The organism is Sphingobacterium sp. 2149, from assembly GCF_031455655.1.
In the GTDB taxonomy this organism is placed as follows: domain Bacteria; phylum Bacteroidota; class Bacteroidia; order Sphingobacteriales; family Sphingobacteriaceae; genus Sphingobacterium.
This window is the reverse complement of record NZ_JAVDTD010000007.1, coordinates 115,344-173,014: the sequence shown is the minus strand read 5'-3', so window position 1 is coordinate 173,014 and position 57,671 is coordinate 115,344. Positions and strand designations below refer to the sequence as shown.

Annotated in this window: 46 protein-coding genes (2 of these 46 cut by a window edge); 17 read left to right on the top strand and 29 right to left on the bottom strand. The window is 42.3% G+C overall.

From position 1 onward, the window contains the following. The 10 genes from J2X77_RS11915 to J2X77_RS11870 all read right to left on the bottom strand — a co-directional run. Nucleotides 1–192: the 5' end (the start) of an alpha-L-fucosidase gene (locus J2X77_RS11915; protein ID WP_209579039.1), read on the bottom strand. 1,647 nt of this gene lie to the left of the window's left edge; 192 of the gene's 1,839 nt are visible here — the first part of the coding sequence; it begins with the start codon at nucleotides 190–192; its stop codon lies off the left edge, out of view. A 54-nt stretch (nucleotides 193–246) separates the two neighbouring features. Further along, nucleotides 247–1,140, bottom strand: a complete 894-nt coding sequence (locus J2X77_RS11910; RefSeq protein WP_209579038.1) for an SGNH/GDSL hydrolase family protein — start codon at nucleotides 1,138–1,140, stop codon at nucleotides 247–249. 101 nt (nucleotides 1,141–1,241) lie between these two features. Then, on the bottom strand, nucleotides 1,242–3,884 hold the full coding sequence (locus J2X77_RS11905) for an alpha-L-fucosidase (protein WP_209579037.1): 2,643 nt from the start codon (nucleotides 3,882–3,884) through the stop codon (nucleotides 1,242–1,244). A gap of 65 nt (nucleotides 3,885–3,949) precedes the next feature. Then, on the bottom strand, nucleotides 3,950–5,716 hold the full coding sequence (locus J2X77_RS11900; protein ID WP_310080922.1) for a RagB/SusD family nutrient uptake outer membrane protein: 1,767 nt from the start codon (nucleotides 5,714–5,716) through the stop codon (nucleotides 3,950–3,952). Between the two features lie 14 nt (nucleotides 5,717–5,730). Next, the gene (locus tag J2X77_RS11895) at nucleotides 5,731–9,267 is read right to left on the bottom strand and encodes a SusC/RagA family TonB-linked outer membrane protein (protein WP_209579036.1); all 3,537 of its coding nucleotides are present in this window, start codon (nucleotides 9,265–9,267) and stop codon (nucleotides 5,731–5,733) included. Nucleotides 9,268–9,516: 249 nt separating this feature from the next. Then, the gene (locus J2X77_RS11890; RefSeq protein WP_209579035.1) at nucleotides 9,517–10,791 is read right to left on the bottom strand and encodes a FecR domain-containing protein; all 1,275 of its coding nucleotides are present in this window, start codon (nucleotides 10,789–10,791) and stop codon (nucleotides 9,517–9,519) included. Nucleotides 10,792–10,858: 67 nt separating this feature from the next. Further along, nucleotides 10,859–11,458: an RNA polymerase sigma-70 factor gene (locus J2X77_RS11885; protein ID WP_209579034.1), complete on the bottom strand. Its 600-nt coding sequence runs from the start codon at nucleotides 11,456–11,458 to the stop codon at nucleotides 10,859–10,861. A gap of 266 nt (nucleotides 11,459–11,724) precedes the next feature. Next, entirely contained in the window at nucleotides 11,725–13,230 is a 1,506-nt protein-coding gene (locus tag J2X77_RS11880; RefSeq protein ID WP_209579033.1) for a glycoside hydrolase family 32 protein, read from the bottom strand. Nucleotides 13,231–13,281: 51 nt separating this feature from the next. Continuing rightward, nucleotides 13,282–14,232, bottom strand: coding sequence for a carbohydrate kinase (locus J2X77_RS11875; RefSeq protein WP_209579032.1), 951 nt, complete (start codon nucleotides 14,230–14,232; stop codon nucleotides 13,282–13,284). Between the two features lie 151 nt (nucleotides 14,233–14,383). Next, entirely contained in the window at nucleotides 14,384–15,706 is a 1,323-nt protein-coding gene (locus J2X77_RS11870; protein ID WP_159729307.1) for a sugar porter family MFS transporter, read from the bottom strand. A gap of 291 nt (nucleotides 15,707–15,997) precedes the next feature. Between J2X77_RS11870 and J2X77_RS11865 the strand changes: the two genes are divergently transcribed. Further along, the gene (locus J2X77_RS11865) at nucleotides 15,998–18,751 is read left to right on the top strand and encodes a substrate-binding domain-containing protein (protein WP_209579031.1); all 2,754 of its coding nucleotides are present in this window, start codon (nucleotides 15,998–16,000) and stop codon (nucleotides 18,749–18,751) included. Between the two features lie 156 nt (nucleotides 18,752–18,907). Here the strand turns inward: J2X77_RS11865 and J2X77_RS11860 are convergent, their stop codons facing one another. Next, nucleotides 18,908–21,169 (bottom strand): GH92 family glycosyl hydrolase, encoded by a 2,262-nt coding sequence (locus J2X77_RS11860; protein ID WP_310080916.1) that lies wholly within the window; start codon nucleotides 21,167–21,169, stop codon nucleotides 18,908–18,910. 625 nt (nucleotides 21,170–21,794) lie between these two features. Here J2X77_RS11860 and J2X77_RS11855 point away from each other — a divergent pair. The 6 genes from J2X77_RS11855 (at nucleotide 21,795) to J2X77_RS11830 (ending at nucleotide 31,035) form a co-directional block, all read left to right on the top strand. After that, nucleotides 21,795–22,385 carry an RNA polymerase sigma factor gene (locus J2X77_RS11855; protein ID WP_209579029.1) on the top strand — a complete coding sequence of 197 codons (591 nt, stop codon included), beginning with the start codon at nucleotides 21,795–21,797 and terminating at the stop codon, nucleotides 22,383–22,385. Nucleotides 22,386–22,468: 83 nt separating this feature from the next. Continuing rightward, on the top strand, nucleotides 22,469–23,485 hold the full coding sequence (locus J2X77_RS11850; protein ID WP_209579028.1) for a FecR domain-containing protein: 1,017 nt from the start codon (nucleotides 22,469–22,471) through the stop codon (nucleotides 23,483–23,485). Between the two features lie 23 nt (nucleotides 23,486–23,508). Then, complete coding sequence (locus tag J2X77_RS11845; protein WP_310080914.1) at nucleotides 23,509–26,859, top strand: SusC/RagA family TonB-linked outer membrane protein; 3,351 nt, start codon at nucleotides 23,509–23,511, stop codon at nucleotides 26,857–26,859. A gap of 11 nt (nucleotides 26,860–26,870) precedes the next feature. Next, a complete protein-coding gene (locus J2X77_RS11840; RefSeq protein ID WP_209579026.1) occupies nucleotides 26,871–28,256 on the top strand; it encodes a RagB/SusD family nutrient uptake outer membrane protein in 1,386 nt (461 codons plus the stop codon). Between the two features lie 25 nt (nucleotides 28,257–28,281). After that, nucleotides 28,282–29,754: a redoxin domain-containing protein gene (locus tag J2X77_RS11835; protein WP_310080912.1), complete on the top strand. Its 1,473-nt coding sequence runs from the start codon at nucleotides 28,282–28,284 to the stop codon at nucleotides 29,752–29,754. Between the two features lie 156 nt (nucleotides 29,755–29,910). Continuing rightward, complete coding sequence (locus J2X77_RS11830; RefSeq protein WP_310080910.1) at nucleotides 29,911–31,035, top strand: MBL fold metallo-hydrolase; 1,125 nt, start codon at nucleotides 29,911–29,913, stop codon at nucleotides 31,033–31,035. A gap of 2 nt (nucleotides 31,036–31,037) precedes the next feature. On the opposite strand, the gene J2X77_RS11825 is transcribed toward J2X77_RS11830, so the two are convergent. The 4 genes from J2X77_RS11825 to J2X77_RS11810 all read right to left on the bottom strand — a co-directional run bounded on the left by J2X77_RS11825 (nucleotide 31,038) and on the right by J2X77_RS11810 (nucleotide 34,783). Beyond that, nucleotides 31,038–31,853 (bottom strand): AraC family transcriptional regulator, encoded by an 816-nt coding sequence (locus J2X77_RS11825; RefSeq protein WP_310080907.1) that lies wholly within the window; start codon nucleotides 31,851–31,853, stop codon nucleotides 31,038–31,040. 215 nt (nucleotides 31,854–32,068) lie between these two features. Further along, the gene (locus tag J2X77_RS11820; RefSeq protein WP_310080904.1) at nucleotides 32,069–32,626 is read right to left on the bottom strand and encodes a Crp/Fnr family transcriptional regulator; all 558 of its coding nucleotides are present in this window, start codon (nucleotides 32,624–32,626) and stop codon (nucleotides 32,069–32,071) included. A gap of 53 nt (nucleotides 32,627–32,679) precedes the next feature. Then, on the bottom strand, nucleotides 32,680–33,384 hold the full coding sequence (locus J2X77_RS11815; protein ID WP_310080901.1) for a response regulator transcription factor: 705 nt from the start codon (nucleotides 33,382–33,384) through the stop codon (nucleotides 32,680–32,682). Further along, nucleotides 33,365–34,783: a HAMP domain-containing sensor histidine kinase gene (locus J2X77_RS11810; protein WP_310080899.1), complete on the bottom strand. Its 1,419-nt coding sequence runs from the start codon at nucleotides 34,781–34,783 to the stop codon at nucleotides 33,365–33,367. Before J2X77_RS11810 ends, J2X77_RS11815 begins: the two co-directional genes overlap by 20 nt. Before the next feature lie 129 nt (nucleotides 34,784–34,912). Here J2X77_RS11810 and J2X77_RS11805 point away from each other — a divergent pair, with 129 nt between their 5' ends. Next, nucleotides 34,913–36,319, top strand: coding sequence for an alpha-L-fucosidase (locus tag J2X77_RS11805; protein WP_310080897.1), 1,407 nt, complete (start codon nucleotides 34,913–34,915; stop codon nucleotides 36,317–36,319). Between the two features lie 115 nt (nucleotides 36,320–36,434). On the opposite strand, the gene J2X77_RS11800 is transcribed toward J2X77_RS11805, so the two are convergent. The 5 genes from J2X77_RS11800 to J2X77_RS11780 form a co-directional block, all read right to left on the bottom strand. Next, nucleotides 36,435–38,201 (bottom strand): RagB/SusD family nutrient uptake outer membrane protein, encoded by a 1,767-nt coding sequence (locus J2X77_RS11800; protein ID WP_310080895.1) that lies wholly within the window; start codon nucleotides 38,199–38,201, stop codon nucleotides 36,435–36,437. A gap of 12 nt (nucleotides 38,202–38,213) precedes the next feature. Then, entirely contained in the window at nucleotides 38,214–41,450 is a 3,237-nt protein-coding gene (locus J2X77_RS11795) for a TonB-dependent receptor (protein WP_310080893.1), read from the bottom strand. A 235-nt stretch (nucleotides 41,451–41,685) separates the two neighbouring features. Continuing rightward, nucleotides 41,686–42,510 carry an alpha/beta hydrolase gene (locus J2X77_RS11790; RefSeq protein WP_310080890.1) on the bottom strand — a complete coding sequence of 275 codons (825 nt, stop codon included), beginning with the start codon at nucleotides 42,508–42,510 and terminating at the stop codon, nucleotides 41,686–41,688. 67 nt (nucleotides 42,511–42,577) lie between these two features. Further along, nucleotides 42,578–43,087 carry a thioredoxin domain-containing protein gene (locus J2X77_RS11785; RefSeq protein WP_209579015.1) on the bottom strand — a complete coding sequence of 170 codons (510 nt, stop codon included), beginning with the start codon at nucleotides 43,085–43,087 and terminating at the stop codon, nucleotides 42,578–42,580. A gap of 2 nt (nucleotides 43,088–43,089) precedes the next feature. Continuing rightward, nucleotides 43,090–43,551, bottom strand: coding sequence for a redoxin domain-containing protein (locus tag J2X77_RS11780; RefSeq protein ID WP_209579014.1), 462 nt, complete (start codon nucleotides 43,549–43,551; stop codon nucleotides 43,090–43,092). A gap of 209 nt (nucleotides 43,552–43,760) precedes the next feature. Here J2X77_RS11780 and J2X77_RS11775 point away from each other — a divergent pair, with 209 nt between their 5' ends. Together J2X77_RS11775 and J2X77_RS11770 are read left to right on the top strand one after the other, a co-directional pair. Continuing rightward, nucleotides 43,761–44,612 (top strand): SDR family NAD(P)-dependent oxidoreductase, encoded by an 852-nt coding sequence (locus J2X77_RS11775; RefSeq protein WP_209579013.1) that lies wholly within the window; start codon nucleotides 43,761–43,763, stop codon nucleotides 44,610–44,612. Nucleotides 44,613–44,679: 67 nt separating this feature from the next. After that, nucleotides 44,680–45,594 (top strand): AraC family transcriptional regulator, encoded by a 915-nt coding sequence (locus J2X77_RS11770; RefSeq protein WP_209579012.1) that lies wholly within the window; start codon nucleotides 44,680–44,682, stop codon nucleotides 45,592–45,594. Between the two features lie 11 nt (nucleotides 45,595–45,605). Here the strand turns inward: J2X77_RS11770 and J2X77_RS11765 are convergent, their stop codons facing one another. After that, entirely contained in the window at nucleotides 45,606–46,130 is a 525-nt protein-coding gene (locus tag J2X77_RS11765) for a hypothetical protein (RefSeq protein ID WP_209579011.1), read from the bottom strand. A 233-nt stretch (nucleotides 46,131–46,363) separates the two neighbouring features. Between J2X77_RS11765 and J2X77_RS11760 the strand changes: the two genes are divergently transcribed. Continuing rightward, entirely contained in the window at nucleotides 46,364–46,918 is a 555-nt protein-coding gene (locus J2X77_RS11760; RefSeq protein WP_310080885.1) for an SMI1/KNR4 family protein, read from the top strand. Between the two features lie 16 nt (nucleotides 46,919–46,934). Here the strand turns inward: J2X77_RS11760 and J2X77_RS11755 are convergent, their stop codons facing one another. Together J2X77_RS11755 and J2X77_RS11750 are read right to left on the bottom strand one after the other, a co-directional pair. Beyond that, a complete protein-coding gene (locus tag J2X77_RS11755) occupies nucleotides 46,935–47,459 on the bottom strand; it encodes a hypothetical protein (RefSeq protein WP_310080883.1) in 525 nt (174 codons plus the stop codon). Nucleotides 47,460–47,694: 235 nt separating this feature from the next. Continuing rightward, the gene (locus J2X77_RS11750) at nucleotides 47,695–48,060 is read right to left on the bottom strand and encodes a hypothetical protein (RefSeq protein ID WP_310080881.1); all 366 of its coding nucleotides are present in this window, start codon (nucleotides 48,058–48,060) and stop codon (nucleotides 47,695–47,697) included. A 233-nt stretch (nucleotides 48,061–48,293) separates the two neighbouring features. Between J2X77_RS11750 and J2X77_RS11745 the strand changes: the two genes are divergently transcribed. Further along, nucleotides 48,294–48,986 carry a Crp/Fnr family transcriptional regulator gene (locus J2X77_RS11745; protein WP_310080877.1) on the top strand — a complete coding sequence of 231 codons (693 nt, stop codon included), beginning with the start codon at nucleotides 48,294–48,296 and terminating at the stop codon, nucleotides 48,984–48,986. A gap of 67 nt (nucleotides 48,987–49,053) precedes the next feature. On the opposite strand, the gene J2X77_RS11740 is transcribed toward J2X77_RS11745, so the two are convergent. Genes J2X77_RS11740 through nirB form a run of 4 tightly spaced genes read right to left on the bottom strand, consistent with a single transcriptional unit; the run spans nucleotide 49,054 to nucleotide 53,212 of the window. Next, the gene (locus J2X77_RS11740; RefSeq protein ID WP_310080875.1) at nucleotides 49,054–49,455 is read right to left on the bottom strand and encodes a hypothetical protein; all 402 of its coding nucleotides are present in this window, start codon (nucleotides 49,453–49,455) and stop codon (nucleotides 49,054–49,056) included. Nucleotides 49,456–49,460: 5 nt separating this feature from the next. Next, nucleotides 49,461–50,273 (bottom strand): formate/nitrite transporter family protein, encoded by an 813-nt coding sequence (locus J2X77_RS11735; protein ID WP_209579006.1) that lies wholly within the window; start codon nucleotides 50,271–50,273, stop codon nucleotides 49,461–49,463. A gap of 41 nt (nucleotides 50,274–50,314) precedes the next feature. Next, nucleotides 50,315–50,662 (bottom strand): nitrite reductase small subunit NirD, encoded by a 348-nt coding sequence (nirD, locus tag J2X77_RS11730; protein WP_310080873.1) that lies wholly within the window; start codon nucleotides 50,660–50,662, stop codon nucleotides 50,315–50,317. Nucleotides 50,663–50,695: 33 nt separating this feature from the next. After that, the gene (gene nirB / locus J2X77_RS11725) at nucleotides 50,696–53,212 is read right to left on the bottom strand and encodes a nitrite reductase large subunit NirB (RefSeq protein ID WP_310080870.1); all 2,517 of its coding nucleotides are present in this window, start codon (nucleotides 53,210–53,212) and stop codon (nucleotides 50,696–50,698) included. A gap of 197 nt (nucleotides 53,213–53,409) precedes the next feature. Between nirB and cobA the strand changes: the two genes are divergently transcribed. Next, the gene (cobA, locus tag J2X77_RS11720; protein WP_310080867.1) at nucleotides 53,410–54,171 is read left to right on the top strand and encodes a uroporphyrinogen-III C-methyltransferase; all 762 of its coding nucleotides are present in this window, start codon (nucleotides 53,410–53,412) and stop codon (nucleotides 54,169–54,171) included. A gap of 100 nt (nucleotides 54,172–54,271) precedes the next feature. Here the strand turns inward: cobA and J2X77_RS11715 are convergent, their stop codons facing one another. Both J2X77_RS11715 and J2X77_RS11710 read right to left on the bottom strand, forming a co-directional pair. Then, entirely contained in the window at nucleotides 54,272–54,874 is a 603-nt protein-coding gene (locus J2X77_RS11715; RefSeq protein WP_310080865.1) for a hypothetical protein, read from the bottom strand. A 55-nt stretch (nucleotides 54,875–54,929) separates the two neighbouring features. Continuing rightward, the gene (locus J2X77_RS11710) at nucleotides 54,930–55,181 is read right to left on the bottom strand and encodes a hypothetical protein (protein WP_209579001.1); all 252 of its coding nucleotides are present in this window, start codon (nucleotides 55,179–55,181) and stop codon (nucleotides 54,930–54,932) included. Between the two features lie 234 nt (nucleotides 55,182–55,415). Here J2X77_RS11710 and J2X77_RS11705 point away from each other — a divergent pair, with 234 nt between their 5' ends. The 4 genes from J2X77_RS11705 to J2X77_RS11690 all read left to right on the top strand — a co-directional run. Next, nucleotides 55,416–55,862, top strand: a complete 447-nt coding sequence (locus J2X77_RS11705; protein ID WP_209579000.1) for an Hsp20/alpha crystallin family protein — start codon at nucleotides 55,416–55,418, stop codon at nucleotides 55,860–55,862. Nucleotides 55,863–55,940: 78 nt separating this feature from the next. Continuing rightward, the gene (locus tag J2X77_RS11700) at nucleotides 55,941–56,234 is read left to right on the top strand and encodes a hypothetical protein (protein ID WP_209578999.1); all 294 of its coding nucleotides are present in this window, start codon (nucleotides 55,941–55,943) and stop codon (nucleotides 56,232–56,234) included. A 174-nt stretch (nucleotides 56,235–56,408) separates the two neighbouring features. After that, the gene (locus tag J2X77_RS11695; protein ID WP_310080862.1) at nucleotides 56,409–57,263 is read left to right on the top strand and encodes an NEW3 domain-containing protein; all 855 of its coding nucleotides are present in this window, start codon (nucleotides 56,409–56,411) and stop codon (nucleotides 57,261–57,263) included. Between the two features lie 8 nt (nucleotides 57,264–57,271). Next, a protein-coding gene (locus J2X77_RS11690; protein ID WP_310080860.1) for an ABC transporter ATP-binding protein crosses the window boundary here: on the top strand, nucleotides 57,272–57,671 show its beginning. 572 nt of this gene lie beyond the right edge of the window; 400 of the gene's 972 nt are visible here — the first part of the coding sequence; its start codon is at nucleotides 57,272–57,274; the stop codon falls past the right edge of the window.

Sequence of the window (57,671 nt, the reverse complement as noted above, 5' to 3'; positions counted from 1 at the left end):
CAATCCCCAATGGATAAAAAGGCCAAAACGGGCTTCCTTAAACCATTCCATACGCTTTTCTTGGGTTTCCTGCCAGCCGGCTACCCCCTCATAGGGTAGCGACTTAGTCTGTGAAATGGCTGCATCGATGCTGCATAAAAACAGAACCAAGGCTACTGTAAACTGCCACTTTAAAAAAATGATTTTCTTCATGATATCGATTTATACATATAAGTTTTATTTATTCGGATGATAGGCTACTGACGATTAGAAGCCCAAAGTTTCAATTTCCTCCTGAATGGCATTGTACGCTATGTTCGCATCCTCCACCGCTATTCCCTTTGATAAACCAGGCCTCCTATGACCTGTAAAAGTCAACCATGCGTTTTTCATAATCGTCTGTCTTTTTAAAATAAGTGTATATAATTGGATCATGCGTGGTTTACCGCGCAAATTGTCCTCCCATGTACTTTGAAGTGGAAAGCTAGGCATCAGGTGCTGTATAATTTCCTTTGCCATTAGCCAATGGCCCAGTTCGCCAGGGTGTATGCCATCCGCAGCCAGCTTAAAATGGGGTTCCCTCTCGATCCTAGCTTCCAAGTAGCGACGCATGGCAAAATGCAGGTCTATGATTTCCCAGGACTGCATTTTGGCATAGCCAATCAGCCATTGCGCATAACGATCCAATACGTTATTATAACCATTAAGCCGGAGCTGCGGATCATCATGTACAGGCGGAGTCATCCATAGGATGCGCTTCACACCAGCATCAACCAAGCGTGTGTGAAGCCGTATTATCCCATTTTTGTAGGCTTCAAAACGGACGGAATCAAAAGGAAGGTAGATTCCGTCGTTCATGCCATAACAGACAAAAACAACCTCGGGATTGATTTTATCAAGTACATTGTCCAAACGGTCAAACAGACAAGGTCGGATAAATTTACCTTCCGCATGATTTGGTTCACTAAGACCAGATACTGTCTCGCTCGGCAGCCCAGAATTGATAAACCGAGATTTCGTTTTCGGATGTAGACTGAGAAATAGAGTCTCCGTCATAGCGACATATTGCCCTGCATAGGTAATGCTGTTTCCTAAAAAAAGAACCGTTTTACCTTCACCCCAAGAAAAATGATCCCTATTACTCTGCCCGGAAGCTTGCATACACCAAAAATCTAAACAGACAAACAGCAACAAGACGCACTTTTTATTTGAGTTTAATACTCGCTTTAATTTCATCATAATCGATTTAGCCAATCTTCTGGTTAGCCTAATTTTATCTTGAGGGTATAGCCTAAGGTACTATTTTGTGTCTTCTTGGGTAATTTCAGCCGCAATGCATGCTTATCCTGCTTAAAACGAACCTGACCATACCCTAAGATTTCCACTGACTTTACTTTAGCTTTATTCTGGTTCAGGGACTTCAGATGGACTATTCCATCCTTAGGCGCTACGAGAGCCATAGCATAAACACAGTCATTTTTTTTGGTAAACCAAAAATCCGAAGGTGTAAAAGATGCTCTAAATCCTTCTTTCTCCCGTTGTTCAGTATCCGTTATCCGAATCAGTGTTGGTCCCTCATGTGTGGTGATCCAGGGTGATGTTCCATAAACCGCCTCAGCATTAAAACGCAACCATTTTCCTAAGATAGCCAGATTATTTTTTACAGGTGTAGCTATATTTCCTTGTGCATCTGGCCCGATATTGAGCATATAATTACCACCTTTGCTGACGATTTCCAAAAGCCAATAACGCAGTTCGTCCACGTCTTTCCAATCATGGTCATAAGATTTATAGCCCCAGGAATGGTTAAATGTCCCGATGGCTTCCCAAGGTTGACCAAAACGTTCCGAAGGTTCGGGAATGCGATTATCACCGGGAATGGCATAATCGCCCATACCATTGCCAATCCGTTCCGAAACAATCACACCTGGGTTACAAACATATACAGTTTTATAGAAACGGAAGCTTTGTTCAGCGGTCATCAGTCCGGGCATATCAAACCAGATGTATTTCAGCTGTTTGAACCGTGTCAAAATTTCCTTTACCTGAGGAATTGCTTTTTCGTTGAGATAGGAAGCATAGGAATTGGGGCTTGGATCCCAACGGTTGGCACCGAAATCATTGGTTTTTATATTTGTAAGATCATTTTGAGCTTTGCTCACAGCATATTGCGCATCACTACCATCCCGCCAATCAATATTATGGGAGTAATAGACACCAAAATCGAGTTGATGACGAATGCAAGCATCGTAAAGTTCCTGAATGACATCCCGTTTATAGGGTGTCGCCTGTAACACGTTAAATGAGCTTACTTCCGAATGGTATAGGGCAAATCCATCATGATGCTTGCTGGTTACAACAAGATATTTCATCCCGGCATCCTTGGCCATGCGAACTATTTTATCGGCATCAAAAGCTTGCGGGGAGAATTGATCCGCTAATTGGGCATAGGCTGAGCGCGGAATTTTCGCCACCAATTGAATCCATTCGGCTACACTTGGACTGCCCATATCTTCCATCTTTTTCCCATTCCAAATTCCACCTGGAATGGCATAAAGCCCCCAATGAATAAAAAGTCCAAATTTTTGCCGCTGAAAATCCTGGAGTGCCTGAACCTTCTGCTTATTCATCTGCTGCCATTCATTGATCAGCTGCGCAAACCGATGTTTACGTTTGTTAAAGCGTATCAGAGCTTCCAGATAGTAATAGTCTGCATAAATCAAGGGTACATCAATTTCCCCTTTATGCGGAATGCTACCGACGCTATGCTTTAGGACAAATAGGCCATTGGCTCCCACTTCACTTGAATAATTTGAGGAGCCCATTGATCGCAAGATCTTTTCAGCCAGATCCAGGTACTCTTGTTGTTGTTCGGGCCTTACATAGTCTACCAGTTCCAACAAAGCAGAAGCGGTGACGGCTGCTGCTGATGCATCTCTGGGTATGGTTTCAAAATCGTCTTTTTGATACGTCCAGTTTGGAACAAACCCCGGTTGATCGACATCAAAGTCCCACAACGGAACCCCATCGTTAGGCAATCGTGGATGCTTTGCATAAAAATCAGCCATTTTTTGTGCGGCTTGAAGATACATTGGGTCTTTCGTTTCGCGGTACATCAGCACAAAGCCATACAATCCCCAGGCTTGCCCCCTTGCCCAGGCGGAATTATCCGAAAAGCCCTGTGCAGTTTCTTTGCTTAATACTGCACCTGTATTGGGGTCATACGAAACCACATGATAAGAACTGTAATCTGGTCGATATTGATTTTTTAGCGTTGTCTGTGCATGCCGAATGGCGACATTACGGTAGACGGAGTCACCTGATAATTTGGAAGCCAAAAAAAGCAGTTCCAAATTCATCATATTGTCGATAATAACCGGAAACTGATAACGATGCTTACCATCCCAGGAAGGAAATACATCCCAAGATTTAATTGCGCCTACCTTCGGGTTGAAACGGGTTAAGAGAGATTTGGCACTCTGGATTAAGATTGATTTGATGGTACTATCACCAGTCAACCGATAAGCATTCCCATAACTGCTATTCATCACGAAACCAATATCATGATGCTGCGTATTAAATTGATTTTGACGTAATGAATTTGTCCATTTTAATGCGGCGTCCCGCCATCGATCATCGCCGGTATATTCAAAGACATACCAAAGGCAACCCGGCCAAAAGCCGCCTGTCCAATCCCGGATATCCGTAAAAGTTGTTTTCCCATTGCGATCTGCCGATCGCGGATAGTTACTCAGGTCGGTATGGTGTTGATACAGTAAGGCGTACTGCCGTTCCGCTAAATCAAATCCTTTTTTCACAAAATCACTTGTATCAGCGCGCAACAGAAAAGGATAATAAAAGATCAAAAAATAAATAACGTATAGGCTATATCTAAAAACGATCATATTTAGGTTTATTTAGGTGGCGCCGGGGATCGCCTAGAAGTTTTCTTCCCCGGCTTGAATTTATGTTAGTCTATCCAGCCTGGATTTTGCACCAGGTTCACGTTCATTTGTATTTCTGAGGTAGGAATAGGCCATACATTTAAGAAATCGCCCTTATAGCTATAATTCCCAACATTTGTTCCCCAAACCTGCTTACGTCCATTGCCCGCTTTAAACACGGTCTCTTTCCAGGTTCCCCAGCGCAATTCGTCAAAATAATTGATGCCTTCATTCGGAAACTCCACACGACGTTCGTTGCGGATACGCAGGCGTAAGCCTTCCTTCCCAGCGACAGTAGTTGCGGCATTGGAATTTAACAGCGCTACGCCAGCACGTTGCCGTACTTCATTGACTTTTGCAATCGCTTCATTCAATTTTCCATCTTCATTTAGTGCCTCAGCCCACATCAGCAATATGTCTGCATAGCGGAAGATCGGGAAATCAATGGGGCCATAATTACGGTCAACAATCTCATTAACCCCCTCTGCGACAAATTTTCGGTAAAAATAAAAGAAGTTGATCTGTGTATCACTCTGAATATCGCCGTCTACCTGTGCTTGTCCACGAAACGGCCAGCGCATAGATTGAAGGCTTTCCACATTAGTAAAATTATAGGCGCCTCTAAAAGTTGAATAGGGCGTCACGACATTGGCCTGCAAGCGTGGATCTCGATTTTCATAGGCCTTTTTGATACGTTCTTCATTACCTTGAGGCAGGTATAGACTCATCTTTGCTCCTCTTAATGTTGCAGCAGCTTTCTCGGCCTCCGTCAGGTTGTTCCGAAGAAAAAAGACTTCCCGCTCATTTTCAGTTAAGCTGCTATATCCAGGAATAACTTTATTCCATTCAAATTGAGAACCGTCAGTATTTTCATAGAGATCGACCAAATGCGGCGAGGGCATATAATAATTCCATCCGCGCGAATAGACGGAAGGCCAACCACAGAATAGCTGCATATTATTCCCATATCCCTGTTCACTACGATGCTGAATGGAAAAAATCATCTCAGGACACTGTTCATTAGCCTCTTTAAATAGGGCTTTATAATCGCCAAAGAGTGTGTGGCCAGCATCTTTAACTTTTTGAAAATCAGCCACCGCCTTCGTCCAATCTTTTCGGTAGAGATAAACTTTACCCCTTAAGGCATAAGCGGCCGCCTTTGTTGCATGCCCATAGTTGGCATTGCCGGCAGTATACCGATCTGGGAAATTGGGTTCTGCAATACAATCGTTTAGGTCTGCTAATATTTGATTCCACACCTCCTCTTCCGAACTACGTCCTTTGATAGCCTCAGCGGCTGTAAAAGGTTCGAGATAAATTGGCACCCCCTTGTAGAGCTGATTGAGCCGGAAGTAAAAATAAGCGCGGAGAAATTTTGCTTCAGCGAGGTATTTTGCTTTCTTTTCGGCCGTTGAAGGTGACTTTATGGGAATATTTTTTAATGCATCATTTGCACGCTGAATCCCTTCATATTGAATTTTCCAAACATTTACAAATAAAGGGTCACCAGCAGTAATGGTACCTGTCAATAAGGGCTCATCAAAACGGGCCTGCCCCGTATAGGAGAAACGGTCAAACTGATACAGCTCATAAGGAGAGATCAGTCCGCTATGCCCCATTAGTAGACGAAAGGAACTATAGATTCCTGCAATGCCCAAATCAGTTAAATTATCGGTTGTCCACATCGTTGCTGTAGAGACCGAAGAATATGGGGAGGTGTCCAAAAGATCTTTTTTACAACTCGCTATACTGATCAGTAATACGATCGCTAGAAATTTTTTTATCTTTTTCATGATTCTCATTCAGATTAAAAGGTAAGATTTAAACCCAGCGAATATTGTCGCATCGTAGGGTAGTTCACAACGGAAGAATTGATCAGCGCAGGATCATTGCTTGCGGGTCCAATTTCGGGATCTAGCCCGGGGAACTTTGTCCATGTTAATAGGTTTTCACCAGCTAAGTAAATCCGGAGTTTAGCGATCGAAAAACGATTCGATAAACTTTCGGGTAGCGTATAGCCCAACTGAAGATTCCTTAGCTTCACGAACGAAGCATTATACAAGTAATAATCGCTGGTACGTCCATTCTGTGCATCGGTCACTCCTTTTAGACGTGGATAATAACCATCTATCTGATTGTTGGGATCCGAAGGATTGGCGGCATTATAATAATAATGATCGTTTGCAACCAATGCGGGCATCGATTTACCCTGCGCGACGATGGATGAATTGAGATACAGTTCATTCCAATAATATGACATACCTGAAGAAGCCGACCAAATCATGGAAGCATCGAATCCTTTGTAGGCCATATTGATACTAAGGCCGTAATTAAATGCCGGTGTTGCCCTTTTGCCCATAAATCGCTGATCGTATACATTTCCGTAGATGCCATCGGCGTTCATATCCGAATAAATCAAGTCACCATACCAGATCTTTGTAGGATCTATCCCATCGGCAGGTTGAAATGAATAGCCTGCGTCTACCATCGCTTTTAACCAAGCCATATCCTGCTCGGTACGAATCATGCCATCATGCGGTCCTCCATTTTTATCAACAGAACCATCTGCTAAGAAATGGCTTCCTGAACCACGGTAGACATTATACAGATAGAATTCATTAATTTCGTGCCCTTCCAGAATCCGCTGGTTTACCCCATTAGAAACCATACCGATATTGGACTGGTAAACCCTATTGCCGGCAGCATCGGTAACATAGCCTTCCGACAGCGCGCCTTTATATTTTTCGACCCGATTGGTGTTGTAGGCGAAATTGGCTGATAGACCATACTTAAAACTGTTGATTTTATCTTGATATCCGACGGTCAATTCAATTCCCCGCTTGCTCACCTCGGCAATATTCATCGTTGCTGCAGTAGCAGTACCCACCGCTGATGGAATAGTCGGTACATATAAAATCCCATCGGTATAAGCGCGATACGCATCAAATTCGACCGTCAATTTATTTTTTAATGCTGTCGCTGTGAAGCCCACATTTGTAGTCGTCGTCGTTTCCCAGTGCAACAGATCATTTCCTAGTTTAGTCTGCGCCAAACCACGCACAGCCTGATTATTGAATGAATAATTTACAGCACCATATGAGGGAAGATGATCGTAATTGCCCGGAGAAGCATTGTTCCCGGTTTTACCCCACGAGGCCCTTATTCGAAGATCACTCAAAAAGGATTTGAGCGGACGCATAAAAGATTCCTCCGATATACGCCATCCTGCAGAAAAAGCGGGAAAGAAGCCCCAGCGTTTGGCGGTTCCAAATCGTGATGATCCATCGTACCGAACTACCGCTTCGGCGAGGTATTTGTTATCATAAGCGTAATTGGCACGACCAAAAAAGGATCGCAACCCGTAATCAAGCTCATCACCAGTGATGGAACTCATTGTCGTTGCCGAGTTAAATGTTGTCAGATCAGGATGTACAAGTCCAAGTTTGGCCGCTCCGATATTATATTGGTTAAAATACTGTTCATTATAGCCCAAAATTCCGCCCACATCGTGTTTGCCAAAAGATCCGGAATAACGCAATACATTATCAATGATCACATTGTAACTCTTGGTGACACCATATTGAGTTGTTATTTGTCCCGCCGCCAGCGCGGCTGTACTCAATTTGTTGGTTGCAAAATTCCATTTTTCATAAGGTACCTGGTGCGAATTGGTCTCATTATAAGCATAATTGTAATTTACTTTCGATTCGAATTGCAGCCCTCTCATCAGGTCTAATTTCGCAAATAGTGTGGTATTGAATCGGTTCACCTGGTTCTTTCCCCCCATCCCATTTAGAAAAGCCAGGGCATTATTTGCGGTGGCTGATTCTTCAGCAGCAGCTGGGAAACCATAAACGCCGTTGTAGTATGGATAAACTCCGGGCACCGTTTGGGTGAGGTAAGAATATGCCGTCACCACATCAGCCACACTTAGGTTTTGCATATCCCCAAAGGTTTGGGTACCCACGGTTAAAAACTTAGCGACTTTCGACTGTAAGTTTATCCTCATACGTACCTTATCCGCTCCGGTTTCGGGCATCGTTCCGGGATTATTGAAATATCCGACTGAAAAAAGGTATTGCGTGTTGTCGTTGCCGCCATTTAAAGAGAGATTGTGATTTTGTAAAAGTTTGCGCTGTCCAAAAAGCACATCGCCCCAGTTTGTATTGGGGTAAGCGACCTCATTGGGAATTCCAAATTCAGTAAAGCCTTTCGGATTTCTCTTTGCTTCCTCCCAGAGATTGATTGTTGCGTCCGTGTAAACAGCTGCCTGGCCCAAATTCTTGAAGCCCTCATTCACCAGACGCATATGTTGTGCATAATCGGTGATAAATTCGGGTACATTATTAGGCTGCAGCATCGAAACCATTCCCGTATAGGACACATTGTTTTTCCCCTTGGCTCCCTTTTTTGTGGTAATTAATATAACACCATTTGACCCCAAAGAACCATAAATTGCTGCGGTAGCTGCATCTTTTAAAATTGAAATCGACTCGACATCGTTTGGATTAACAGCATCCATAGAACCGACGATACCATCGATCACCACCAACGGTGAGGTGTTATTTAAGGTCCCTTTTCCGCGGATCAGAATATTAGCACCATCTGCTCCAGGTTTTCCTGTTGTATTCTGCACATTAACGCCGGCCGCGAGTCCAGCCAATGAAGAGCTCAGTGTAGCAGTCGATCGATTTTCAACCGAACTTCCGTTCACAGTTGATACAGCACCAATCACATTTGCGCGCTTCTGACTTCCGTATCCGACAACAACGACCTCATCCAAACCACTGATAACCTCCTGAAGCACAACATGCATTTCTTCAATGCCAGTGGTACTTTTTTCTAGCCCCTGATACCCTACATTTGAAAATATCAAAATACTGTTTGCGGCTGGCAACTGGATCGTAAATCTCCCATCCTGATCTGTTACTGTGGAGATATTGGTACCTTTTACGCTAATTGTCGTTCCGACAAGTATCTGCCCCTTTCCATTGACGACCTTACCACTAATACGCCGCTGCAGAGTTTCTTTAGGTTCGGAAATCATTGGATTTCTTTTAGGCTTTATCACGATCACCTCATCTTTTTTAACCCATTCCAGGTCCAGAGGCGCTACGATGGCATTTAAGGCATCGTCCAATTTGGCATGCTGTATATTGACTGACAGACGCGTCTGCGCGAGCGCCTTGCCATTCAAGAAAAAATTGACACCACTCTGCTTTTGTAGATCACGCATTACCTGGTTTAGGGTCACATGTTTTGCGGTTAAATTTATGGTCTGCGCATTTCCTTCCGCAAATAGTTGCATAGCAGTCAGCAAGGAAATGAGTACGATCAATTTCATAATCAGTATACTTCGTAAAGTTAAACTCCACGGGTGTAGCCTAACAAATGGATAAAAAATCATATGTTTGTACGGTTTGTATGTTATTTATAAATGGTTATCAAAATATGCCCTTGGGCAACACTTATAAGTATATGCATCCAATTCAAGGCAGTGCCCCCCAGCACTGCCCTTTTTGTCTTGCGTATACCTTTCTTAGGCTTAGGTAGAATCCATAATCATTTCTTTTTTCATCGTTATTTAGGGTTATTATTGCACTGTCGTCACCAATAAGATATTTTTTTCCTGACTTTTCATCAGCTCAAAACGCAGCCCACCTTCTTCCAATACATCAAGTACTTCCTGAAGAGGCTTACTTCGTTTTATACGGCCATAGAAATGCGTTTGCGGCACCTCACCCTTGTACCTCACTTTTATATTATACCAGCGACCAATCTGCTGGAGTGCATCCGAAAGTGGTGTTTCTTCAAAATAAAATAAGCCATCTTTCCACGCTGTAAAAGGTGCAGTATCCACAGGAGCAACCTGTATATCTCCGCTATTGGTGTTGGTCGACTGCTGCCCGGGCTGCAGGTATGTTGCTTCTGAATATCGGTTATCGTTTGATAATTTAACCCTTCCATGAACTAAAGTTGTCTTAATCGCTGTGTTCTCGGGATAAGCGTTGACATTAAAGGCAGTCCCAAGCACCTCTATTTCTTGCTCTTTACTCAACACTTTGAAAGGTCTTGTACTATCTTTGATCACCTCAAAAAAGGCCTCGCCAATGAGGGTAACTTTTCGTTCGTTTTTGGCAAAGCTCAGTGGATATATTAAGGAAGAGGCTGCATTAAGCCACACTTTTGTACCGTCAGGTAACGTAATCTGATACATCCCACCGCGCGGTGTGGTCAGCTCCAGCATAACCTTACTGGGATCTGCCTCCCCCCCCTGTTTATATAATGCAGCGTCAGCGATAGATTTCCCATTTTCATAGGCAATTTTTTTCCCCATCACGATTCCAGATGCCTGCTTATCGAGTTCCAAAAGTGTACCATCCGCTAAACGAAGGGTAGCGCTATTTCCTCCTGGCTTTACAACCTCGCCCTTTGTACTTTGCAATGTTGCAAGATTCTTTTTTACCTGAACGGAATCCCTGTGCTGTCGCCAGACTGCCATTGAAATGACAAAAAGCAATAAACAAGCCGCAGCGGTCCAGTAAAGCCATCGCGTTACAAAAACAACTTTCCTTCGTGGCGGCACCCCAGCATCAGCAGTGTCATATTTAATGCTCTCACCACGTTCTTTATCCTGCTGAATTTGTCTTTTGATATTTTCGAGTGTTATTTTTAGTTTGGATTCGCTCATGTTCCCTGCGGACGAAGGTTGCAGTAAATTTGCGACGATGACCTGGTCGATGGTATGCTGATCCTCGCTATCGTCGTTAGAAAGCATATGCTGTAGCCGTTCGATTTCCTCAAGCGAACAGTTCCCTTCTTTATACTTTTGAAGTAATTGATTTATTTTAGATTTATTGGTCTCCACAGAGCTGTATATTTAAAGTAAATACACACAGGGGAAAATAAAGGTCTGCTCTAAAAAAAACTTTTTTTTATTTAGCCGAATAGAGAAGCAGCGCCAATAATAATGTCGAAAATCCATTATCTTGTAATGCGCCATTTCGGATAAACTTATTTGCCTTAACAATATGGTCGCGAACAGTAGCAATAGAAATACCCATTTCTTCTGCAATTTCCTGATAGCTTTTACCGTCTAGCTTAGACAGCCTAAATATTTTTTGGCGCTGTTTGGGCAACTTGTTCAATAATTCTTCTACCAAGACCATGGCCTGCTTTGAATCGAGCACTTTATCAATGGTATTTTCGGATTCCACTACTCCATAAGCGAGATGAAGCTCAGATTCCAGCTCCAATTTCAGCCTTCGTTTAAAATTAAAGGTAATATTGCGCGAACAGGTAAACAGAAATGCTGCAAAAGATTGATCAGGATCTATCTTTGATCTATTCTCCCAAATACGTAAAAAAACATCCTGAAGTAGATCCTCTGCGACGGTTTCATCTTTCAGAAACTTAAGGATATTGGCATAAATAACCTGGCTATAACGATGGTACAAAATATCAAAAGCCCGCATATCCCCATGATGGAGTTGGCACAAGAGTTCCTGCTCAGGCAAATTTTGATGGATGTCCATAATTGATTATTCTAGGGTTGAAGTTAATTACTTCACTGCAATAATTCAAATCAAATTTCTGAAGCCCAGCAAACTTATGCTATTTTCGCCCATACTTGCAGTAGCTGTGCCTCTCGAGCTGCCAAATCAATCCATAAAAGTATCCATTTAAAAGCCGAGCAAAACTTTATTTATCATTTCCTCGCACACAGTCTACCGACGATTCCATCTACGAAAATAAGCTGCCCAATCTTCTTGGACAGCCCTTAACCGCACACATCAAGTGCTTATTTTGTAAACGCATCAATGCCGATGTCTTGAAATTCCAACTCTCGATCTCCTAAGACGTGCATCTTGGTCATGGGTTTATTTGGAAAGAATAGACTGGTCATTACCGTTAATCCGCCATCGGCGAAAAGTTCGATCGAGCTAACGTCAACGTATAGCACTAAAGATACTTCGCTATTATTCGACAACCGTTGAGCAAAAGCGGTCTTGGCGAATTCAGCGCTGAAAGACACCTCTCCGGACTTTGAGCGGTCGATGTAATATTCATTTGTAGCTTGATGATATCCAATTATCAATTCTTCGCCAAAATCATTTGATAGGATTATCTTAAATTCCTGCTGTTTCAAATTCTTAAGGTCCACACGGTAAGCTTGTGGAAGATTCTGCTCGAACGAGACTTCTTTTGTTCTGCCACCATGGTATTTTTTTAACGGACGAAATGTGGTTTCAATCTCTTTAGGAACAGTACTCGTAACGTAGAACGACTTTCCAACTTTTTCCAACGACAAAATACGCGGTATGGTTAAGGAAGAACGCCATGCGGTGGTCGGAACAACATTGGCATATTGCCAGTTGCTCATCCACCCAATCATCAGGTGCCTATCCCCTATGTTACTCCAGGTTACCCCAGCATAATTATCGGGTCCCCAATCCAGCCATTTTATTTCGTTGTCTGCTGTACGGAAATGATGCCCATCAAAGTCACCCACAAAGTACTGCGTCACCGAACCACCGTTGGGTCCACCTGGATTGATACTGACCAATAACACCCATTTTTTAAGTCCATTATAATCCATGGGGATAAGATCTGGGCATTCCCATACCCCACCATGAGCCCCTAGCTCTTTACCGAACTCACTTTCCTTCTGCCATGTTTTCAAATCTGTGGAAGAATAGAACGTAATACAATCTTTTGTTGCCAAGGTCATAATCCAACGTTGGCTATCTGCATGCCACATCACCTTTGGATCTCTAAAATCCCATATTCCCGAATTGGGAAGTACTGGATTTCCCCGATACTTTGTCCAACTGACTCCCTCGTCCAAACTATAAGCCAAACTTTGATTCTGATGTAGACCTGTTTTTCGATCTTCTTCCTGCTGATTGTGATGGGTAAAAATGGCAACCATGGCACCTTTTCCAAAACCTGCCGTATTGTCCTTATCGATCACTGCACTACCAGAAAATATAGTTCCTAGGCTGTCGGGGTACAAAGCAATCTTTTTTTCATCCCAATGAATCAGATCTTTACTCGTTGCATGCCCCCAATGCATCGGCCCCCAAACAGGCTTTTCTGGGTTATGCTGAAAAAAAAGATGATAATTACCGTTCAGATAAACCAATCCGTTGGGGTCGTTCATCCAGCCCCGCTGTGGGGTAAAATGGTATTGTGGGCGATACTTTTCTTCGAGATCCCCTTGCTTATGCTGCTCAACCTGAGCCAGACTTATACCTGCGATACTCATCAAGAGCATCATAGCTCCGTATTTCTTAAGACTTATCATAGCTTTTTTTAACCCCACCAGGTGTCTAAAATTATCTTTCACTTAGACGCATTAGATTTCTTCAGTACGTCCATTAAAAATTGGATGCAGCCATTGGAACCGATTGATGACCTCTTTATTGTACGGCGGACAAGCCCCCCGGCTCTGCGTCACAAACCCACTTAACGTTGCCGCAAATTCCAATACTTCCTCCAGTTGAACCCCCTGCTGCATCTGGAATCTTTTGGTCAGGAAAGCCGCCAAAAAAGAATCACCACTTCCGATGGTATCTTCTACCTGAACTTTCAAGGCTGGAAAATGATAACTGATGTTGTCTTTTTTATAATGATATACCGCTCCATCAGCACCATAGGTTACAATTGCCTCCTGAATTGCAAAACGCTCCAGGATCAAATCCACTCGCTGCTGGTCAGTAAATGCCGCAGTAGCACCATTCCACTCGGAAATAACATATAGCTCCTCGGCATTCATTTTCACAAAGTCCGCGTACTCCAATAGTTTGTGTATTTTTTCTGGCCCAAAATAAGGTGCCCGCAGATTGACATCCATCACTCGGAAACGGGCTTTTTCCAGCAATAATAGCAAGCTTTGAAAACTTACTTCATCTCGACAGGCCAAACTCCCGTATACCAGAAAATCCACCGCCGCAACTGCGTCCAGAACAATAGGATCCACTGTAATTCTATCCCATGCTACAGGATAGACAATATCATAATGCACATCCCGCTTTTCATCGATAGAAACCTCTACAGTGGATGTCGGCAAAACATCATCATACTGAAAAAAATCGGTCGGGATACCGAGATCTTCACATACGCTGCGTAGCTCGTCACCGTTATCATCACGCCCAATACGTGTTAGCATACGCGTTGCTACGCCTAATTTATTGAGGTGATATGCTACATTTAAAGGAGCTCCACCTAATTTTTTACCCGTAGGAAGATTGTCCCAAAGAACCTCGCCAAAACAAATCCCCTGTATTGATTTATCTCCATTTTTCATATTTTCTCCTTTCTATACAAAGCTTTGGCTGAGTGCCAAAACCACGTAACAAATTGATTATTTTAGTTCCCTTTACGTTCAATGTTGACAATAGACACACACGACTCGTTATCACATTGTCACTCGCCCATCAGCCTAATCTAGCTAAAGACTAATGTAGATTGATGGTATGTCCGAGATCTTCCAATGATTTCCCTTTTGTCTCCGGCATAAACTTGAGCACATAAACAAGTTGCAGCACCATAAATAGGGCGAAGATCAAGAAGGTACCGCCGCCGCCGAGCATTTCTGTCAAGGCCGGAAAACAAAACGTGATAATTGCCGCCATGACCCAATGGGTCAAGCTGCCAAATGTCTGTCCTTTGGCACGTACATCGTTCGGAAAAATTTCCGAAATAAACACCCAGATCACCGCACCTTGCGAGAATGCGAAAAAGGCAATAAAACTCATCAGATAGATGGTGATCGCAAAACCCGTGGTCTGGTTGGTATAAAAAGCATGGGAAACAAGTGCCAATGAAACAATCAGCCCGATCGAACCCACCAACATTAATTTTCTTCTGCCCACCTTATCGATGAAATTGATCGCCAGCAACGTAAAAATAAAATTGACAACCCCTATACCAACTGTCGAAAGCAATGAACTCTGTGAGCCTAATCCCGCCATTTCAAATACACGGGGCGCATAATATATAATGGCGTTGATACCTGAAACTTGATTGAACAGCGCAAAACAAAAGGCCAATAAAATAGGTTTTGCATTTTCGCGAACGAAGAGCTTGCCTTCTCCTGTGGAATTGTTTTTAGACTCCTGAATTTTTGAAATCTCCAGCTCGTAACCATCCGAATTAATTTTTTTCATAATCCGTGTTGCCTCGGCCAAATTCCCCCTGTGCAGCAGCAACCATCTCGGACTTTCCGGGATGAGGAAGATCAAACAGAAGAATAACAACGACGGAAAGCACTGCACCCCCAGCATCCAGCGCCAGGACTCTTCGCCAACCTGACCGATAAAATAATTGGACAAATAGGCTATCAAAATACCTAATACAACGTTGAATTGAAAAAGCCCAACCAACTTACCCCGGGATGCTGCCGGGGAGATTTCCGATATATAAATGGGTGCCGTTACCGAAGAGACGCCAACTCCTATGCCACCCAAAAAGCGGAATAGAATAAATATTGTCCAGTCATTTGCCAGCGCGCTGCCAATCGCTGAAATAAAGTAAAGAGCAGCAACAGCAAATAAGGTGTTTTTGCGGCCCAATTTATCAGAAGGCAATGCACCTAATGCTGCGCCGACAACCGTTCCGATCAAGGCTATGGCCATTGTAAGACCATGCTGAAATTCACTTAAATGCCAATGCTCCTGAACGGCCTTCTCTGCTCCCGAAATAACCGCTGTATCAAATCCAAATAAAAATCCTCCTAAAGCTACTACAAAGGACCAAGCTAATACGGTGTTTTTGTTCATGGTGATCTATAATTGATTAATCCAAATTTAACTTGAATCTCATAATAACTTAAATTTACACTCTGCAAAAATGTTTATTTATGTAACATTTATCTAAAATAGCTAAAAAACTAAAGATCTGATTATTATATCAATTCAATCGGTATAAAGTTTCACTTTTTAGACAGAAAATTTAGAAAATGATACATTTTTTCACGTACACATTTTAGTGTGAGATATACACTAACAATCCCACTGTTACTTTAAAAAAAATGAAATGATGTATATTCGAACATTTAAGGGAACAAATCGATGGGAAAATATTTCATTTTTGGTGGCATATTGACCCTGCTTCTTTTTTGTGGGTGTCAACCAAAGGTCCAGAAAAAAAAGCAGGTCATCGCTTTTTCGCAGTGTATCGGAAGCGATGCCTGGCGGCAGACCATGCTGGAAGAAATGAAAAGAGAACTTTCCTTCAACCCTGATATTGACTTTCTTTATCGCGACGCGCATGGCGACAATAATGTGCAGATCAATCAAATTCGTGAATTGGTTAAACAGGATATTGATCTTCTGATTGTATCGCCCAATGAAGCTGAGCCACTTACCCCAATTGTGGATTCTGTATTCCAGCGGAATATCCCCGTCATCGTAACCGACCGAAAGACGTCTTCCGGCCAATATAATGCTTATGTAGGTGCCGACAATCTTGCTATCGGAAAATTAGCCGGCCAATATACCCGAACGATTTTACACGGAAAGGGATCGGTCGGTTTAGTCACGGGTCTATCTGGCACCTCGGCTTCCATAGAACGTGAAAAAGGCTTTATGCAGCAAATTGAAGATGCCGCAACAATTCGGGTCAACGGCGTCATTCAAGGCGACTGGGAGAAAAATAAAGCTTATTCCGAAATGCGCAGGCATATCGATCAAATGGCTCAAAATGATATTATCTTTACGCTGAATGATCAGATGGCCATGGGTGTAAAAAAAGCATTGGACGAAGCCCAGATCAAAAAAGACATTAAGATCATTGGTGTCGATGCACTTCCTGGACCGGGAAATGGACTCGAACAAATTATACAAAACAAGATGTTTGCCTCCATATTGTATCCGACGGGTGGAACAGAAGCCATCCGAACAGCCTTGGCCATTATCAACCACCAAAACTACCGTCGTGAAAATATTCTTGCCACCGTTGTCATTGATCAAACCAATGCCGAGTTGCTGGCTCTGCAGTCGGATAAGATAAAGCAACAGCAGTATGATATTGACAAAAGACAGGAATTTATTACAGAACAGAATAAAATTTATCGCGATCAAAAATCGGTGCTCAATGTTGTGGTTGTGAGTCTGGTGCTGGCGGTTGTCTTTGGGGGAATTTCCATTGTTGTAATTAAAAGTAACTGGGAAAAGAACAAACACCTGGAAATACAGAATAGCGAGATCCTCGCGCAGCAGAAGCAGATCGTCGACATGAACAGCAAAATTCAGCAAGCGGCAGAAATCAAGAATAATTTCTTCACCAATATCTCGCATGAATTCAAAACTCCACTGACGCTAATCATTGCACCTATCGAAGACCTTCAACTACGGACAGATCTGACCGAAGAGGTAAAAGAACAATTGTCACGCATTAGGCGGAATGCAAAAAAACTACAACGTTTGGTCAGCGACCTCATTGATATCCACCGTATCAGTAAATCGAAGATTAAACTGCATGCTGCCCTTGTTCAGATTGACCCTTTTATTCAACAGATAACAGCTAGTTTCAGACCGCTATTTAAGAAAAATAGGATCTCGATCAGTTATGTCAATAAAACGCGCTTGAAAGAAGTCTGGATGGACGAATACCTGATGGAACAAGTCTTATCCAATCTATTATCCAACGCGATAAAACACACGGCGGCGAGCGGCCGAATCGAAATTATATTGGAGGAAAACAATTTTAAGGACTATTTCTATCTACGCGTGATGGATAATGGTTTGGGGATTGCCCCTAGCGATATTGAGCATATTTTTGATCCTTTTTATCAGGGCGCAAGTAGTCGTGATGGTTCCGGAATCGGCCTAGCCTACAGCAAACAGATTGTCGAACTGCATCATGGCCAAATCACGGTGAGCAGCAAAACTGGTCACGGCTCAATCTTTACCCTTCGCTTGCCCATTGGAAATAATCATTATGAACCTGCCGAACTCGTTAAATTCGATAACGCAGAAAAGTCACCGATGCAGCAACAGGATATACTGGACACTACACGAACGGTGAAAGACAACAATCTTTCTTTTCGGTCCAACACGTCAAAAAGCATTATGGTGGTCGAAGACGATGATGAAATCAGAGATTATCTTCGTTCGCTATTGGAGGGGGATTACAATCTGTTTCTAGCAAAAGATGTCCAACAAGCCAATAGCATGATGAAGACTCATTTTCCAGATTTAGTCATTACGGATATCATGCTTCCTGATGGTAGCGGTATGGATATTCTAAAAGATATCAAAGCATTTTATCAGACCGCACATATTCCCGTTATTTTACTGAGTGCACTTGCCAATGAAGAAACTATGATGGAGGGAAATAAATTGATGGCCGATGACTATATCGCTAAACCATTCCATGCTGAATTACTTCGGATACGCATTTCAAACATCCTCCAGTCACGTCATCAGCTTAAAGAAAAATACAGCAGCAATGTGGAACAGTTTGATAACGCACAAGCTGAGCAAGTCAATGAGAACGACAAACGCTTTCTGAATAACTTAGCTGCGATTGTCGAATCCAAGCTATCAGACCAGCGACTGAGTGTCGACGGTATTGCCGGCGACCTCCATCTATCTCGCGTGCAGCTCTACCGTAAAGTCAAACATTTACTCGACTGCAGTGTCAGTGAATATATTATTGAGCGAAGATTGAAGAAAGCGAAGAGCCTCATCGCTGAGGGGCTAACCATCAACGAAATATTTAGCAGTGTCGGCTTTTCCTCGGCATCTTATTTCGCTTCGGCCTTTAAAAGGAAATATGGTCAATCTCCAAGTGCTTTCAAAAAAGAACTCGACAAAAAATAGCAGATCATTGCGTAGAAACGTACAACAACGATCCAGTTGCTTTTCATATAATAAACGCGTTTGACTTTCAGTTCAAAAGTTTCGTATCATTGTTTAACATATTGCCTACTTGCTTGCTTGCTTATTTCTAAAATATAGATTTAGAAAAAAACAGTGTTACTCTGCTATTCCCCAATTTCGATTTGCTTTATCTCCCATCACTAACTCCAATGAGCCTCCTTTTAATAGGTCCGAATGGCTCAACTTCGCAACATTCAGCTCTTTTCCATTCAATTTGGCCGACTGAATGTATTTGTTTCTTGCTGATGCATTTTTGCCTATAATAACAAAAGACTTACCATTTGGAAGCTGTATGCTGACCTTCTGGAAAAATGGAGATCCAATGCTGTAGGACGTCAAACCTGGCGTAACCGGATAGAAGCCCATTTGCGAAAAGACGACAAAAGCTGACATTCCACCACCGTCTTCATCTCCCGGTACCCCCATTAAATCGTTTCTAAACCATTCACCAATAAGCTTGCGGATCCTTTTCTGTGTCATCCAAGGTTGTCCGGCATAATTATATAGATAAGGAATATGCAAAGCCGGCTCGTTCGCCATAGAAAATTGTCCGACATTTCCCGTGTGATCTGGAAGCTGTGCATAAAAGTCAAACTTTGAACGCCCCAAAGGCTGCTGGAACATCTCATCAAGGTACTTGACAAAAGATTCGTTCCCACCCATCAGTTTGATCAGATCGGGAATATTATGCTGCACATCCCCGCGGTAGATCCAGGCATTGTTTTCACCGTAATATTCCCGTGCTCCCTGTCCGCCAGAAAATACATAGTCAAAAGGCATGATAAAATTTCCCTTGTCATCTTTAGGATGAAAAAACTTGGTCTGCTCGTTGAAAAGATTTCTATAGTTGAAAGACTGCTTCATAAAAAGCTCATAGTCATCCTGTATACCCAATTCTTGAGCAAGCTGTGCCAAACACCATAAGTCGTAAGAGGTTCCCAAGGTGACAGCGACAGGCTGTCTCCGTTCAAAACCGTTTACTTCTGGTATGGTTTCTTTTTCACCCGGGTACAACGCCGGGATATATCCTTTCTCTTTAAAAAATAGGTCTAATTTACCTGCGGGCTTACCCGACCAGGGGGCCAATGTTTTTTCGGTAATCGCACCTTTAGCAGCCAGATAGGCTTTCTTAATATCAAAATTACGCACTCCTTTGCGGTAAGCGTCCAACAAAGTGGCTACGCCATGATTGGAATTCATCCGCCTACTATCGCCCGTAATCTCAGGAAAAGTGGGCAACCAAGGCTGTTCCATTTGCTCCGACATTCGGACAAAAGAATGCAGGATCATGGATTCTGTGCCCGGATCCAATAATACTCGCAAAGGATGATGTGCTCGATACGAGTCCCAAATCCAGTCATCGGTAAAAAAAGGTTTGCCCTCATCCTGATGTACCTTCCCGTCAAACGCACTATAATAACGACCATCTTCAGAAATATTGACAGGGCGTTCGTAGCTGCGGTATAAAGACGTATAAAACACATGCTTATTGGATTCATTGCCGTCTTCCACAGCAATTTTACCTAAGGCATCGTTCCATATTTTACGCCCTTTATCAGCAAGCTTCTGCTGATCAAAATCGCTGATTTCACGCTTTAGATTGGCTTTTGCTTGTGCGACATCAATAAATGAAACACCATATTTCATGCGCAAGGTAGTGCCGGCCTGACTAAACTCCAATATCATACACGAATTCTTACCGGCAGCTTCTGTTGCATTTTCAAGTTGTTGGCCCTGCAGTCGCTTCACCGCAACAGGATTGGACTCGGGAATAGCATAAATATACACACGGGTACCATTTCCAATATCCTGTACCCCCGAAAGTCCCTCGCCATCCCATTGAAGTTTTCCCTGCTGCGAGTTGAACTGAAGGTATTTTGTCGAGGTGTAGGGAAAAGTAAAGGTATAAAGTCCCGACTGGTGCGACAGCGCATAGTCTACCTGAATTTGCTCTTGATCCAAGAACACGGAATAGGCATACGGATGGATTTCCTCTTGATCGTAACTGTACAATTGTACCGGTTTCAAACTATCCGGCAATTTAACCATTGCACTGAGGTTGAAAGCCGATTTACCACGATGGCTGGTGACGATCAGCGGCAAACCATATAGGCGGTCTGACGTATAGTCTCCTCGCTCGGGATAAATACGCAGCAGGCTGTTAGGCAGATGAACGGTCGGATAGGTCGGCACCAATAAATGGCTAATATTTCCCATGTACGGATTGACATAGTCCACATAATCTTTCGTCATTTTACCTTGGGAAAAACCTTTTAGCATACTGAACGAAAGAAAAGAACAGCAACATATTGTACGTAACAAGGTATTGGTTTTACGTTTGATATTTTTCGTTAACATTTTAAACAATTGAATATTTGATGGTTTAAGAGCAAAACAGTGTTCCGCCCTTAAAGTTAATTGTTTTTTGTTAACATATCATCTCCGCTTCAGCGATTATTTAACACCTAATAACAAGCGCGTATCTTGACCTTTGAAATTTTGTGAGATTTTAAATTCGAAAGGTGGGTATCAAAACAGAATTTTTATTGTAATCTATTAAATAAACTATGTAAAATTCAGGCAACCGTTACAAATAAATGCTTATTTAATAATTTATTCGAAAAATTGAAAGTGAATTTTATTTTAGTTTTATTCAACCTAATTTTGATATCAATACAAACTAAAGACCAATTTGTTATGAATATAAACCCTCCTAAACATGTCAGTTGTTTTAACCGTCATTGTTGATGTCACGGATAAAAACTTACAAAGGCGGCTTTTTTGTGATAATCAAAAAAAAATGATCGCTAAGGTGTATTAAAGGCGTCAAATCACTCCAAACTAATGGTCACTACATTGATTATAACTAAGTAAAAAATACCGATACAGCTTGTCCTTATATAATTAAATCAGTATAATTGAAAAAAGTAAGTTCCTTTAAAAGCTGTGGCTCGGAGGAACTCAGCTTCACACTTCAAATGTCATGAAAAACGATAAATATGCATCTCACAATGACGAACGCCTATTGATTGGGCTGAGAGAAGGCGATTTAGCGGCTTTCAACATTTTATATCATAAATATTGGTCAGTACTGTTAGATGAATCGTATAAAAGGCTTGAGGACCTAGCTTCCTGTGAGGAAATTGTACAAGACATATTTATCGACCTTTGGAAACACTGCTCTAATAGAGAAATCCACAATGTGGAAGCCTACCTTTTCACCTGCATGAAATACAAAGTCTTCGAAACATATAAAAAAAATAGACGAAGAACAGTACTTATTGAAGAAAATCCCTCATACTACCAAAGACAAGATGGTACCGAGGGAGACCTGTACGACGAAAAGGATCTAAAATCTTTGATTGAACAATGGGTAGCCAATCTTCCGCAAAAAAGAAAAGAAATCTTTAAAATGCGGTATCTCGACGGACTCACCACAAAAGAAATCAGCGATCTAACGGAAACCTCCCAAAATACAGTCCAAAATCATCTCGGTGTGTCAATACACAAACTAAAGAAACTTGTTATGCAGCATTTTCTGACACTTCTTTTAATTTTATTCAACTGTAAATAAGCAACTTACAAACAAACCAAGATTTGCACTAGTACATATTACCCCCTCAGGGACACTATTGTAGTGAACATTGTACTCATCCTATGCAATATCCTAACCAAGAGCTTGAAAAGCTCATTGACAAATACTTAAAGGGCGAAGCCAATTCGCAAGAGATCGACACCGTAGAGCGCTTTTTCGATTCATTCTCATCACGGCCGAGTTTTCTCAAAACACTTCCTGAAGAAGTGCAGCACGCCTTAAAAAATCGTATTCATAGCGGTATCATGGCTAGATTACCGGTTAGAAAGAAACGCTCTTTCAGTTTATCTCAAATTGCCGCCGCCGCTGCCGTCTTGTGTATTGCATTTGCTGGTGTATATTTATACAAAACAAAAACGCCCAACAATCAAGAGGTCACCCTATCGAATGGACAACAGCGTCAAATTGTATTACAAGATGGAACAAAAGTTACACTCAATGCCTCAAGCAAAATAATATATCCTGCTTCATTCAAAGACTCAAGCACACGCGAAGTGACTTTAATCGGGGAAGCATTTTTCGATGTCACAAAAGATCCTGCTAAACCTTTCCTTATTCATACACCGAGAATGGAAATCAGTGTCTTGGGGACTGCCTTCAATGTACGTGATTATGCGGAAGAAAATGATGCCGAAACAGCTTTAGTGCGTGGTAAGGTATCGATTTGGAAAACAGGAGCCAACGCCCGGAAATTCATTTTAAAACCTAAACAAAAATTTGTTATCACAAAAACAGCTGAATCCAGACAGGCATCTTCCTCCAGCGTCCATAAATCTGTAGCGACTCCTGTGTCCATAGCTATCCAGCCATTCGCTATTGCTGAAAATGATGGGTCTGCTCTAGAAACTGAATGGTTATTAAACCGTATGACAATCCAAGAGGAGAGATTACTTGATATCGCATTGAAACTAGAACGCATGTACGGGGTGGAGATTAAAATTACAAATCAAGCAATTGCCAGCAAACGCTACTCAGCGACATTCGAAAACGAACAACTCGAAAATATTCTTAAAGCATTACAAACTGTCAACTACTTTCAAATTAAGAAAACGGGGAAAAATCAATTAGAATTATTTTAAAAATATCAACCTATATAACTCACATGATCAAAACAAAACCCAAATTTAGAAAAGAGTCGCGATTAGCGCTACTGCTTGTTTGCCTCAGCACCTTGCACGTACAAAGCTTTGCCTATTCTCAAACTGAAAAAATCGATGTTTCCATCCAGGGCGGAAAGCTTGAAGATGTTTTTCAAACCATCAACGCGAAGAGCAAATACAAAATGTTCTTTAGCAAATCGATCTTACCTGACGCCAAGGTCAATATTGTTGGAAAGAAAATCAGTGTGAAAGATATTCTTTCCCAATCGCTTGCTGGAAGCAACTTAACATGGGAACTATTGGACAACAATATTATCGCTGTAAAGGAAAAACAACAAAATCAACGACAAATAGCAGGACAAGTAGTCAACGAAAATGGAACGCCATTAGCAGGTGTCTCTGTGATCATTAAGGACTGGCAAAAAGCAGAATACCGCACCATGCAAACGAGTACAGCGACCGATGTTAATGGACAATGGGGACTGCGTATTCCAAATGACGATGTTATTATTACTTTTTCTTTTATAGGGTATCAAAAGGTCGAAATTCCAGCAAAACAGCTTATTGCGAGTCCTACACCGATCAAACTTAAGCCTGAAGAAGGTAGTTTGGAAGAAGTCGTTGTCATTGGCTATGGCACAACAACACGCCGACTGAATACCGGCTCGGTTGCCTCAATCACAGCGAAAGATATTACTTCGCAACCGGTAAGTAATCCACTCGCTGCCCTATCCGGAAGATTGTCCGGGGTATTAATCGCTCAAAACAACGGTATACCCGGAAGTGCCGTTCAGATCCAGATCAGAAATCAGGCTTCATTAAGCGGTACGACCTCTGGATCCATTCCGCTGTACGTTATTGATGGGGTTCCATTTACCAACTTTAACGGCGGACAACCTGCTACTGATAACCTCAATTCATTTGGGATATCAGCTTCTTCGGGGGGATTAAGTCCGTTCAGTATGATTAACCCGGCGGATATCGAGCGAATCGATGTGTTGAAAGATGCCGATGCCACCGCGATCTACGGTAGTCGGGGCGCAAATGGAGTGGTCTTGATTACGACAAAAAAGGGATCTGCAGGCCGCACCCGTATTGGTGTCAACTTCAATACTGGATTTACTGAGGTCAACCGCTTTATCCCCATGTTAAACCTAGAACAATATCTGACCTTAAGAAAAGAGGCTTTCGCCAATGCTGGCGTGACACCTACTGCCGACAATGCGCCAGATCTTATGTTATGGGATCAAAACAAATCGACGGATTGGCAGAAAATGCTGATTGGAAATAAAGGCCATATCATCGACGTTCAAGCGAATATGTCTGGCGGAAACGAGTCCACACGGTTTTTCTTCAACTCGGGATATAGACGCGAAAGTACCGTATTTTATGGAGACAGTAAAAATAGCCGCTTTACCTCCCGCCTAAATTTGGATCACACCTCTTCCGATAAAAAGTTTAATGCCGCTTTATCGGTTAGCTATGCCAATGATAATTCGGATATGCCTTCGTCGGATGTGACATCACTCTACAATCTGGCCCCCAATTATCCCATTTATGGCGACAATGGAAAATACTACTGGTTACCATCAACGACATTTATTGATAATCCGATCGCCTTGCTCGAACGGAAATACTTTGGCAATACCAATAACCTGATCTCCAATGCCAACTTGAGTTATAAAATCATACCAGGATTAACGGCAAAAGCAAATTTTGGTTACACCATCACCCAATTGAACCAAAATAATCAACGCCCAATTACGTCATTAAATAATACAGTCACTAACCCGCTTGGTGCTTCCAGCTTTTCCAATACAAAGGCCGAAAATTGGATTATTGAACCGACACTGGATTATGTGAAAAATGTAGGTGAGGGTAGATTGACGGCATTGATCGGAACAAGCTTTCAACAGAACTCATCACGCTCGCAGACCACCAATGGTTCCAATTATTCAAACGATGCTCTTTTAGGTTCGCTTGGAGCCGCAGGACAATTTACAGCAAGTAACAACCTGGTTTATTATAAATACAATGCAGTATTCGGAAAAGTAAATTACGACTGGAAAGGGAAATATTTGTTTAATGGAACTTTCAGAAGGGACGGTTCATCTCGCTTCGGCCCTAAAAATAGATTCGGAAATTTCGGCGCAATTGGATTAGGTTGGGTTTTTGTAAAAGAGGACTTTGTGCAGGATAACCTGCAATTTTTAAGCTTTGGTAAGTTGAGGGCAAGTTATGGAACAACTGGTAACGACCAGATTTCAAATTACCTGTACCTCCCGCTATACTCATCAGTAACGCCCTACCTTAACAATCCTTCCATGAACGTGGGGTCGCTTCCGAATGAATACATTAAATGGGAAACGACCAAAAAATTGGAATTTGCAATCGATCTGGGCTTCTTAAAGGATCGAATTTTGTTTACAGGAAACTTTTTCAGGAATCGCTCTTCCGACCAGATCACCGATTTAGTTTTGAGCACCCAAACAGGTTACAATAGTTACAAAGAAAACTTACCCGCTTTGATCCAAAATACAGGTTTGGAATTGGAACTAAATACCACCAATGTAACCAATGAAAATTTTACATGGAAAACATCGGCAAACTTTACATTTTATAAAAACAAACTTGTCGAATTTCCTGGAATTGAAAACACCTTCTATGCAAGTAGTTTCTTGGTGGGTGAGCCGCTCAATATGATCCGTTTGTACCACTATCAAGGTGTCGACCCGGCAACAGGAAGAGCAATCTTTGAGGATCGTGACGGTGATGGAGCTATGACTGCTAATGACCTATATGTTGCTGACTTAGGTACGCCATTCTATGGCGGATTTAACAATACCTTTTCTTACAAAGGCTTTGAACTTGGTGTATTCTTTCAATTTAATCACCGGTTTGGCTTAACCAAAATCCTCAACTCAAGACCTGGGGCTTTGGTCAACCAAAACGATTACTGGCTGGACCGATGGACACCAACGAACACCAACGCAAACATCCCAGGTGCCATTATTCCAACAATACCTGGCGTGTCGAATGATGGGGCTGAATTAAGCAAATCTTACAACCAATATACCAGTTCTGATGCTGTATATGGTGATGCTTCCTATCTAAAATTAAGGTCGGTCAATTTATCGTACAACTTACCGAAAAGCTGGACTTCCAGACTAAAAATGTCCAATTGCAATATCTTTATGCAAGGTCAAAATCTCTTTACCTGGGCCAAAAACAAATATGTTTTGGATACCGAAACTACTGTCCAAGGAGGGCCGTCTGGTTTAGGGACCGGAACGATTGCTCAGGTACTCCCACCATTGCGTACGATTGTATTTGGATTTAACTGTCAATTTTAAAACTAGAAACCATGAAATTAAACATCAATAACAATATATTTTTATCCGCCATCACCAGTGCAACGCTGCTTGTCAGCTCCTGTTCAAAATTCGTGGAGTTGGGTGCTCCTCCAAATCAAGTGCTAGCGGGTGAAGCGTTCGCTACGGATGCTTCTGCAAACAGCGTGATCAGGGGGTTGTATACCACAACATTAAGCATTAATCTTCCCGGTACCTCAACTTTCTATACCGGGTTGGCAGCCGACGATCTTCAGTACAATTCGGCCGACCCCAATACTTCCGAATTCGCGAGTAATAATCTGCTGAATACAAATGGTCATGTTGCCAACTTTTGGTACAATACCTATCAGCTTATCAAAAATGCGAATAACGCGATATCCGGTCTCGAAGCATCCACTTCCCTTACCCCAAGTGTAAAGGATCAACTCCTGGGAGAAGCAAAATTTTTTAGAGCTTATGCCTATTTCTATCTCGTCAATCTGTATGGTGATGTGCCGTTACAGTTGCGCGATGACCTGCATGCATTTGAAGACGCCGCACTTCCACGGACGCCCGCACAGCAAGTTTATGATCAGATTATTGCAGATCTTAAAGATGCGGAGAGCAAAATGGCTCCAACCTATGATGCTACTGCCAGTCCACGAGGACGCGCCAATAAGGCTGCCGCCAGCGCTTTACTGGCCAGAGTATACCTTTACCAAAAAGATTATCAAAATGCGGAATCTTATGCAACTAAAGTTTTGCAGTCAACTGACTACGGTATGCCTACACCTGATAAAAACTTTGTAAACTCGAGCAATGAGGTTATTCTCCAACTTGGAAATCAGACTGGAGTGACCACATTCGGTGCCAATTATATAACGACAGCTACAGTGACACCGGGATACACACTGCCAGATGCTGTATACAACAGTTTTGAGACCTTGCCTACACCTGATTTAAGAAAGACCAATTGGACAAGTTCAAAGACGGTATCCAATAAAACCTATTATGCCATAACCAAATATAAAGCGTCCTCAGGCGCAGGGTCCGAATATCACATTATGCTACGTTTAGCTGAACAATATCTTATCCGTGCGGAAGCGAGGGCCAAGCTCGGAAAATTAACAGAGGCAAGAACGGATGTAGATGCCGTACGCAGTCGTGCGGGACTTGCGGGACTTAACACAAGCTTAAACCAAACCCAATTATTGTCTGCTATAGAGACCGAACGCCTCCATGAATTTTTTGGTGAGTTTGGCCATCGCTGGCTCGATCTGAAACGAACCGAACGCGCTAGCACTGTGCTGTCTCCAATCAAATCCAACTGGCAACCAACAGATGTCTTATTTCCTATCCCCCAAGCTCAGATTTTAATCAATAGAAGTTTGACACAAAATCCAGGATACGAAAATTAAGGAACTTAAAAATCATATATATATAATGAAAAGAAAAATCTTGACGGCTGCTTTCGCGCTTGCGCTAACAGCAGCATTTGCACAACAACCCGCAAAAAACAAATACCAACACTATCTGCCTATTATAGAAAAAGGGACAATAGAGCAAAAGGATTCGCTCGCGAATGTATTAATGAGCGAGCTAAAGACTTATAAGTCTGAAGAAGACTACCGCACGACGATCAATATTCTGCGCTCTTTAGGCAAAGAAGATCTTCAAACATCGGTCGAGGAATTGGCAAAGAAAAAATACCCAAAAGGATCACTAACCCGCGATGCCTTTATAACCAATGTTTTTTACACTGCCAGTACGCCATTGGCAAAAGAGAAAGCGTACAATGAACTTATAAAAAAGTGGCCAGTTAAGAACTTCAGCGAAGAGCCCCTCACCTATGATTATGTATTAGCTAATCTAGCGCAGAGTTTTGCCAACGACGGAAATGCCCCAAAAGCAATACATTATCTTGGTGAGATGAAAGAACGATTCTGGCGCGGAAACGGCTATATCCCTGTGGGACAAATTTTGTTGAGTGCGGGCGACACGGCAACTGCGGCACCGCTCTTAAAAACTGCCATGGACGATAGCTATTATTATTTAACGCTTCCAGAGAATGAAAAAGATAATAAAGCCCGTTTTGCAGGTATGGGCTATGCGAGCTCCATGTCCGCTTATGTCAATATCCTCGTTGCGCAGAAAAAATATGCCGAAGCACTCAATTATATAGAGAATGCTTTAAAAGTCGCTCCAGAACAAGCGGATGGTCTTGCAATGGTCTATTACAAATCACTAATGGGTACTGGAAGAAAGCTAGAGGCCTATAATATTCTGACCAAATTATATGCTAAAGGGCAGTTTGCTGTCGAAAATGATCTTAAGAAATTGTATACCGAATTGAACGGTTCTGATCAAGGCTACGAACGTTTTAACGCTTCCCTGCAAACGGAATTAACGCAGAACATTCGTAACCATATCAAAGAAATGGCAGTTTTTAAGCCCGCACCTGATTTTGAGCTGCTCAATATGAAAGGTGAGAAAGTCTCGTTGAGCAGTTTAAAAGGGAAAGTGGTGGTATTAGATTTTTGGGCAACCTGGTGTCAACCCTGTGTCCGCTCATTTCCGGGAATGAAAGCTGCACAAGAATCGTATGCAAATGATAAAGATGTTCAATTTTTGTTCATGAATACCTGGGAACGCGATAAAAATTACAAAGAAAATGTGGTCTCCTTTATCACTAAAAATAATTATCCGTTTGAAGTGCTTTACGATGATCAAAAAGATCCGCAAACTGGAGAGGTAATGGCGGCGAAATTTGGTGTCAAAGGTATTCCTGCAAAATTTATCATCGACAAAGAAGGCAATATTCGTTACTTTTTAACAGGATCTACGCCAAACGTGGACTATATCAAATTAGAAATGAAAGAGCTTATTGAGGCGGCTAAGAAACCTTATAAGGGCTAAAAAGACGTCTGCCTCCACTGGGGAGGCAGACATCTTTACAATCAACATTGTGGTGCTATCCCCGGTATGTGAGCCATACAGCACATAAATTTGAGCTATCAGCAAAAAACAGATCTGTCTCAGCAGTCCTATCTTTGTTGACATACAACAATGCAGATGACAACAAGAAATAACAGCAATAAGTGGCTTCGGTTTTTGAAAAGAACAATCTTAGGACTGACAGTTCTCATCGCTTTCATCGGACTATATATGATGCATCCACAATTTGGCAGAAGACCTTCGGGCGAAAGACTTCAGCGCATACAACTCTCCAAGCAATTTAAGGACGGTAAATTTCGCAATATGAGTCCAACACCACAGTTAACACAACCTTGGACGGTGGCCCTATACGATTATTTTTTTAAGCGCTCGGACGAAACAAGTCCCAAACATGCGATACCTACGATGAGCATCGACTGGACAAAACTGCTAAGTCAGTCTCACGGACTTGTTTGGTTTGGCCATTCCTCCTATTTTCTTCGTTTAGATGGCAAGAACATACTTGTTGACCCCGTATTTAGTGGCAGCGCCTCTCCTATTCCGGGCAGTGTAAAGGCTTTTAAAGGCGCCGATGTCTCTACCGCGGCTGACCTGCCGCCGATTGACTTTCTATTTATATCACACGACCATTATGATCACATGGACTACAAAACGCTAAAGGCTTTACAGCCCCGAGTTGGAAAAGTTATTGTTGGTCTTGGTGTTGGCTCCCACCTCGAATATTGGGGATATCGTCCCGAACAGATCATCGAAAAAGACTGGTGGGATCAGGTCGATCTTGGCGACGGATTTCAGGTAACGGTCACCCCGGCACGACATTTCACAGGTCGCAGCATCTTTACTGCTAATACCTTATGGGCCTCCTACGTCCTCCAGACACCTTCCCTAAAACTCTATTTAGGAGGAGATAGTGGCTACGATAGCCATTTTAAAGAAATCGGCAATCAATTAGGTCCCTTTGATCTCGCCATATTGGAAAATGGCCAATATGATCTCAGCTGGAAACATATCCACATGATGCCAGAAGAGGTTGTCCAAGCAGCACATGACCTCAAAGCCACCCTGCTGTTTCCCGTCCATTCCTCCAAGTTTGTACTTGCCAATCATGCCTGGAACGAGCCCTTGGAGCGCATTTCCACGGAAGCCACAAAACAACAGCAGCCTTTGCTTACTCCAATAATCGGCCAGGTCATCAACCTTGATCAGGCCCCGACAGGACCTAGCCATTGGTGGAGAAAATAGTTCTATGCGACCGAGTTGATGGTCGCCGGCGTTATCCCAAACTTCTCTTTGAAAGAAGCATAAAAATGAGAGAGGTTTTCAAAGCCGAGATCAAGATAAAAATCGGAAGGTTTTTGACGCTTATTTTCGATCAGGTAATAGGCCTCAGAGAGACGTTTTTCCTGTAGCCATTTTCGGGGTGATGTCTGAAATATCTTTTCAAAATCACGTTTAAAACTCGCTAAGCTACGGCCGGTCAGTTTCGCAAAGTTTTCGAGGGGTACATTGTACCGATAGTTTCTGACCATAAACTGTTCCAAATCTATCTTATGTGGTTCTGAGAAGTCAAACAACAGATCTTTCAGCTGCGGATAACTCTCCAATAATAAGGTAATCAATTCATAGATTTTGATCTGTTCCATCTGCGGACTCACGCGGTCGGCGGCCTCGGCATAAGGCGCCAATGATTCGAAATAACTTTTGATAAACAGGTCGCTTTCCAGCACCACATTAGACTCTCCTATGTATTTTTTATCCGAACTAAGGTGATGATCCATCGCATATTGCTTCAGGCGATCCGCTTGCAACAATACGGAAACAGATTTGTAAACATTATTGGCTGCCGGATGCTTAAAAGCTTTCGCCAATTGGTTTCTACGCGCCACAACAAGCTGCCCCTCGGTGGCGATCAGTTTTCCCTTCTGATGGTCGAGATGCGTCTCACCCGACAGCTGAAAAAACACCACATGCTCAGGGATAAACTGTTCGTGGCCAAATACTTTTTCGACATAACAGGAATACAAAAAAGCCTTCCCAAAATCATTGTCTGCTATACTCATTTTTACTGCTTTAAATTGGCTGTATAAACGGGTTCATACCAATCCAATAGGAGCCCTAGCCTAAAGGTAACAAATATCCAATACCTTTTACAAAATCCAATTGTCGGAAAGCTCAATTTATACATCCTCAAAAGCTCAAGCATAAAAATAGCCCAATCCTTAAGTATTTAAAACTACATCCGAGGTTGTTGAGCCACTGGCAACAAATGCTGCGACTATATCTTTGCTGCAAGCCGTTTTCGTATAATACTGACAAATTCCGGCGAAACACCCAAATAAGAAGCAATATAATACTGTGGCACTCGCTGGGATATCGTAGGATAAAGCTCGATAAATTCGAGGTATCGATCCGCAGCAGGTTTGGCCATCGTATGGATCAACCTATTCTGCAAAACAGCGAGCCGGCGCTGAACCAGCATACGAAATACACGTTCAAATTTTGGAACCATCTCCAGCAGCCGCTCTTTGGTATCTGGTGTCAGCATTAAAAACTCACTATCTTCCAACGTTTCCATGTAGAGGCTCGAAGGCGTATGATAATGAAAAGATGCAATATCACTGATCCACCAGTCTTCGACCGCAAAAGCTAAGGTAACTTCAAAACCATTTTCGTCGAGGTAGTAGATCCGCACACAGCCCTTTTGCAGGTAACCTTCAAACTGGCAGATCTCCCCTTCTTCCAATAACATGGTCTTCTTGGGAACTTTTTTTGTCGTTAACATACCTGTGAACTGCTCGGTCTCTTCTGCGGTCAAAGTAATGCACTTAGACACATTTTTTAGAATATTTTCGTATAACATTGTATTGATCTTCGTGTAAAAAAGAATTAGATAGGTTCATGTAATATATAACCCGCACCATAGATACTTTCGATGTGGAGTTTACGATCCATCTGCAATAACTTGCGGAGCCTGGAGATAAAAACTTCCAAACTCTTGCCATTGAAAAAGTCTGTATTGCCCCAAAATTGCAGGAGTAGATCTTTTTTACTGACCAACATATTTTTATTCAGAATCAAAAAATGCAGCAATTCTGCCTCCCTGACAGTGAGTTTTTGCACCTGTTGTAAACCATTATCCAGTGTAAACCGCTCCATATTGAGCCGCAGGTTGCCGATCTGCAATTCTACCTGTAAAAGTGCATCTTTGTCTGAAACAGATGCCACCTTCAATAAATTGCGGATCTTGAGCAATATTTCGTCCATATCAAAAGGTTTGGCAATATAATCAACAGCGCCTAAAGAAAGCCCCTTTAATCGAGCGTTGCGTTCATGAAGTGCTGTCAAAAAGAAAACAGGCTGTCCCGGATTACTAGCGATCATCCGTTGTGCAAGATCAAAACCGTTACCATCGGGCAGCTGGATATCGATGATCAGAAGTTTGACCGAAACACGCTGAAAATTTTCCCAGCCACCTTCAGCCGTACTTTCCCAAATTACCGTAAATCCTTTGTAGCGCAAATAGCGCGAAAAAACCTCACCCAGATCGGGTTCGTCTTCGATCAAAAGAATATCAATCTTGTCTTTTCCCATTGAATGCCGCATTGCCCATGTAAATATAAAAAATCGTACCAGCACTTGGCTTTTCTTCGATATGAATTGTCCAGCCCAAACGGTCCAAACAGGATTTAATGTAATACAAACCTAATCCAAGTCCCGGTTTATTACCCGATAATCTTCCCCGATAAAATGCTGTAAATACTTTAGAACGTTCATTGGAGGCTATACCAGATCCATTATCTGCTACTTTGAGACAATATTGGTCTTCTGTCAACTGCCAGGTAAACCGAATAGTCTTTTGATCACTGTCATTAAATTTGATGGCATTGGACACCAGGTTATCTAAGATCAAAAAATAATAATCTTCATCTAATTTCATTTCTACGTCAGACAATAGTGCTTCGTATCGGATTTCAATCTCATCTTGATAACGCAAACGGAGCTCATCCAGCAGCTGCTTCGTAAGCCGGTTCAGCGGAAGCTGCACGACTGTTGGTTGCCGCTCCTGTAAGGCAACAGATCCCATGATCTGTTCAAAATAAGCCTTGAGCCGCTTTGCCTGTCGCTCCACGATTAGCCCCAGCTGCTCCACTTCCCGCTTGTCTCTGTTGGTCTCATGGTCAATCAGGCTATGTGCACTGATCAGTATTGTCGTGAGTGGTGTATTGAATTCATGCCGCATATGGTTCAGAAAACTTGTTTTGAGATCGGCAAGCTTACGCTGGCTGATCCAATTTTTATAGGTCCGGTAACTAAGTAGCACAATGACGGCAATACAGGCCAAAGACAGCAAAAAAACGGGTACCATCTCTTGGAAAATCCGCCAGCCCCGATTCTCATAATCAACATATAGGCTATACGTAAACCGATAGGGACGAGGGTTTTTATCGCTCACCGATAGTTCAAATACCCGATTATTTAGCCCTGGATTTTCAAGTCTACCGCTTATCGCCCCAGCAGGATTATCGCTGGCCGTTTCATAAAAGACCTTCCAATCCTTAGCAGCAGCATCGTAAACTTCCAATTTATCAAAATGAAATAGATAGACGAGATCGCTATCAAGTTGCTGCTGCTGTACGATCTGCTGAAAGATGCTATCCAGTGATTGCTCTTGCCGCAAGCGCTTGAGAAAAGGTTCTACACATTGTTGCGCAAATTCAGAAGCATCTAAGGCGTCATTGTGTTCCTTTTCATACCAGATCGAAAGACATGGCACCAATGAAGTTTGGAATATCGTATTACCACCGGGGAATATCTTATCATCCATTACGGCAGCACCATAGGCATTCTGAATCAGACTGAGCTGTCCAATCTGGTAATTTTTATCTTCAAGCTTATATGTATTGAAGATCAAAAAACCGATCAACAGGGTCAAGATCAGGAAGCTGGTGCCAAATGCCCAGGGATATATATTTCTACCGGCGCTGTTCATGGTTTAAAAATAACATCTATTTATCGATCCAAGATACCATTAGGCTTTTATTAGGCTTTCATTAGGTTTCTGTTAAACACAAGTTACTCCTCCTTGTCCTATCTTTACAGCCTAACAAATTAGCAAATTATGTCCAAAATTTCCCAGACGCTACTCTGTCTATGTTACCTCCTGCTGGGCCAAAGCCTATTTGCGCAAACCAGTTTTTCAAAAAAAGTACTCGAGCAGAGCCAGCTCGATTTTGTCAATCTAGGATTTGGCATGTTTATCCATTATGGTATGCCAACTTTTATGGAACAGGACTGGTCCGATCCCAATGCTGCTCTTGAATTGTTTAAATCGCCCAAACTCAATGCAGATCAATGGGCCAAAGCGGCCAAATCGGCAAATATGAGTTACGGCTGCCTGACAACAAAGCACCACAGTGGCTTCCCGATCTGGAACACCAAAACCACAGACTACAACGTCATGAATACACCTTTACACCGTGATGTTGTCAAGGAGTTTACTGAAGCCTTTCGCAAAAATGGCCTTCGGGTAATGTTGTATTATTCGATACTGGATATGCACCAAGGTATACGGCCACACACCATTACCAAAGCCCATATCCAGCTGATCAAAGATCAACTAACCGAATTGCTCACCCAATATGGAGAAATCGACGCATTGGTGATTGATGGCTGGGATGCCCCTTGGTCACGCATTTCTTACGACGATGTTCCTTTCGATGACATCTATTACCTTGTCAAATCATTACAGCCCAAATGCCTATTGATGGATCTCAATTCCGCAAAATACCCCGGTGATGCCCTCTTTTATACAGATATCAAATCGTACGAACAAGGAGCGGGGCAATTTATTTCCAAAGAACACAACAAACTCCCTGCTATGGCCTGCCTTCCCTTGCAGCAGAATTGGTTCTGGAAAACCTCATTCCCAAATACTGCCGTTAAGGATGTCAATGAGCTGGTTCAGAAATTCATTATCCCCTACAACAGTGCCTATTGCAACTTTATGCTTAATGTAGCTCCAAACAGTGATGGTCTCGTGGATCAGAATGCGCTCGATGCCTTGAAAAAAATCGGCACATTGTATAAAAACAGGCCCAACTACAGCACTTTACCCAGCTACCAAGCTCCTATTGTCGACCACAATATCGCTAAGCAAGTACCTTCATACAGCAGCTGGAGTGACGATATGAATATCATGGATTTTGCTAACGATGATAACTTTGGAAGCGCTTGGGTCTCCAACCCGCTCGTTCAGGGGGAGCTGTGGTATGAAATGGATTTTGAACGCAGCAAAAGCTTCAACAGTGTCGTTATTACCGAAGGAAAAGATCATCCTGCACAATACAGTCTATCTTACCTGAAGGATGGTAAATGGCAACCTATCGCAGCCAAAGCCGTGCAGCAGGGGCGCATCAAGATCTTTCGCTTTGACCAAGTATTGGGGCAAAAATTACGTTTCAGCATCAAACCTGAAAAAGATCGCGCTGTCGTTCATGAAATTGGGGTATATCAGGAGCGTCGATAACAGTTCTTTACATATTTTAGCCTAAATATCATATCGTTCGCCTATCGAAAAATCAGAGGCCTCTTGTTTATAGCAAGAGGCCTCTCGTGGATTTCCAAAACGGATCAAATAATGCTTATTTGCTCCAACCCGGATTCTGCGTCAAATTACTATTCAACACGATTGCTGCAGACGGAATTGGGTAAAGGTATTGTTTGTTGTTGTCGTCCCAAGTACGCTTAACAGCTTTAAACCATTCCAGGTGATTGTCTGAAGTCATCGTCTGGAAGTTGGTGCTCTTGCCTCCAATGGCCACTTTGGCCACTCCTGCAGGGACAGTGATCGAAGGAGCAGATTTACTGCCGTCATAAAAGACAACATCAGGTGTACCGTTATGATCGATATCAATCAATTTATCCAACGCTGGAATATAGATACCTGTCCAAGGTAAATTGGCCATTAGCGGTCCAAGTTTCCAGCGTTTCAAATCGTTGAAACGGAATCCTTCCAGCGCCAGCTCTACCTGTCTTTCCCGGCGGATTTCCAAAAGCACAGGACTGTTTACTTCAGGAAAGAATGTATTTTTCAGATAGCTATCAACTTTTGTCGGCAAGCTGTTGATTCCACTACTGATCCCTGCTCTAACTCGTAGCGCACCAATGGTTTTAGACCAGTCCGCATCAGTAAAGGTACCGAGTTCCTGTTTCGCTTCGGCATAATTTAGCAACACCTCCGCATAACGCATTAGCGGCACAGCATTCGTATTATACCCGCCGTTGTCATAATACGAATCATCCAATGTATACTTAATCGGTTGATAACCTGTATAGGTGAAACTCGCAAAATTTGGAGGCGCCACCTGTCCATTACGCGAATAGCCCGGTGTGCGGATCAACTGTGCAAGCCGCAAATCGCGATTTTGACATTCCTCATAGAACTCCTCCGTCTGAAAGTTGGGTCTATCCGTATAAGGGGTACCATCAACATTCAAAAAGGTATTGATAAAGGGTCTTACTAAGCTCAGACGGGGGCCATAGGTAGCCGACGTCCACCACCAATTCGCATCATTCAACAGCGCAAGATCCTTGCTAAAGGTTACAGCCAGCATAACCTCTTTGGTCACAGGTACATTGCTTGTAAACAGCATCCGCTGTGAGGTCTTGGGATCTGCAGAGATATTAAGTCCATAAGGGCCATTTTCCATTACGATCTTTCCAGCATCTACTGCCATCTGAAAAAACACCTCCGGCTGTGTAGCAAGATTGAGTTTATGATATTTACGGAATGTACCCTCAAATAGTGCAATCCTTGTTTTTAGACCAAGTGCTGTCCATTTATTAACCGTACTGCCGTCGCCTCCCGTATTGGTGATATTGGTGTAGGCAAAGTCCAGATCTTCCATGATATGCTTCAAGACCACCTCGCGCGAATCGCGTGGTGCCCTGAGTATATCTGTTTCATCCACTGCCAGCGGATGATCTACCCAAGGCACATCGCCAAAACGCACCACTTTTTCATAATAAAACCAAGCTCTAAAAAAGCGGGCCAGACCGATATAATTATTTTTTATGGCATCAGTCAATTTGGGACTGTTGCACTTAGCGATCAATTGATTGATATTGCGTAAAGTCGTCCACGACCAGCCCGAACTGATTTCCGCGCTATAAGCGCCACCGACCATAAAATCATTAAGGCTGTTTACGGCCGAATAATCGGCCATTGCATCGCCCTTATAAGCGTCACTTCCCGAAGTGATATTCCGATAGAAGGAGTTACTGTAATTTTTTAATCCACTTTCACTACCAAAGATATCTTCTTCGGTAGCTCCTGCCTTTGGCAGCTCATTCAGTTCGCAAGAACTGAACAAAAGTGCAACAACAGGTATATAAAACAATCTTTTCATGTTAATATAAAACTATAAGCCAATAGATAAGTTAAAACTGATGCTCTTCATGATCGGATAATTAAATCCGTCACCGGACCCTGTCCCGATTTCAGGATCCGATTTGCCCAGGTTGCCGACATCGAGATCCTTCGTCTTTTTGTAAAGCGGTGACCAAGTCCATAGGTTTTCACCCGATAGGCCTGCACGAAGACTACTGATTTTTAATCGGTTTGTCACAGACTTAGGAAAGCTGTACCCGATCTGTAAGTTTTTCATCCGAATATAGGCCACATTTTGCAGATACCTCGTTTGGGGTGTTGTTTTAATAGACTCGTTATAGCCGGCATAACGTGGGAAATAACCATTCGGATTATCTTCTGTCCAGTAATTATTGAGATGCCATTCCGGTAAATTGTTATAAGGTCTATTGTACTGTCCCCAGAAAATCGACTCGTTGCTGGGATACCAGTTCTGCTTCCCTACTCCCTGGAAAAATGAAGAAAAGTAGATCCCCTTCCAGTCCAAATTGAGGTTAAAGCTATAGATATACCTTGGATCGGCATTACCGATGACCGTTCTATCACCATGACTGTAGATCGTATTGTTTCCATAATCAATCACACCGTCGCCATTGAGATCCGTAAAACGGACATCTCCCGGATAGATCGTTCCATTGTTGGACGATTTGATCAGTTTTTGTTTTGCTGCTCCATCAATCTCCGCCTGATTCTGGAATAATCCCTGGGTTACATAACCCCAGATCTCACCAATCCGCTGTCCTTCGTAATAGGAACCGTCTTTGATTAAACCTTCCTTATTCTCATAACGGTCTATGTTGGATTTATAGTCTGCCAGCGTTCCGCGCACAGACCAGTTAAACGGACTGCCATTAAGGTCGAATCGATCCTTATAAGTCAAGCTCAGTTCAAAACCTTTGGTTGTCATATCCGCATAGTTTCCTTTTGGTGACTCCGCTCCAAAAATATCCGGCAATGCGACACCAAGGGTATACATATTGAGGGTCTTGCGCTGATAGATATCTCCGGTAAAGGTCAATTTCCCATTTAACGAAGATAGATCAAGACCTAAATTGGCCGTACGCGCGGTTTCCCAAGTCAAGTTATCCGGAATAACTTTAGGCACCGAGGTATAGGCAGGTTTCTGACCATTCAGCACCCGGTCCATAATCTTGATTTCGTAGATATCCAGATAGGAATAAGGATCCACATTACCATTACCCAAGGAACCATAAGAGGCTCTGAGCTTCAGATCAGACAGCGCCTTTTTGTCCACCTGGAAGAAAGGCTCTTCCGATATACGCCAGCCTAGGGATGCAGATGGGAACAATCCCCACCGTTGGTTGGTCGGAAATTTGGATGAACCATCGTACCGGCCATTGAATTCAAAAAGATAACGGTCTTTGAAGATGTAATTGGCACGCATAAATACACCGACATTGCGGTATTTGTTATATCCCGCCGTTGCTGTGGTATTCTGCCCTACTGCCAAGTTGATATTTTCTACGTCGTCATTAAGCAGACCGGTCTTGGTGATATAGGTTGAATTATAAGTCCGTTGCTCATAATTATAACCGAGCAAACCTTTAAAGTAATGGTCACCTATTGTACGTTCATATTCACTGTAAAGATTTCCGAACAAGTAACGGTAACGTTGGTCTACCTGATAAATATTATCATTCATGCTTGTTTCCAACCGCAGCATTTTTCCCTCCTGCGTGCTATATGGGACAGGCACACGAACCCTTACCGAACTAAAATCACGGTTTCTGAAAGTCAGATCCCCCTTTACGCGGAAAGTATTGTTTAAAAACTTGGTTTCAAAAGACGTAGTATTGCGGAGATCCTGATTGGCTGTATTCGTACCGTTTTTGCCGTAGATGAAATCCCCTACGGTGTAAGCTGCCGAGAAACTCATTGATCCGTCAGGATTAAAAATTGGTGAAGAAGGGTGTCCTTCATCGGCAATATTACGCCAGATATTACCACCTTCACCCGCTGTGGAAGGATCTCTGTATTTGGCGTAGTTAAAATCGATGTTATTGCTGATCCGCAACCAGTCTGTCACCTGAAGTCCGGCTTTTGCACGTGTATTATAGGTCTTATATTTATCGCTATTATAGCGGTACATACCGTTATAATCGTAAGCACGGCCAGAAATATAGTAATCCATTTTTTCGGAATTACCGCTGATAGAGAGGTTATGATCCTGGACAAAGGTATTGTCCTTGATCAGCATGCCATAATAATCCTCATTACCATAGTAAACATAATTGCCCTTATCATCCACCGTGACCTGCTCCGTAATTCCCTGTTCTTTTCTTCTCTTAAATTCCTCCAGCCAATCCGTTGTAAAGATTTGTGTCTTGTTGAGCTTGCTCGGAATAGAGGAATAATTGTTCCAGGCATTATAGGCTGTAAAGAAATGCGAAGCATATTCGTAGCCATCCGTCACAAATTTGGGTAAAGCGATCGGTTTCTGAAAAGAGCCACTTCCCGAATAGTTAATAGACGTTTTTCCGGACTTGGCACGTTTGGTTGTGACAAGTACAACCCCGAACGTCCCGCGGGAACCATAGATTGCCGATGAAGCGGCATCCTTCAGTGTCGTTACACTTTCGATATCATTGGGATTGATAGCGGAAAGGTCCCCTTCGACACCATCGATAAGAACAAGTGCACTCCCTCCCTGACCAATAGAAGTTGTACCACGGATATTGAAACTTGGCGCCCGATTGGGTTTACCATCAGCCGGGGTTACATTTAGGTTGGGAATTACCCCTTGAAGCATCTGACTTGCATTGCCCAGTACGCGTCCCTCAAAAGCTTCTGAACCCACCTGGTCTACAGCACCGGTAAGATTCACTTTTTTCTGAGTCCCATAACCGACCACCACGACTTCTTCCAGCTCAGTGTCTTTGGATTCCATGGTGACATCGATCTGCCCACCTGTCACATTGACGATCTTTTCACTGTAGCCTATGGCCGTCAATTTGAGTTTTTGCCCTACACTGGCTTCGATCACAAACTGACCTGCACCATTTGTTGAAGTGTTTTTTTGGCTAGTTAAATTCGTGATAGTGACTCCGGACAAGAATGTTCCCTCTTTGCCTTTTACCACCCCTCTTACGGTAAACTGAACTGCAACATCTTGCGTTTCTTTAGCCAATTTGACATGATTACGCTCTACGTTAGCCCAAGTGGGATACGAGAGACTCAATGCCATACTGATTAGTAATGTCTTTTGCATTTTTAATCTGGTTTAGAATTTTGCACCAAAGTTGGCACTTTGACTTGGTTTATAATTTACCGTAATGTTAATAAATATTTAATTAATACCACCAATATCAACTACTAAACAGATTATGCAAGGAATTATTTCATATAAATTTAGTTTTTGGTTAATACAAACAGAAAGAACTGCCCATTAGTGAGCAGTTCTTTCTGTTTATATCCATGCCTTTTGGCCAGGAGATTAAACTCCTTTAATTTTCTTGAATAAAAGCTAGAATATCTTTGTTAATGGTTTCTGCTTCTGTAGTAGGCATTCCATGTGGGAATCCGGGATAAGTAATCAATGTACCGTTTTTTACCAGCTCCGCTGCTCTTCTACCTGTTATATCGATCGGCACGATCTGGTCATCCTCACCATGCAGGACGAGTACAGGAATTTCTACATTTTTTAGTTCCTCAGTGAAATCGGTTTCAGAAAAAGCTTTGACACAATCATATTGAGCTTTTATGCCCCCCATCATCCCTTGTCGCCACCAGTTGTCCATTACACCTTGTTTCACATCCGCTCCGTCGCGATTATAGCCATAAAAAGCAAGGGTAAAGTCCTGAAAATATTGCTGCCTACGTGTGGCAGTATTCAATCTTATTTCGTCAAACACTTCCATGGGCACGCCATCGGGGTTGGTTGCGCTCTTAGCCATCGTAGGCGTAACTGCGCTGATCAACACAGCTTTTGAAACACGCGCTGTACCGTGATTGGTTAGATAACGAATCACTTCGCCTCCACCGGTTGAATGGCCAATATGAATAGCGTCTTTTAAATCCAATGTTTCTACCAACTGCGCAATATCTGATGCATAGGTATCCATATCGTTCCCGTCCGCAGTCTGTGTCGAACGCCCGTGTCCACGGCGATCGTGCGCAACCACACGGTATCCTTTTTGAAGAAAATACATTAGTTGCGCATCCCAGTCATCACTAGATAAAGGCCAGCCGTGATGAAAAACGATCGGTTGCCCTTTACCCCAGTCCTTATAATAAATTTCTGTTCCGTCTTGAACTTTAAATGTTCCCATGATGAATAATTTTACTTTCTTATTTCTGTTATTTAATATTTGAATTGCAACCCGTCACTTGATACACTTAGCTTTCGCCCAACACGTGTACCAGATCTTCCGCTCCGCCGTCAAATTTCTGGCCATTGACAAAAAACGTTGGCGTCCCATTCACTCCACTCATCATACCACTTTCAAAATCTCCTTCCACACGGTCTAATAACGACTCATCTTTTAGGGCCGATCTGAATTTATCCATGTCTAAATCCAGCTTCTGGGCCATATCCAGGAGCCATTCGTCATTGAGGGCATTTTGATTTTCAAAGATAGCATCATGCATTTCCCAAAATTTGCCCTGAAGTGAAGCTGCTTCCGCTGCCAGCGCCGCGGATTTGGCATAAGGGTGCATTTCTGACAACGGAAAATTGCGGAAGACAAACCGGATCTGACTTCCGAGTTCAGCCATCATTTCTTTTATGATAGGATGAGCTGTTCCACAATGTGGGCATTGATAGTCGCCATATTCGACAATGGTCAAATCGGCTTGACCATTACCTAGTATATGGTCAGCGCTGCTGACTTTTGGTTTTAATGACATAGTTAATTTGATTTAAGATTTTCCAACGCCTCGATAATACCGTCAGCTCCTGGATTAACAGCGGTAGGCGATAAATAACTCCACGCAATAACACCGTCCTTATCTATCACAAAAAGTGCGCGCTTGCACTCGCCTTCTTCTTCGTCGTAAACACCATATTTCTTGGCAACCTCACCTTTGCCTTCAAAATCAGCTAAGAGCGGGAAATGAAGCTTACGCGATTCTGCAAATGCCATATGACACCACTTGCTGTCAACGGAAATGCCCATGATTTCGGCATCATACTTCTTAAAATACTTAAGCATTTCATTGTACAAGGCCATCTGATCACTGCACACTGGACTCCAGTCTGCCGGATAAAATGCCAGTATCACATTGTGTCCTTTGAATTCCGACAATTTAATTTTTTGGTCCGGTGTTGTATACAAGGTAAAATCGGGTGCAACATCATTTTTCTGTAACATATTAACGTCTTTAGAGTTTAACCATCTTTTGAGATACCAGTCTAGATAGTATTGGTATCACTATTAAATAAAGCACGCTAAAGCAAAAATTGTTTTAAAGAAAAAACACCTTATCCCCGATCTGGCTACAACATTCGTTGATCTGCCTACATCTGTCGTACGGAGATTCACCACCTTTGTACTATTCTTTTATTTAGAAATAGAAACACATGAAATCACAAAAAGTATGGTTTGTCACTGGTGCCTCTAAAGGATTAGGGCTTAGTTTAGTTAAAGAGCTGCTTGCTCAGGATTACCTTGTCGTTGCCACATCGCGGACAAAAAAGGCATTGGAAAATGAAATTGGTGACGTTGAAAATTTTTTACCGCTAGAAGTAGACATTACGAATGACAAAGATGTTGCCCGCGCAGTACTTTCGGCTGTTGATTATTTCGGAAGAATTGATGTGCTCGTCAATAATGCTGGCTATGGTCAGACCGGCGCACTTGAAGAACTGAGCGAATCAGAAACACGCCGCAACTTCGAGGTCAATGTTTTCGGCTCACTAAATGTCATACGCCATATTGCCCCCCATCTGCGCGGTCAGCAATCGGGACACATTTTCAATATAGCCTCGATCGGCGGTCTGGTTGGTAATTACCCAGCCTTTGGTGTGTACTGTTCCACAAAATTCGCAGTAGCCGGTTTTAGCGAAGCCCTGGCGACCGAAATGGAACCTTTTGGTGTACATACAACTGTAGTATATCCGGGATACTTCAGAACCGACTTTCTATCCGAAGGTTCTTTACAAACCGCAGCCAATCCAATCGCAGCGTACATCACCGCCCGTGAAAGCGAAGCCACGCACCTGCACGAGATCAATGGCAACCAAGTAAACGATCCACAAAAAGCTGCAACGCTATTGATCGAGGTGAGCAAACTGGAACAACCTCCTGTTCATTTTCTGTTGGGCCAGGATGCGTATGAACTGGCAAAAAATAAAATCAACATGTTGACAGCAGAGATTGAAAAGTGGAAAAGTTATACAGTATCAACCGGTTTTGACGAATCGGCCAAATAATCCATAGCACTTTGTTTACAACAAGGACATTAGCTGCCAATAAAAGAAAATAAGTAAATTTACACGTATGGAGAATACATTTCGCTTTCATTCCTTATCGGAGTTTCACAGCTTTTGCGGTCTGCCCAAGCCAGAACATCCGTTAATCAGCTTAGTTGACTATAGTCAGGTACATTATCCTGTTAATGACAACAAATTGAATTGGATACAACATTTTTATTCGATCGGTTTAAAGCGAAATGTGAATGCCCGATTTAACTATGGTCAGCAGCACTATGACTTTGATTCGGGTATTCTTTCCTTTGTATCACCCTTACAATTTTTAAAAGTAGAAATCAATCAGGAAGTAGTGGCGCAACCCAGTGGATGGATCCTGTTGATCCATCCCGATTTCCTCTGGAACAGCGAATTGGCAAAACATATTCACCAGTACGATTTTTTCCAATACCAAGTCAATGAAGCGCTTTTTCTTTCCGACAAAGAAGAAGCCGTGATCGTCGACATTCTCCAGAATATTGAAAAGGAATATCAGTCTAACATTGACAAATTCAGCCGCGAACTGATTCTAAAACAGATTGAGCGCCTACTTCTTTATGCCGAGCGATTCTATGAACGGCAATTTATTACCCGAAAGCGATCCACACAGGAGCTGGTCACTAAATTTGAGCAGTTGCTGACTGCACAGTTCAGACAGGATATGCTACAGAAACATGGGATTCCAACGGTCGGCTTTCTGGCACAACAGCTTAATTTATCGCCCAACTACCTCAGCAGCCTATTGCGTATCTATACACAGCAAAATACCCAACAGCATATTCAGCATAAAATGATTGAGTACGCCAAATTGCGGCTAAGCACAAGTACACGCTCTATTAGTGAGATTGCTTATGAGCTGGGCTTTGAGCATCCGCAATCGTTCAGTAAGGTATTCAAAAAAAATACCCAGCAGAGTCCTGTTGAGTTTAGGCAATTTTTTCAATAAATTACTTCAATTTAGTCTGCATAATAGCCTGCTAAGCCAATGCCTATCGTCCAAAAGAATTTTGATTTTTCAAGATCCTCCAATAGCATATCTGCATTATCTTCGTATTCGCCATCGGCTTTGATTTCTTCGATCTCTTCCTGCACATCCTCTTCGGTCATCTGTCGCCAGACACCAACGGAGCTATTCAAAAATGTATAGCAATATCCTGCTTCAGCGTCGTCGACCTCACCCTGGTTTTTATCCGTTAAGATCGTTACAAGTTCAGTAGCTTCCACCTGAAATGGATTAACACCATAGATACTGATCTCCGTTTTTTCCGGATTGGGTCCATTGATGCTTTCTATAAATTCCAATGTTCCCCGATCATTAAAATCAAGTCTCAATTCGAGTTCATCATAATAATATTGGTCGTCCAGCGCATCTGAAGGAGTACCAAGTACACTTTGAACTTCAGCACGGCCCGCACCTAAATTAACCGGACCAATACCTTCAATTTGAATCCCAACAAGTGGGACTAGTTCGATCTTTTTCATCCGTATTCAGTAAATTATAAAAAGGATAACTGCATAAATAACACTTGAACATCCGCTATCGTTTTATCCAATGATGAACATAGCTACAGCTCTTTGCTGACATAAATTTACACTAATTCCCATTAAATAATTATTAACATTTTTAACTTTTCTGACGATCCTTAGCGCACATGATAATTCGCATACTCAGGCAATTATGACTAACTTTATGAATGCATCAAAAATCGACGATTATGCAACAGACGCTAGCGACATTAGACAGTTATATCCAAAAGCTAAGACCTGAACTGTATACCGATCTACAATCCCCGTTATCGGCAGAAGAGTTTAGGGCCCTTGAACAGAAATATGATATTGAGATACCTCATGATCTTAAAGCGTTCTATCGCTGGAAAAATGGGCAACGCAATACAAGTTATGAAGCATTTGTTAACAATTCGACTTTCATCCCACTAGAAGAGGCGCTCGATACAGCGCAGGAACTGACAAATATGATTGGTATGGACTTTGAAATCGAAAACTGGTGGAATGAAAGGTGGATCCCTATATTGCACAACGGCGGTGGAAGTTACATCTGCTATGATCTAGGTGGAATCTTTACGGGACAGGCAGGTCAATTGATTGAATACTGGAATAAAGACAATGAACGGAATGTTATTGCACCTAACCTCGAAGGATTTTTAGGGCTAATTAACGACTATTATGCCCATACGCCTCAAGAAAAATTCGATGATTTTTTCAGCCTAGATACCACAGGCGAATACCCCAAACGGTTTAAGGTGGGCTAACAGAAACTCATCGCACTCATTTTTTTTCTTCGTAGAATTTTTGAATTTTCTTTAAATAGGTAATCGATTTTGGAGGTCGAACACGATGTCCAAACTCTTTATGAATATAAGAAAGCGCACTTTCTTCGCCGAGCTCATAAGCCCCGAGCACATAAATTAGGGACTGATTCCTAGAAATACTATCCTTGCCTGCAAGCTCGATTCCATTTATCGTTTCTTCCCATGAAAACATATCATAAAGATCCATATAAGCTTCTGGGCATTCGTGTCTATTTGCCATCAATTGGGCATAATAATATAACTCAGGCATTTTTAAGAGAAGCCAATAATTATTGGACACTTCATTATAAGCCTTGAAATCTCCTGCATTAATTGCTCGACGCCAAAGCGAATCAGCTACGTTCCGAGGCAGTTCCAAGTCTTTGGGATCATCAATTACTGCCTCCAGCTTTTTTTCGACATGATGGCTACAACTCAAGAACAACACACAAAAAATAACAGTAAACAGTTGTAAAATCTTTATCTCTCTTCTTTTCACCATAACTATATAACTTCTTATTTTTTAAGCAATTCGCTTCCCGCGCATCCATTGGTGTTGGTTCGCCGCGTTCACTTTAGACTCCGATCATTAAACATTACTTTTTTCACATAGTTGCTTTTTCCACTCGAAGCCAGAGCTGCCGAATCTGCCGAAATATAATGATAAAAAAAAGAAATCAGATCAGGAGAAGGCTCATACACCAAATAATTCAGCCTTAAAGTTCTATTATCTGGATTCAAACATAATTGACATAAGGATTTTTCATGATAAAAAACTCAATCTCTAGATTCGAGCAATAATTATGTTTATGCCCCATATCATTCATTTCAGGTCTGTACCGCTTTAACTTATCCATTTCATCAAGAAGAATATCCCATTTCGCTAATGGAACTGTATCATTCTTGGCCGCAAAAAAATCAACCGCATGATTTCTATAAGAATCACTCAAGTAACTTTCTTGACCATACTGCTCATCAACGAATTCGCGACTGAACAAAATCCGTAACTCCTTTTCCCGCTGTTTCTCTTTGGAGCCACAGGATAAAAACAGCGTCAACATACAACAAAAAGCAACAAAAATTAAATAAGTCCTTAGCCTCATAATACTATTGGTCTTTACACTAAACCGAAGAAAACAATAAATGCTGATTTCAAATGAATGTGTTAACAACGCACCAATTAAAATTCAGATGCAATTGTTCATCGAATTCCATATATTCGGACCTTAAAACATCCTATATACCTTTTTTTATAAAAGGTAATATAGGAATTTAAACGAATAGGTAATACCTTTGGACCGACAAAATACCGTCTCACTATACAAATTAGATTTTGATGAAATCGAAAAAAGTAAATACCTGCGACCACTCCTGTCTCATGTGCCGTTATGTCTTACAAGACTGGCTCGGACAGATCGACCTTCATCGGAAGAATATCAAATTAAAAAAAGGTGAACAGTTTATCACCGAAGGAGAATCCGTTCGGGGAATTTATTTCATCCAGTCGGGACTTGTCAAAGTTCATCGCAATCTCGGGGATAAAGAAACCATTGTACGATTTGCAAAAAAAGGGGATATCGTTGGCCATCGTGGGGTGAGTACCGAACAAACTGTGTACCCTATTTCTGCAACAACCCTGGAAGTGTCGCAGCTCTGCTTCGTCGAAATGCCGTTCTTCCTGTCCACACTACGCATAAATCCTGAGCTGAGTTACCGGTTGATGTTGTTTTTTGCCGACGAACTACATCTTTCTGAACAAAAGATGACCCGCCTGACACAGCTCGCTGTTAAAAATCGTCTTGCCTGGAGCCTATTGTTACTTCACCGTGTTTTCAGCGAGGAACATAAGGATGGATATATTGGGTTATCCCTAAGCAAAAAAGACTTAGCTTCCTACGTAGGCGCTACGTACGAGACCGTATATCGTACACTGAGCGAACTTATCGAATTAGGAGCCATCATGATGGACAAAAAAGATATTTTTATTAAAAACCTCCAGCTTCTACAGGATCTATCAGAAGAAAAATAGGGGAGCGAAACCGTCCATGACGGCTAACGACTCCCCAAATCATATATTCCCTTAAAAATACATCACCTTAAAATTTATACCCCATACCGACTCCCAACCTCCATTTACCATCAGCAGCACTCGTTTTTGCGGTATAGAATGCTGGCAACTGAATGGCAATATGTCGGAATACAGCTGTTAAACCAAATCCCAGAGAGGGCGTGATCCAGGAGTTCTTTGGCTTCCCCGGATCAACCTGATCTTCTTTCAGCTTTAAGCTAGGCAATAAACCGACCAATAGGCAGCTCTTGGGTGCGAATGTATATTTCAACGCTGGCCCCGTACAATTGATGTAGGCACCATGGTCAGCATATCCTGCCACAACAATTCCTTCAAATAGACTGCCTTTTACTATTTTTTCCTGACCATACATCTGACTGCTAATCATCAACAGCAAGCATACCGTCAACAGTTTTTTCATTTGATCCATAAAATTTAAGTTTGCGAAGTCGACACTTTTTCTTTTTGATGATACGTGTAATAAATGGCCATCCCAGTAAAGAGCAGTCCACCGACAATGTTCCCAGCCGTAACAATCAGCTGATTGCACAGCCACCAGTCGGAAATCGTTACTTTTGCTCCAAACATCATTCCTGCGGGAATCACAAACATATTGACCACAGCATGCTCATAACCTAAAGCAAAGAATATAAAGATCGGAATACCCGCCGCCAATATCTTTCCAAGCGTAGACTTCGATGTCATGGACATCACCACACCCATACACACCATCCAATTACATAGAATGGCTTTGACAAAAGCCGAAAACAAACCCGCAGCACCATGGGCGCTGTATCCAAGTGTTTTCTTTTCACTGATTAGCATCAGACTATGTTCGATGTTTCCAAGCTGGCTCAATTGACCAGTCTCCGTGCTCGCAGCCCAAAACAAAATCGCAAAGAGTACACTACCCAGTAAATTACCTAGAAAAACCCAGAAAAGATTTGAGACCATCGCTTTAAAATTGATCTTTCCTTCAAACCACGCCAATGGTACCAAAGAAAAGCTTCCCGTCACCAGTTCGAGACCGAGGATGACAATAATCACAAATCCTACTGGAAAAACAAATGCACCAACTAAACCCAACCCGGTCTGGGAAGTAGCCAATAGGGCAAGAGTAACAGAAATTGCCAGTAAGGCACCTGACAGCGCTCCCCGTATCAAGAGGTCTTTGATCGGAAGCGAAGATTTGTAGATAGCGGTGTTCATCATCGCACTTGCTACCTCTTTGGGGCTGATATAATCCATCGTATTTTGTTTAATAAGATTTTCGATTAACTTTTTTTTACCTAAGCGGTCATTCCGATAAACACACTCCCGTTCTCCACCTTTACCGGATAGGTCTTTATTGCGCATTCGTCTCCCGAAAGACATTCACCTGTATCTAAGGCAAAGGTTTTTTTATGAAACGGACAAGCGACTTTAGGCGTCTCTCCCAAAGACCCCAGCATTCCGCGACTTAAAATCATCTGCCGCTTGTGCGGGCATTCATTCTGTGTAGCATACCACTCGTTGCGACGGGCGAAATAGAATAGTGCGACCTGCTCGTTGTTTAATTTAAGACAGACTCCACCGTTTTCAATGGCATCTTCTATCCGGCAAGCCTTCAGCCATTGCATGTCAATTTTCGTACTCATATGATTTCATTAAAAAGTTTAGCGATTCGCTATTTAATAAGTCCTAATGTTCCAATCGGCGGCTTTCTTCTGTCCGCGAAAACTTTCAAAGCGAACAGTATCGTCCTTCTCATCAGGTGCATTTACAAAATGAACAAAGCGTTTTCGAATTTCAGGATCTTCTACAGCTGCTTTCCATTCGCAGCGATAACTGTCGACGAGTAGCTGCATATCCTGCTCCCACGTATCACCCATCCCCAGACTATCCCCTACCACAACATTCCTGAGATAATCTATTCCGCCTTCCATTTTGTTGAGCCAGGTAGCCGTTCGCGTCAGCGGGTCTGCAGTGCGGATATAGAACATCAGAAAACGGTCTATATAACGAATACACGTTTCGCTATCAATATCCGATGCCAATAATAACGCGTGCTGCGGCTTACTACCGCCATTGCCGCAAACATAGAGGTTCCATCCTTTTTCGGTCGCAATGATTCCAAAATCCTTACTCTGAGCCTCGGCACACTCACGTATACAGCCGCTAACGGCTGACTTAATCTTGTGTGGCGCGCGGAGCCCACGGTAACGTTCCTCTATCCGTATCGCAAAAGAAACGCTGTCGTGCAGCCCAAACCTACACCAGGTACTTCCAACGCAGCTTTTAACGGTCCGAAGCGCCTTACCATAAGCATGTCCACTCTCAAAACCTGCAGTAATGAGCTCTTCCCAGATAAAGGGCAAATCATTGAGATGTGCACCAAATAAGTCGATGCGCTGTCCACCAGTAATTTTTGTATACAGATTGTATTTCTTAGCCACCTCCCCGATTACAATCAGTTTATCGGGGGTAATTTCACCTCCTGGAATACGCGGAACAACTGAATACGTCCCGCCCTTCTGTATGTTGGCCAGGTAACGGTCATTGCTGTCCTGAGCCACATCATTGCCCTTTCCCAAAATCATTTCATTCCAGAGACTGGCAAGCAAGGAAGAGATTAAAGGTTTACAGACTTCGCATCCATGCCCATGTCCCAGTGCATCCAACACCCGATCGTAACTTTTCAGTTCGTGGATCTTGATCAGATCATAAAGTTCCTGGCGACTCAGGTCGAAATGCTCGCAGATGGTACTCCGAATATATTTTCCTTGCTGTTTCATGGTGTAGTTGACCAGGTCTTTGACCATAGGCACACAACCTCCACATCCCGACCCCGCTCTGGTACATTTCTTTACTGCATCCGCATTTTCACAATCTCCTGTGGCCACCGCATTGCAGATTGCGGCTTTGGTGACACCTTCGCAACTGCAGATCAATGCATCATCCGGAAGAGCTTCCACACCAGAAGAAGGCGCTTTACTGTCACGCTGTTGCCCAAAAAGGAGAAGTTCTGGGTGTTCTGCCAATGGCAAACTATTATTAACCGTCTGAAGCAACATGTTATAACTTGCAGCTTCTCCGACGAGTATCCCGCCCAGTAGGCGCGTGCCGTCTGTACTGATATTCAACCGCTTATAAATCCCCTTATTGCGATCCTCCAGTACGATCGTATGCGCATAAGGTTCGCTGATAAAAGGATCTCCGAAACTCGCTACATCAACTCCCATCAATTTTAGCTTGGTACTCATATCAAACCCCTTAAAGGATTTGATATCACCTACGATATGAGCCGCCGCAATTTCAGCCATCTCATAACCCGGTGCAACCAGTCCATAGACCATATCTTCCACCAAGGCACATTCGCCGATTGCATAAATCGCAGGATCCGAGGTCTGCATCTGTGCGTTAACTCGTATTCCGCCGCGCTCGCCGACCGCAAGGCCTATTTTCTTGGCAAGCTCATCACGAGGACGTATACCAGCAGATATTACCAATAGATCTGTCTCCAGCGAGGTCCCGTCGTTAAAAGCGATTCCAGTGAGATGATGATCACCCAACAGCTGGCTTGTGGATTTTTGCAAGAGGCAAGTCAAACCCAATGCTGCTAACTTATGCTGCAAAAGTTTACTGGCATTATCGTCAATCTGACGGGGCATCAGACGCGGGGCAAATTCAATCACAGCCGTTTCTTTAAGACCAAGGTCTACCAATGCTTTAGCCGCTTCCAGTCCTAAAAGTCCCCCACCCATAACTGTGCCTGTCTTGACTTTAGCCGCATATGCTTTAATCAATTCCAGGTCTTCAATTGTACGGTAGAGGAATACACCTTCTTTGTCGATACCAGGTATTGGAGGAACAAAAGGTGCAGAACCTGTTGCAAAAACTAAATAATCATATTTCACGGTAATCCCCTTTAGAGATGCAACTTCTTTTTCTATAACATTTATACCGACAACGGGATCACCTAGATGGATTTCTATATTATTTTCAGTGTACCACTCATTTTTCAACAAAAAAAGTTCAGTAACTGAAGAATATTTAAAATAATCAGTCAAATGCACACGATCATAGGCTCGAATTTGCTCTTCCGAGAAGACAACGATATCTAAATCATTCGATTTCTGCTTTAATTTTTCACAAATCTTATTACCGACCATCCCATTTCCGACAATAACAACCTTTTTTTTATCCATGATCCTGTTTTTATTGTATAAAAATCAATTTATAGTTTCAACAAGACTAATTTATGGAATAAAAAATTAAAAAATCAAAATAAATATGATTTTTATAACACTTTTTCATAAAAAACACATTAAAAATACATTAAAACATGATTTTTATCATATTATTTATTATTTTTATAGATATAAACGATTGAAAAATAAATAAAATGGAGAATTTAAAGCAAAAAACCCTATTTATAGTAGGTTCCGGACCTGGAGATCCAGAATTATTGACAATAAAAGCTTATAAAGCGATAAAAAATGCTCAAGTACTCTTATATGACAACCTAATTAATAGGGAAATCCTACAAATAGCAGACAAAAACTGTAAAAAACACTATGTTGGAAAACATCCATATGGAAAATACGTCCCACAGCAGGATATAAATGAACTTATCTTATATTATTGTAGCAAATTCGAAAGAGTGGTACGACTTAAGGGCGGAGATCCCTATCTTTTTGGACGTGGTTTTGAAGAATGGCTCACCGTACAACACCGATCTATTAACATCAGCTACATTCCGGGCATCAGCAGCATGCAAGGCGCTGGACTCAACGACATTCCGCTAACACACCGTGGTGTAAGTGAAGGGGTATGGGCATTGACGGGTATGAAAAAAGATGGAACACTTTCTGCCGATCTGCCGCTCGCCGTTCAAAGCAGATCGACCGTAGTCATTTATATGGGAATGCGTAAGCTCGACGAAATCGCACGCACCTACGTACTATACGGAAAAGGGGAAACACCAGCTGCCATTATACAGCATGCGAGCTTGCCACAGCAAAAACAAGTATGCTGCAAAGTCAAGGATATTGTCATGATAAGCAAAGTACATAACATGGGGCATCCGGCAATTATCGTCATCGGAGCGGTTGTAGACTTGCAGCATACATTGGCGGTAGCTGCCGAGCAGCGGCACATTATCTAGCGCTATAGCTCTGTCAATTTCAGCACGCCATCACTTTACAAGAATAACGATGTCACATACCAGCAGATATATAATTTATTTTAATTCTTATAATACATAGCTATAATGCTTTCTTTACAATTGGATTGATCCAGTAATCTTCATGATCAGTATGGGAGAAATACTCCATGGGAGTTACGTGGCAATCTATGGTTTCATTGAGACCATTTTCTGTATACATAAAAACCTCTTCTGAAGGAAGCACCATGCCGTTGATAATAGCGCCATAGTCCAGATAATGGAGATCAGATAGCAGCACGTTTACATAATTTGACACCACCCATTTTTCCATTTCTTCTTTACTCACCCGTTTTATACGATCAGCCAGAAACTTGACCTCCTCCATGTCTTTTTCAGCACTATCAGCAAAAAACAATTTCAAAAAGGCCTCATATTTATCGAATTCTTTATTTCGGATTGCTTCATTACGAAGAAACAACTTCTCGCCCAGCTGCCCACAGTGATCGACATATTTTTTCAGTTCCATCTGTGCAAGCTCGCCGTCCGACCATTTTTGCAGTTCAGAAAGTGCATATACATCGGTACCTTGCCCATCGCATTGATTGAGATACGCCCAGATATCACCCTCCACAACTTTAGGTTTATGATGATCCAATACATTGTAGCCCTGCGCAATCCATGCCTCTATTTGTTCTCTTCTCATAGCTGTTGTTTTTAAAAATTAAACAACAGCGAAACGGTAATCGTTTTCCTTTTTTCTAACTGAGATTTCTGGATTTCAATTCTGCATCCAAAGCTTTTTCATTTTTACCAAGATATTTATAGGCAATTACAGCCAATACCAGTGGAAAAATCGTCGGCCATGTAATTCCGGCAACGAACAGGCTATACCCAGCGATACCCACACAAAATCCAATGATCGAAGCATTGATTACTTTAGTGGATTTGGATTTCTTTTTGAGAACCAACAACTCTTCATTGGTCAATTCATTTAATTTCTTTTCTTCCATGCGGTTTATTCGATCTTCAGGTTAGTCACTTGATCTCTTTGACGCGAATATAATTATTTAAACGGACAACTCTTACCTAAATTTTGTCAGTAAAAATGCAAAAATTTCAGTTTTCATGAAAAAATTTCAGCTTTTTCACCATGGTATTTTTTTTGCAATTGTTCGGATACAGTCGGCCGGCTGAAAATTTTAATTTTAATAAGTTGTTTTCACTTAATTAAAAGGAGGTTTATCATGAAATTAGCAAAAAGAAACTGGAACAATTTATCGATGTTCTCGCCCATGTTTGATGATTTTAACCGTGAACTTTTAAACTGGGGCAACAAAAACTACTCGCCTACCAGCACCACGGTCCCAGCAGTAAACATCAAGGAAAATGGCGACAACTTTGAAGTTGAAGTGGCAGCACCAGGAATGGCCAAAGAGGATTTTAAAATTACGCTTGATGGCAATCTTCTAACCATTTCCTCCGCCAAGGAAGAGCAGCATGAAGAACAAAAAGACAATTATACGCGTCGGGAATTCAGCTATCAATCTTTCCAACGGAGTTTCGAATTGCCAAAAGATGTGGTGGATCAGGATAACATCGAGGCTCATTATGAAAATGGTATGCTCAAACTGACAATTCCAAAAAAAGAGGAAGCCAAACAAAAGGAACCTCGAACAATTTACATATCCTAAGTCCTATAATACCAACTAGTATGCTGTTGGTCTCCAGAACGGGGACCAACTTCTTTGTTTTCCAAACTTACCGAAATCATGAAAAGATTGAACAATTATAGCATTGAAGTGCATATTCCCTGCAAGGATAGTTACATTAAGCTTGCTACTTTTGACCTCGGCAATTGCCCCAAAATTGTCGACGAACTCTTCAATGAATTGCTCGGTTCGACCGAACATTCACCGAACAGATTGTTGCGCATCGACCTGTTACTCCATGAAGAAGCGGGCATACAAATTCCGGTTCGGTCCATCAATTGTACCTTGGACGAACTTGCAGACAACACCAAAGCAATTATCAAAAAAGCTTTTCGCGCATTGAATCTGGAATAGCACAGTTGGATTCAAACATATTTTTTACAATAAATTTTTAAGGAAAACTTGATTTTCTTCCAATCGATTTATAATTTGGCCACGGTTTTTTCCTCAAGAAATCACAGGAATCCGAACCGGCATTTTTTGAAAGCTATTATTCTATCTTAAAACATAAATTTTAGTTATTGGATCATGTTTACAAAATTACTAATTACAAACCAACGCCCAAGTCTATCTTTCAGGCCTTTTCTTGCTGCACTTGTGGTGCTTGCAAACAGTTTTTACCTCTCAGCGCAGGTAGCCGCTCCCAGCAAATCACGCTTCGAAGCAAGGTTGCTCAATATCGAAGCTCCCAGCAATGAGCCCTTCCGCTACAACACCACGTTAACCAACGCAAGTAGCCAGACCCTTATTTACAACTTAGATGCACAGCTACCGCAAGGTTGGCAGATCAGCTATCGCGTAGATGGATCGCTCGTAACCTCTATTCAGATGCAACCGGGCAAAACGCAAGAAATCGGCATCGAAATTAGTTGCCCAATTACCGCTAAACCCGATAAATATAAAATTCCTCTTAAAGCAACTTCACCGATAGACAATTTCCAACTGGAATTGGAAGCTGTCGTAAAAGGATCTTATGCGCTGGAGATGACTACACCTACCGGCAGGCTCAGTGATGAAGTCGTATCAGGCAGTAACAAAGAAATTGTCCTGCAACTTAAAAACACAGGAACACTTCCCCTCAACACCTTGGAACTGGGATCGCAACTGCCCACCCGCTGGGAAGCCACATTCACACCAGCTACAATCAAGCAACTTGAAGCGGGAAAATCAGTTGATGTCAAAGTAAATCTTAAAGTTCCGGATAAAACAATCGCTGGTGATTATGCTGCTAAATTCGATGTCAAGTCTGCCAACAGCACTACAGATCTTTCGTTTCGCATTATTGTTAAAACTTCGCTACTTTCTGGCTGGATCGGACTATTGGTCATCTTCATGGCAATAGGACTGATATATTATCTCATCCGAAAATATGGAAGAAGATAAATCCTGATTTGATAATCCCAAAGACTCTCAACATGAAGGATCCTATTATTCAACTGTCAAGTTTGACAAAGAGCTATGGCAAAACGAAAGCAGTGGACGCTTTGGACCTAAAGATTTATCCGGGTGAAATCTTTGGACTTCTAGGGCCCAACGGAGCAGGTAAAACGACAAGTATCTTAATGATGCTCGGACTTACCGAGCCGAGCTCTGGTACAGCCTACGTCTGCGGACATGATGCCACAAGAAATCCCATCGCTGTCAAAATAAAGGTAGGCTACCTGCCCGACAATGTGGGTTTTTATCCCGAAATGACCGCTTTGGAAAACTTAAGTTTTATCGCGGAACTCAATGGGCTACCAAGAGCTCAAGCGCGCAAAAAGTCGCAGGAAATGCTCCAAACAGTGGGCT

What these genes read in the sequence shown, in the direction of transcription:
- J2X77_RS11700 (WP_209578999.1), top strand. Translation starts at nt 55,941, where the DNA reads ATGAAAAGATTGAACAATTATAGCATTGAAGTGCATATTCCCTGCAAG.
- J2X77_RS11805 (WP_310080897.1), top strand. Translation starts at nt 34,913, where the DNA reads ATGTCCAAAATTTCCCAGACGCTACTCTGTCTATGTTACCTCCTGCTG.
- J2X77_RS11875 (WP_209579032.1), bottom strand. Translation starts at nt 14,232, where the DNA reads ATGAAAAATGGAGATAAATCAATACAGGGGATTTGTTTTGGCGAGGTT.
- J2X77_RS11880 (WP_209579033.1), bottom strand. Translation starts at nt 13,230, where the DNA reads ATGATAAGTCTTAAGAAATACGGAGCTATGATGCTCTTGATGAGTATC.
- J2X77_RS11735 (WP_209579006.1), bottom strand. Translation starts at nt 50,273, where the DNA reads ATGGATTATATCAGCCCCAAAGAGGTAGCAAGTGCGATGATGAACACC.
- J2X77_RS11740 (WP_310080875.1), bottom strand. Translation starts at nt 49,455, where the DNA reads ATGGATCAAATGAAAAAACTGTTGACGGTATGCTTGCTGTTGATGATT.
- J2X77_RS11905 (WP_209579037.1), bottom strand. Translation starts at nt 3,884, where the DNA reads ATGATCGTTTTTAGATATAGCCTATACGTTATTTATTTTTTGATCTTT.
- J2X77_RS11710 (WP_209579001.1), bottom strand. Translation starts at nt 55,181, where the DNA reads ATGGAAGAAAAGAAATTAAATGAATTGACCAATGAAGAGTTGTTGGTT.
- J2X77_RS11830 (WP_310080910.1), top strand. Translation starts at nt 29,911, where the DNA reads ATGACAACAAGAAATAACAGCAATAAGTGGCTTCGGTTTTTGAAAAGA.
- J2X77_RS11860 (WP_310080916.1), bottom strand. Translation starts at nt 21,169, where the DNA reads ATGTTAACGAAAAATATCAAACGTAAAACCAATACCTTGTTACGTACA.
- J2X77_RS11810 (WP_310080899.1), bottom strand. Translation starts at nt 34,783, where the DNA reads ATGAACAGCGCCGGTAGAAATATATATCCCTGGGCATTTGGCACCAGC.
- J2X77_RS11780 (WP_209579014.1), bottom strand. Translation starts at nt 43,551, where the DNA reads ATGTTACAGAAAAATGATGTTGCACCCGATTTTACCTTGTATACAACA.
- J2X77_RS11855 (WP_209579029.1), top strand. Translation starts at nt 21,795, where the DNA reads ATGAAAAACGATAAATATGCATCTCACAATGACGAACGCCTATTGATT.
- J2X77_RS11895 (WP_209579036.1), bottom strand. Translation starts at nt 9,267, where the DNA reads ATGAAATTGATCGTACTCATTTCCTTGCTGACTGCTATGCAACTATTT.
- J2X77_RS11755 (WP_310080883.1), bottom strand. Translation starts at nt 47,459, where the DNA reads ATGGTGAAAAGAAGAGAGATAAAGATTTTACAACTGTTTACTGTTATT.
- cobA (WP_310080867.1), top strand. Translation starts at nt 53,410, where the DNA reads ATGGAGAATTTAAAGCAAAAAACCCTATTTATAGTAGGTTCCGGACCT.
- J2X77_RS11850 (WP_209579028.1), top strand. Translation starts at nt 22,469, where the DNA reads ATGCAATATCCTAACCAAGAGCTTGAAAAGCTCATTGACAAATACTTA.
- J2X77_RS11800 (WP_310080895.1), bottom strand. Translation starts at nt 38,201, where the DNA reads ATGAAAAGATTGTTTTATATACCTGTTGTTGCACTTTTGTTCAGTTCT.
- J2X77_RS11695 (WP_310080862.1), top strand. Translation starts at nt 56,409, where the DNA reads ATGTTTACAAAATTACTAATTACAAACCAACGCCCAAGTCTATCTTTC.
- J2X77_RS11865 (WP_209579031.1), top strand. Translation starts at nt 15,998, where the DNA reads ATGGGAAAATATTTCATTTTTGGTGGCATATTGACCCTGCTTCTTTTT.
- J2X77_RS11885 (WP_209579034.1), bottom strand. Translation starts at nt 11,458, where the DNA reads ATGGACATCCATCAAAATTTGCCTGAGCAGGAACTCTTGTGCCAACTC.
- J2X77_RS11775 (WP_209579013.1), top strand. Translation starts at nt 43,761, where the DNA reads ATGAAATCACAAAAAGTATGGTTTGTCACTGGTGCCTCTAAAGGATTA.
- J2X77_RS11745 (WP_310080877.1), top strand. Translation starts at nt 48,294, where the DNA reads ATGAAATCGAAAAAAGTAAATACCTGCGACCACTCCTGTCTCATGTGC.
- J2X77_RS11815 (WP_310080901.1), bottom strand. Translation starts at nt 33,384, where the DNA reads ATGGGAAAAGACAAGATTGATATTCTTTTGATCGAAGACGAACCCGAT.
- J2X77_RS11795 (WP_310080893.1), bottom strand. Translation starts at nt 41,450, where the DNA reads ATGCAAAAGACATTACTAATCAGTATGGCATTGAGTCTCTCGTATCCC.
- nirB (WP_310080870.1), bottom strand. Translation starts at nt 53,212, where the DNA reads ATGGATAAAAAAAAGGTTGTTATTGTCGGAAATGGGATGGTCGGTAAT.
- J2X77_RS11910 (WP_209579038.1), bottom strand. Translation starts at nt 1,140, where the DNA reads ATGCAAGCTTCCGGGCAGAGTAATAGGGATCATTTTTCTTGGGGTGAA.
- J2X77_RS11790 (WP_310080890.1), bottom strand. Translation starts at nt 42,510, where the DNA reads ATGGGAACATTTAAAGTTCAAGACGGAACAGAAATTTATTATAAGGAC.
- J2X77_RS11705 (WP_209579000.1), top strand. Translation starts at nt 55,416, where the DNA reads ATGAAATTAGCAAAAAGAAACTGGAACAATTTATCGATGTTCTCGCCC.
- J2X77_RS11785 (WP_209579015.1), bottom strand. Translation starts at nt 43,087, where the DNA reads ATGTCATTAAAACCAAAAGTCAGCAGCGCTGACCATATACTAGGTAAT.
- J2X77_RS11825 (WP_310080907.1), bottom strand. Translation starts at nt 31,853, where the DNA reads ATGAGTATAGCAGACAATGATTTTGGGAAGGCTTTTTTGTATTCCTGT.
- J2X77_RS11770 (WP_209579012.1), top strand. Translation starts at nt 44,680, where the DNA reads ATGGAGAATACATTTCGCTTTCATTCCTTATCGGAGTTTCACAGCTTT.
- J2X77_RS11870 (WP_159729307.1), bottom strand. Translation starts at nt 15,706, where the DNA reads ATGAACAAAAACACCGTATTAGCTTGGTCCTTTGTAGTAGCTTTAGGA.
- nirD (WP_310080873.1), bottom strand. Translation starts at nt 50,662, where the DNA reads ATGAGTACGAAAATTGACATGCAATGGCTGAAGGCTTGCCGGATAGAA.
- J2X77_RS11765 (WP_209579011.1), bottom strand. Translation starts at nt 46,130, where the DNA reads ATGAAAAAGATCGAACTAGTCCCACTTGTTGGGATTCAAATTGAAGGT.
- J2X77_RS11840 (WP_209579026.1), top strand. Translation starts at nt 26,871, where the DNA reads ATGAAATTAAACATCAATAACAATATATTTTTATCCGCCATCACCAGT.
- J2X77_RS11715 (WP_310080865.1), bottom strand. Translation starts at nt 54,874, where the DNA reads ATGAGAAGAGAACAAATAGAGGCATGGATTGCGCAGGGCTACAATGTA.
- J2X77_RS11845 (WP_310080914.1), top strand. Translation starts at nt 23,509, where the DNA reads ATGATCAAAACAAAACCCAAATTTAGAAAAGAGTCGCGATTAGCGCTA.
- J2X77_RS11900 (WP_310080922.1), bottom strand. Translation starts at nt 5,716, where the DNA reads ATGAAAAAGATAAAAAAATTTCTAGCGATCGTATTACTGATCAGTATA.
- J2X77_RS11750 (WP_310080881.1), bottom strand. Translation starts at nt 48,060, where the DNA reads ATGAGGCTAAGGACTTATTTAATTTTTGTTGCTTTTTGTTGTATGTTG.
- J2X77_RS11760 (WP_310080885.1), top strand. Translation starts at nt 46,364, where the DNA reads ATGCAACAGACGCTAGCGACATTAGACAGTTATATCCAAAAGCTAAGA.
- J2X77_RS11835 (WP_310080912.1), top strand. Translation starts at nt 28,282, where the DNA reads ATGAAAAGAAAAATCTTGACGGCTGCTTTCGCGCTTGCGCTAACAGCA.